This is a genomic window from Pseudomonas sp. BN414, from assembly GCF_029871275.1.
Classification (GTDB): Bacteria; Pseudomonadota; Gammaproteobacteria; order Pseudomonadales; family Pseudomonadaceae; genus Metapseudomonas; species Metapseudomonas resinovorans_C.
In genome coordinates this window covers 1-57,099 of record NZ_SSOL01000049.1, presented here as the reverse complement: position 1 = coordinate 57,099, position 57,099 = coordinate 1, and the positions used below count along the sequence as shown (strand labels likewise).

The window sequence follows — 57,099 nt, the reverse complement described above, 5'->3', positions numbered from 1 at the left end:
CCGAATCCAGTCTGGTGCGCGAGCTGTTCGGCGACGCCGCATTGCAGCCGGCCAACCTCCATGCGCGCAGCAGCACCGCCATCCTCTTCCATGAAGCCAGCGGCTCGAACTGGCTGAGGGTCGGGGACGCCGCCATGGCCGTGGACCCGCTCTCCGGCAACGGCATCTTCCAGTCCCTGTCGTCCGCCCTGCAGGCACCGGCGGTGATCAATACGATGTTGCAATGTCCGGATCGCGCCGAACTTGCCCGACGCTTCCACCAGCGCAGGGTGGAACACCTCTTCCTGCGCTTCGCCCGCACCGGTCGCGATTTCTACGCTCTGGAGCAGCGCTGGCCCGACCAACCCTTCTGGCGCGACCGGCGCAGCTGGCCGGATGCCGAGCCCATGCATGCGGCGGCAGATTTCAGCCAGGTGAGGGTAGAGCGCGCCCCAGTCATCCACGGTGACCTGATCGACGAAGTCGAGGTGGCGGTCACCGCCGACCAGCCACTGGGCATCTGGCACCTGCAAGGTGTCGAACTCGCGCCCGTCATCATCGCTCTCCAGCGCGGAGAACTGAAGCACGCCCTGGCCGCGTTGCCAGAAGCCCAGCGGCGGATGGTGCAGGGCTGGTTGCTGGCGCAGGGCTATCGGCCCTGAAGCCCGGCGGGCTGGGACCCTCGTTCCAGAGGGCCTGAAACAAGCCTGTTCGGCTTGGGGGCTGTCGCATTTGGATCGGTGAGCATCGTCCACGCGCAAGTCGCCTTTCCCAGGTCGCGCGACCATCGCGGGGCACTGACCGTCGCCCGCCACGGCAGGTTTCACCGCTAACAAGAAGAAAGGCATTCAAGCTTGAGGAGGCCCATGCACAAGACACCTGGATCACCCGTCGACAAGGTCGTTTTCTGGGGGGCGGCTGCAATTTCAGCCTCGTTGGTCACCTGGGGGGCTCTCGCGCCCACGGCCATGGCGACGGCGTCACAGGCGCTGCTGAACACCATCATCGACTGGTTCGGCTGGAGCTTCGTGCTCTCCACGGCGTTCTTCCTGGGCTTCGCGCTGTTCCTCGCGTTCAGCCGCTTTGGCCGGATCAGGCTGGGCCAGGATGACGAAGAGCCTGAGTTCAGCACGTCGTCGTGGATTGCGATGATGTTCAGCGTCGGCATGGGAATCGGCCTCATGTTCTGGGGTGTGGCCGAACCGATCACACACTTTTCGACGCTGCCCAACGACCTGGCGCCGCCGCACTCCAGGGAGGCGGCCAAGGTGGCCATGGGTTACGCCTACTTCCATTGGGCGTTCCACCCCTGGGCGATCTACGCCATCGTCGGCCTGGTGATGGCTTACTTCTCGTTCCGCAAAGGGCTGCCGAACCTGATCTCCAGCGCCTTTACGCCACTGATCGGCGAGGCGGGCGTTCGCGGACCATTGGGCAAGTCGATCGACATGCTGGCCGTCCTGGCCACGCTTTTCGGTACCGCCACCTCCCTCGGCCTGGGCGCGCAGCAGATCAACAGCGGCCTGAACTACCTCTGGCACACCGGCGAATCGAACAGCATTGCGTTGGCGATCATCGCGGTGATGACGGTGCTGTTCATCCTTTCCGCGGTGTCCGGCGTGGGCAAGGGCGTGCAGTTCCTGAGCAACGTCAACATGGTGGTCGCGGTGTTGTTGCTGCTGTTCCTGGCGGCGGTAGGCCCCAGCGTATTCATCATGAACACGCTGGTCGCATCGATAGGCGAATACCTCCGCGAGCTGGTGCCGATGTCGTTCCGCACCGCAGCCTTCAGCGATGGCAAGTGGCTCGCTGGCTGGACCATCTTCTACTGGGCCTGGTGGATCTCCTGGGCACCCTTCGTCGGCACCTTCATCGCGCGGATCTCCCGCGGCCGCACCATTCGCGAGTTCGTCATCGGCGTCATCTTCATTCCCAGTGGGGTCACGATGGTGTGGTTCGCGATCATGGGCGGCGCGGCCCTGTACTCGGAGCTGGCAGGCGCTGGCGGCATCGCCGCCGCGGTGAACGACCAGGGACCGGCGGTGGCGCTCTTCACCTTGCTGGGCCAGTACCCCGCCGCGGCACTCACGTCGTTTGCCGCCATCGTGCTGGTCGGCGTGTTCTTCATCTCGGGAGCCGACGCGGGCTCCATCGTCATGGGCATGCTCTGCGCGCGCGGCAGCCTGAAGCCGCCGGGTTGGCTGGTGGTGCTGTGGGGCACGTTGAGCAGTGCGGCGGCTTCGGTGCTGCTGGTGATGGGCGGCCTGGTCGCACTGCAGACCGCAGCCATCATCTTCGCCGCGCCGTTCCTGGCGGTGATGTTGGGGTTGTGCGTGTCGCTGTGGAAGGCACTGCTGAGCGAGCGGCAGGTGAGCGTGGTGCATGAGCCGCTTGCTTTTGAACTTGGTGAACCACGTCCTTAGGGCCCTGTGACGATTCGGCAGGCGGCCGTTTTGTAGGAGCGAGCTTGCTCGCGAAAGACCGTGCTCGGACCCTTCGCGAGCAAGCTCGCTCCTACCAAGGCATCAGCCAGGCAGACGAACGGTGCGAGATCACACGGAGCAGATGCAGCGAATCCCGTTGTCTAAATTGCCTTGATGGCCGCAGGATCGCGTCCGGAGGCAGCATGAAGCGCCTGCTTCAACAACGTCTTCAAACCCAAGTGGATTTGGTGCTGCCTGGGTTCGAGGTCCTTTGCGAGTTCGGTTTGGGCCAAGTCATCGAGATCCGTCTGCGGCGAAGCAGCTCGCAAGAGTCGATACGCATAACGGGCATCAGGATGGCCGAACTCCGAGGGCCGGGAGCACTTGATAGGACGGTCGAGCAGCTCTTGTTCGAGATTCAGGCCGTTGTCGGAGAACTGCCAGCCGAGGACCCGGGGGAGAGGCAGTCCGGCTGACCGGGTTGCAGACCTTCCCGCCGCTTCAGAGGAGACGCAGCATGGACCGATTCACCGGCGGTTGCCTCTGCGGCAATGTCCGAATCGTGGCGTCGGGGCTGCCGTACCGAGTCGGCCTTTGTCACTGCCTCGATTGCCGCAAGCATCATGGAGCCCTGTTCAACGCTTGCGCGGTGTTCCCCCAGGAAGCGGTGACCATCGACGGCGAAACCCGTGATTATGCCGGCCGATTCTTCTGTCCCCGCTGTGGCTCCTCCGTCTTTGCTCGCAGCTCAGACGAAATCGAAGTTCACCTGGGCGCCCTGGATGCCCCCGACCAACTGATGCCGACCTACGAAAGCTGGATCGTCCGGCGCGAATCCTGGTTGCCGGCATTCCCGCTTGCACGACGCTACGAGCGTGATCGTGACCCCTCCGGGCGCTTCGAGGAGTAGGGCGGGGCAGCAACTCGGTCAGCCGATTGCCTTGGCCATTTCACTGGTCGCGGCCCAGCCCAGCTCTTCGTAGACCGGTCTGCCTGCCTCGGTCGCGTGCAGCACGGCGAAGCTCAGTCCGCGCTGTTCGAACTCGGCTTCCGCCAGCCTCATCAACGCGGAAGCCAGGCCCCGCCGTCGATAGGCCGGTTCGACGAACACATTCAGCACATAGCCGCGCTGGTCCCGATCCGGATGGGCCGGATGGGGCGGCCAGTCGATACTCATGAGGCCTATCGCGGCCACGGGCTGTCCCTCGTCCATCAGTGCAAACCCGTAGTAACGGCCATCGGCCAGGCGCTCGTGCAGCCAGGGGCGGAAGTGCTCGGTCATCACCCGCAAACCCGACGGAACGCCCCCCGCCTCGAGGAACATGGCTTCGCGATGCCGACAAATCATCGGCACGTCTTCCGGCTGAAGTCGACGTGCCTCCAGCCCTGAAAAATCGATGTCAGCGGGAATCTTTTTCATTGCACGAACCGGGTACGGAGTTGTCGATCCTAGGGCGGAGCACAGGTCAGTGATAGGTCCAGATCGAAGCTGAAATCTCCATACAGCGACCGGGGCGCGAGTTGCGAGTCGTGGACTGCCAACCGTCTGCATCGAGCGCACCGGCTGGCATATGGTCGGTCCTAACCTACTGTTACTGGACCCTCTCCAGGCTGATCCGCGGCGATCAATTTCGGCCGTGAATGCGGTAATCCCATCTCAGCAGGAACAAAACAATGTCCATGTCTTTGCTTGCCGAGCTTTTCAAGCGGAACGAAGAGCAACTGTTGGAGAAGTGGATGGCGGCCCAGCGGGCAGCCGGGATTCGCCTGGACCTGGTCGACGAGCGGGCGGTAGAGGAAAACTCCCGTGAGCTGCTCAAGGCCTTCACCATGGCCCTGGCACAGGGCGCCGGCAGCTTCGATGCAGCCGCGTGGCAACCGCTGAAACTGCAGCTCGAGCGCCTGTCTGTGGCCCAGGCCCGCCAGGGTTTCAGCCCTTCGGAAACCGCCACATTCGTTTTCTCGCTCAAGGAACCGCTGTTCGAGCTGATGCAAGGGCAGGTTGGCGACTCCGGCGAAACGCTCTGGCAAGTCAGCAGGTTGATCGATCAGCTCGGCATGTTCAGCGTCGAGTACTACATGGCCGGGCGGGAAACGGTGATCCGCGAGCAGCAGGAGAGCATGCTGGAGCTGTCCACCCCGGTGGTCCAGCTGTGGGACGGCGTGCTCGCCATACCCCTGATCGGCGCGCTGGACAGCAACCGCACGCAGATCGTGATGGAGGCCTTGCTGGAGAAGATCGTCGAAACCGAGTCGGACATCGCCATCATCGACATCACCGGCGTGCCCACCGTCGACACGATGGTCGCCCAGCACCTGCTCAAGACCATCACCGCCGCCAAGCTGATGGGTGCCAAGTGCATCATCAGCGGCATCCGCCCGCAGATCGCGGCGACCATCGTTCACCTGGGCGTAGAACTGGGCGATGTCGTGACCAAGGCTTCCCTGGCGGACGCCTTCAAGATGGCCCTGAAGCAGATGGACATGCGCGTGGTCAGCAGCACCGGGTCTCGCTGAGGAAGCCAGCATGGTAGATCGCATCCCGATTCTCAAAATGGGCAAGTACCTGCTGCTCAGCATCCAGGTCGACATGCACGATCAACTGGCCATGGACCTGCAGGAGGACCTGACGGACCAGATCGTGCGGCACCGGGCGAAAGGCGTGCTGATCGACATTTCCTCCCTGGAAATTGTCGACTCCTTCATCGGGCGCATGCTTTCCCACATCGCCAACGTCTCGCGGATTCTCGACGCCAAGGTGATCGTCGTCGGCATGCAGCCGGCGGTGGCGATCACACTGGTGGAACTGGGGCTCTCGCTGGAAGGCATCGCCACGGCACTGAACATCGAGAAAGGCATGCGCTGGCTCGAAACCAGCCTGAGCGAAGACGACGCGCCCTGGGAGCACGAACGTGACGACACAGACGCTCCCCCTGAAGCAGGAAACTGACATCGTTGTCGTCCGCCAGCAGGTTCGCAAAGCCGCCGCGCAGGCCAATCTCGGGCTGGTCTCGCAGACCAAGATCGTTACCGCAGCCAGTGAAATAGGGCGCAATGCACTGCTCTATGGCGGTGGTGGTGAATGCGTTATCGAGATCACCCAGCGTGAGGCACGTGCAGCGCTGCGTCTGGTCATCACCGACCAGGGCCCCGGCATAGCGGATATCGAGCAGGCCCTGCGCGATGGTTACACCTCGGGCAATGGGCTGGGGCTGGGGCTCAGCGGTTCACGACGGCTGGTCGACGAGTTCTCGATTCGCAGCGAGCTCGGCAGTGGTACCACGGTTGAAATGTGGAAGTGGAAATGAACGGCCAGGCCACGCAGGTTCATACCGTTACCCATCTGGCCCATGCGGACGCCGTGCGCCGCTCGATAGTCAGCCATGCGCGTCAGGTATGTACTGACGAATCGGTGCTGGACCGCCTTACCGTGGTGATCCAGGAAATGGCGCGTAATCTGGTGATTCACGCCAAGGGCGGTGAAATCCTCTACGCCCAGGACCCGAATCGCCTCGAACTGCTTGCCGTCGACCGGGGGCCAGGCATGGCCGATGTGGCGCGCTGCCTGGCCGACAGCTACTCCACCAGCGGGACCATGGGCACCGGCCTCGGGGCGATCAGCCGGCTCTCCGACCTGTTCGACATTTACTCCCAGCCGGGTCGGGGCACCACCGTGCTGGCGCAGTTCCAGCTGCAAGCAACGGCGAGCGAGTGGCTGGTGGGCGGCATCTGTACGCCCTATCCGGGTGAAGCGGTCAGCGGCGACGCCTGGGCCGTCAAGGGCAATCGGGTGATGGTGTGCGACGGCCTTGGTCACGGACATGCCGCCCATGAGGCCAGTAACAGGGCGTGCCAACTGTTCCTCAAACATGACCTGAACCTCTCGCTGGAAACCCTGCTCGAATGTTTGCATCGGGCGTTGATGGCCACTCGAGGCGGAGCGGTGGCATTGACCGAAGTCCTGCCCCATCAGGCCCTGGTGCGCTTTTGCGGGATGGGCAACATTGCCGGCGTATTGCATGACGGACGCAGCCGCAACATGGTTTCCGGCAATGGCACCGTGGGCTATCGGATCGGGACAATCCGCAGCTTCAGCTATCCGTGGACGCCCTCTACCGTGGTGCTGCTGGCCTCCGACGGGATCAGCACCCGCCATGACCTGGCCAGCTATCCTGGCCTGGCGATGCGCCATCCTGCGGTAATCGCCGCGGTGATTCACCGCGACTTCAAACGCCATAACGACGACGCCACCGTGGTAGTGACCCGATATGCAGAAGAAGCAACGCATCGCCAGCATCCACATCCGTGAGGAAGTCGATGTCGTTGCCTGCCGCCAGAGTGCCCGGCGCGTTGCCGGCTGGCTCGGCCTGCCGCAGCTCGAACAGATCCGCTTCGCCACGGCCGTTTCGGAGCTGGCACGCAACATCTTCCAGTACGCCGGCGGGGGCGCTTTCCATTTCGATCTTTCCGCGGACACCCGTGGCCAGTTGAGTCACCTGTGTTTCGAAGCCGTTGACCAGGGCCCGGGAATTGACCAGATCGAGCAGATTCTCGACGGCAGCTATGTCTCGCCCACCGGCATGGGGCTCGGCTTGCGGGGCGCACAGCGGCTGATGGACGAATTCGAGATTCGAACCTCGCCCAATGGAACGCACATTCGTGCACGCAAGGTGATTTTCCCTGCGCGCCCCTTTCCTTCCTCGTCGCAGACCAACGAAATTCGTGCCCAGCTGCAGGCCGAAGGTGCGGCTGACCCCTATATCGAGCTTCAGGTGCGCGGTACCGAGTTGCTGCTCACCACATCGGAATTGCAGAACAAGCAGATCGAGCTGGAAGCCATCAACCTGGAGCTGGAAAACACCAACAAGGGGGCGGTCGCCCTGTATTCCGAACTGGAGAAGGCCAACGAGGAGGTGCGCGAGGCCAGTGAGTCGAAGAGTCGCTTCTTCACCAACATGACCCATGAGATCCGCACGCCGATCAATATCGTCGAGAACATCAGCAAGCTGCTGCTCCAGGGTGTCGACGGCCCGCTCAACGAGGAGCAGTACAAGCAGGTGACCTTCATCAGCGAAGCCGCCGCCGAACTCTCGGCAGTGGTGAATGACCTGCTCGATCTGTCGAAGGCCGAGTCGGGACGAATCGAGATTATTCCCGTGCGTTTCACCCTCGATGATTTCGTCCATGAGCTGCGACAGTTCACCAGTGCCATCGCCTTGCGCTTCGCGTTGCTGCAGTGGGAAGTGGACAGCGCGCCTTGCGACGTGGAGCTGGAGACCGACCGGCACAGGTTGTTCCAGATCATGCGCAACCTGATCGACAACGCCTTCAAGTACACCCCCAGTGGCAAGGTCTGCGTGCGCATTTACCGCCCGGACGAGCAGAGCGTGGAGTTCCTGGTGGAAGACACCGGCATCGGCATCGCGCCGGAAAATCACGTCCGGGTGTTCGAGGAGTTCCTGCGGGTGCGTGGCCAGGACCAGGCCAAGGTCCAGGGTACCGGCCTCGGACTGCCGCTGGCTCAGCGCCTGGCGAGACTGCTGCACGGCGACATCAGCCTGGACAGCGAGTTGGGGCGGGGCAGCCGGTTCCTGCTGCGCATCGCTCGCTTTCACGAGCAGGCCGACAGCGAGCCGCAAACCCTCGACCTTTCCGCCGTCAGCATCCTGCTGATCGACGACAGCGAGGCGGATCGCTACTACCTCGCGCGACTGCTACAGCCCTATCACCCCGTGATCTTCGAGGCCGCCAATGCGGCATCGAGCATCGACAAGCTGTTCGCCGTGCGGCCGGACATCATCTTCCTCGACCTGGACCTTCCCGACATCGCTGGGGAGGACCTGCTGGAAAGCATGGATTGGAGCCTGCATGCCAGGGTGCTGATCTGTACCGCCAAGATTCTCGACGAGGCGAGCCTGGAGCGGCTCGGCCGTCAGAGTCGGGCGATCCTGCAAAAGTCCCAGCCGGACTACAGCGAGCAGGTTCTGCACCATGTGCGGCGCCTGACGGAGGAACAAAGCGATGGACACTAAGAGAGTCCTGATCATCGACGACCTCGAAGCCAACCGCTATGTACTGCGCAAGATCGTCACCAACGACCCGGGTTTCGAGATCATCGAGGCGAGAAACGGTGCTGAAGGCCTTGCCCTGATGATGCAAGGCGTCGATCTGGTGATCCTCGACATCAACCTGCCCGACATGACCGGTTTCGAACTGATCCAGGTGGCCGAGAAGCAACTCGGTCCGTCGCGCCTGCCCGCGATCATCAACATCTCCGCCACCTTCGTCAGTAGCAGCGACAAGGCCAAGGGGATCAACACTGGTGCCAGGGCCTACCTGACCCACCCGATCAACCCCGAGGAGGTGATGGCTACTATCGCTAGCCTGATGAAGAGCAACAGCCGCGTCGAAAGGCTCGAGCGGCAGCGCAATCGGGCAAAGGCGCGCAACGAGCAGCTGAGCAGGGAGAAAATCATGCTGCAGCGCTTCATGCGCTCGTTCACCCACGACCTGCGCTCACCCTTGTCCGCTGCGGTGATGGCCACGGGGTTGATGCGCGGCAACCCATCGCGACGCACCGATGACCTCCTGGCCATCCTGGAAAACAACCTGAAGCGCATCGATGAGATGGTGGCCAACCTGCTGGACATTTCCCATGTCAGCGTAGGAGGCGGCATCAAACTGGTGGGGGCGCAGCTCGACCTGCCTTCGCTGTTGCGGGACGCCGTAGCGAATCTGGCGTTGCACTTGACCAATCCCCTGGAACTGGAAACGGACGAGGATTCCGGCGTGGTGGTCTGGGATCGGGCGGCGTTCGTGCGCATCTTCGACAACCTCGTGGGCAACGCCGCCAAGCACGGCAAGGCGGGTGCACCGATCCGCATCACCCAGACCAGCAAGGACGGTTGGGTTCATCTCACGGTATGCAACGAGGGCCTGTTTCCGGATGACGTGCTGAAGAACCTCGCCACTCCCTATTTCATCTCCACCCAGAGCGATGCGAAGGGCTGGGGGCTGGGCCTGCCTATCGTGAAGGCGCTGACCGAAAGTTTTGGAGGCGGGGTGCAATTCAGCAACACCAATGACCTGGCCTGCGTCGAGCTGCGCCTGCCGGCTGCGATCGCCTCGGTCACCCTGTAGGAACGAGCTTGCTCGCGAACAGTCCGTAGGATGGGTCGAGCGGAGCGATACCCATCAACGCCGAAGGGGCCACTGCGTGGCCTTGGCGAATGAATTCGCCCCTACAGGGCTGCGCAGGAGGTGGGCTGGGAGTCACCCCTCTCAACTTCAGGGAGAGGGGCTGGGGGAGAGGGTTGCAGGCGGCCGGCTCGGTGCCGAACCATTTCGCGAATGAATTCGCTCCCACAAGAGCGGGCAGGACTGCGTCCTGCTTAGCGATTGAAATCGCCCCCACAGGGGATATGCGTCCAGGGAGATGCGGAAGTGGGCCGAGCGTCACCCCTCGCCTTCTGGGAGAGGGGCCGGGGGTGAGGGTTGTAGCCGGCTGGCTCGGTGCCTAACCATTTCGCGAATGAATTCGCCCCTACAGGATTGTGCCGAAGGTGAGCCGAGCGTCACCCCTCGCCCTCTGGGAGAGGGGCCGGGGGTGAGGGTTGCCACAGGCTGGCTCGATGCTCAGCTATTTCGCGAATAAATTCGCCCCCACAGGACTCAACGCAAGTTTCTTCAGTTCGTGCTTGAGAACCTTGCCGGTGGCCGCGGCGGGAAGGGCGGTCAGCACGCGGATTTCCATGGGGCGCTTGTAAGGCGAAAGCCGGTCCGCAAGAAACGCCTTCAGCCCGCCCGCATCGAAGCCATCGGGATCGGCGACCTGGAGGAAGGCAACCACCACTTCATTGCCCTCCACCGGACGCCCCACCACCGCTGAGAGCACCACGCCGGGATAGGCATTGAGCACCGCCTCACTTCCGGCGGATAGACGTTGAAGCCCGAGCGAATGATCAGCTCCTTGCTACGGCCGACGATGAACAGCGCGCCGTCGCTAGCCTGGCGGGCCAGGTCTCCGGTATTCAGCCAACCGTCCGCAGTGAGGACCTCGGCCGTCTGCTCCGGAGCACGGTAATAGCCCTTCATCACGTTGGGGCCACGCACCCACAGCTCGCCCACTTCACCGGGCGCAACCTCGTGTTGGCGCTGGTTGTCCAACAGACGGATTTCCAGGCCGGGAATCGGTCGCCCCACGGAGGTGTCGCGGCGCGGTTCGTCGATGCGGGTCTGGCTGACCGTTGGCGAGCTTTCAGTCAGGCCGTAGCCGTTGTGCAGCGGGATACCGAAACGTCTCTCCACCGCGTGCTTGAGGGTTTCGTCCAGCGGCGAGCCCCCGGCATACATGAAGCGCAGATGCGGGGCCTTCAGCTCCAGGCGGCCGGCATCGGCCAGTTCCAGTAGCCGGGCATACATGGCGGGCACGCCCTGCATCAGGGTCACGCCGTCTTCGCGCAAGGCACGGGCCAGTTCTTCAGGGTCGAAGCGCGATTCGAGCTGCAGGGCCGCGCCGGCGAACAGGCTCGCCAGGCACACGGCGGAAAGGCCGTAGACATGGGAAATGGGCAGCACCGCGTAGACCCTGTCGCTGCTGCCAAGCTGGCGCAACAGGCTGGCGGAGTGGGCGATGTAGAGCAGGTTGCGATGGGTCAGCATCACGCCCTTGGGCGCGCCGGTGGTGCCGGTGGTGTAGATCATCGCCGCCACCTGGCGGGTCGGATCTGCCTCCACGGGTTCCGGCTGGCAATCCTCGTTCAGTGGACCGAGGTGGTAACCACCCAGGCATCCGAGTACGCGCACTTCAGCCCCGGCCTGTTCGGCATGGGCAGCCGCATCGCGGGAGACGGAACTGCCATATAGCACCCGGCGGGCGCCGCAGTGCTGGCGGATGTTCTCGATCTCACCAGGCGAGAGACGTGCGTTGACCACCACGGCCCAGGCATCGAGCTGGCTGAGGGCGAGCAGGGCGGCGACCAGCAGGCCGCAGTTTTCCGCCACCAGCATCACCCGGTCGCCACCGCGAATTCCGTCCAGCGCGAGGCGCTCGGCGAGGCTCGCGACGGCGACGCGCAGTTCGCCGTAGCTCAGGGTCTCGCCACGTTCATGCAGTGCCGGGGCGCAATCGTGGATGTCCGGGTGGCGATCGAGAATCTGGTGCAGGCGGGTCGGCAGGCCGGCGAGTACGTCTTCACGGGTCAGCATCTCAGTTCTGCCCCGCGCGACGGATGAGGTTGCGGGCGATCACCAGTTGCTGGATCTGGGTGGTGCCTTCGTAGATGCGGAACAGGCGCACGTCGCGGTAGAAGCGCTCGATGCCGTACTCGCTGACATAGCCGGCGCCGCCGAAGATCTGCACCGCGCGATCGGCCACTCGGCCACACATTTCCGAAGCGAACATCTTGCAGCAGGAGGCTTCCATCGAGACGTCCTGCTTGAGGTCGCGCTTGCGTGCCGCGTCGAGCACCATGCAGCGGGCGGCGTAGATGTCCGCCTGACTGTCGGCGAGCATGGCCTGGATCAGCTGGAACTCCGCCAGGGCCTGGCCGAACTGCTTGCGTTCCAGAGCGTAGGTCAGGGCATCGTTGAGCATGCGTTCGGCGGCACCCACGCACACGGCCGCGATGTGCAGGCGGCCTTTGTCGAGCACGCGCATAGCGGTCTTGAAGCCGACGCCTTCGACCCCGCCGATCAGGTTGGCGGCGGGAATCCGGCAGTCCTGGAAGATCACGTCGCAGGTGTGGGCGCCTTTCTGACCCATCTTCTGGTCGATCTTGCCCAGGCTGACGCCGGGCGTGCCGACCTCGACCACGAACGCGGAAATGCCACCGGCCCCCTTGATCGTCGGATCGGTGCGCGCCATGACCGTGAAGATGCCGGCCTCGGGCGCGTTGGTGATGAAACGCTTGGTGCCGTTGAGCACGTAGCTGTCGCCGTCGCGGACTGCGGTGGTGCGCAGCGAGGCGGCGTCGGAGCCGGAGTCCGGCTCGGTAAGGGCGAAGGAACCGATGAGCTCGCCAGCGGCCATGCGCGGCAGGTAGCGGCGTTTCTGCTCCTCGGTGCCATCAATGATCAGGCCCTGGGAACCGATGCCGTTGTTGGTGCCGATCAACGAGCGGAAAGCCGGTGAAGTCTTGCCAAGCTCGAAGGCGACCAGGACTTCCTCTTCCATGCTCAGGCCAAGCCCGTCGTACTCCTGCGGAATGCACAGGCCGAACAGGCCAAGCGCTTTCATCTCATCGACGATATGCCCGGGAATCCGGTCGGATTCCGCTACCTCGGCCTCGTTGGGCACCAGGCGTTCACGGACGAAGCGCGACAGGTTTTCGAGCAGCAGGTTGAGTGTTTCCTGATCGTTGATCATTGCGGTCCTCTTATTGGAATTGTCGGCCCAGGTTGGCTCCGACGTTGCGTACCAGGTGGGCCAGGCGCGGTCCGACGTCGTCTTCCAGCATGTGCTGGCGCAGCACGAAGGCCGGGCCCCCGCAGCTGAAGGCAACGACGCCGGAACCGTCCGACTGGATGAGGGGAACGCCGACGGCGTTGATGTCTTTCTGCCAATCGCCGCAGGAGAGGCAATAGCCGTGGTCCTGGTAGTGGCGGAAGGCTTTGTCCAGTTGCTCGCGGGTGGTGGCCCAGTCGTCGTCGCGGGCCTTCAACTGATCGAGCAGCAGGTCACGCTCGGCGTCGGGCAGTGCCGCCAGGTAGGCGCGGCCCATGGCGGTGCTGGTCATGGGAATGCGCGAGCCCACGTCGAGGCGCAGGCTCAGCGGACCCGGCCCCTGGCAGTTCTCGATGTAGACCATGCTCAGGCGGTCGCGGGCGCCGAGGGAGACCGAACACTGCGTCTGGTCGGCGAATTCCTGCATGAGGGGACGGGCTTGCTTGCGGATATCCAGGCCGTTGAGGTGGGCATAGCCGAGGGCGAGCACGCCGGTATCCAGGGCGTATTTGCCCAGGCTTTCCACGTACTGCAGGTAGCCCAGGCGGGTCAGGGTGTAGGTCAGCCGCGAGACGGTCGCCTTGGGCAGACCGCTGCGCTTGACCAGTTCCTGGTTACCCAGCAGCCGTTCGCCGGGGCGGAAGCAACGCAGCAGCTCCAGGCCACGGGCCAGGGCCGTGACGAACTGGCGGTCCTGCTCCAGGTCCTGGCTGTCGAGTTCGGTGTCGATACGTCCACGCTTTTCCATCGTCGTTCCTCGTGCGTCGGGGGGGCTCCCCGAAGCGCCGGCCGGATGCTGGCACAGGAAAAAACGGGGAGTCAACAAAATCAAAACTGAGTTTCGCATAGCGGAACATACGGTTCCAGTTGAAAATCACCCGTCATCCGCTCAAGGCCTCATGCTCACTGGTTTGCGCGCAAATTTGTGCTGGGTGATGAATCGTCAGCGATTTACAACGGCAAGCGGAATTGCTTAGGCTGGATTGCAATGCAAAACACGGTTCCGCAGTGCGGAACATATAAGGTGCAAGCCATGAGTGAAATCCTTGTCGAACGGCCGCTGCCCGGTGTGGCAGTCATCCGTCTCAACCGCCCCGATGCCCGCAACGCCTTGAACCAGGCCGTGCGTGAACAACTGGCGGCCCACTTCACCGAACTCTCCAGCGATGGGCACGTGCGCTGCATCGTGCTGACCGGCGGCGACCAGGTCTTCGCCGCCGGTGCCGATATCCGCGACATGGCCGAGCGTGGCGCCATGGAGATGTTTCAGCGCCAGACCCACCGGCTGTGGGCGGCGATTGCCCAATGCCCGAAACCGGTGATCGCGGCGGTGAATGGATTCGCCCTGGGCGGCGGCTGCGAGCTGGCGATGCACGCCGACCTGATCGTGGCAGGCGAGGGCGCCAGCTTCGGCCAGCCGGAAGTCCGCGTCGGCATCATGCCGGGAGCCGGCGGCACCCAGCGCCTGACCCGTGCGGTGGGCAAGTTCCAGGCAATGCGCATGCTCCTCACCGGCCTCCCGGTCAAAGCCCCCGAGGCGTTGCGCATGGGGCTGGCCAGCGAGGTGGTGGCCGACGATCAGGTGCAGTCGCGTGCCCTGGAACTGGCGGAGCTGATCGCCGGCATGCCGCCGCTGGCGGTCATGCAGATCAAGGAGGTGCTCCTGGCGGGCCAGGATGTCTCGCTGGACACGGCGCTGATGCTGGAGCGCAAGGCCTTCCAGTTGCTGTTCGATTCCGCCGACCAGAAAGAGGGCATGCGTGCCTTCCTGGAAAAGCGCAAGCCAGTCTATTCGGGGAGCTGAAGCATGAGCGTTCGTGAAATCCGCGACATGGCGGTGGTGGGAGCCGGCGTGATGGGCGCGGGCATTGCCCAGATCGCGGCCCTGGCTGGCCTCACCGTGTACCTCTTTGATGCCCGCGAGGGCGCCGCTGAAAGCGCACGTCAGGGGCTGGTGGCGACCTTCGACAAGCTGGTGGCCAAGGGCAAATTCGACAGCGCCACGGCGCAGGCCGCCGCCGCCCGCCTGCGGCCGGTAAACAACATCGCGGAACTGGCCGACTGCCAGTTGGTGGTGGAAGCCATCGTCGAGCGGCTCGATGCCAAGCGTGCCCTGTTCGCCGAGCTGGAAAGCGTGGTGGCCGACGATTGCATCCTGGCGACCAATACCTCGTCGCTCTCGGTCACCGCCATCGCCGCTGGCTGCCGGTTGCCGGGGCGGGTAGGGGGCTTCCACTTCTTCAATCCCGTTCCGCTGATGAAGATCGTCGAAGTGATCGACGGCCTTCAGGGCGAAGCCTGGGTCGGCGAAACACTGCTCGCGCTGGGCGAGCGTTTCGGTCACGTCGCGGTTCGCGCCAAGGACACGCCCGGCTTCATCGTCAACCACGGTGGGCGCGGCTATGGCACCGAGGCGATGCGGATTCTCGGCGAGTCGATCACCGACGAAGCCGGCCTGGACCGCATCCTTCGCGAGCAGGCGGGCTTCCGCATGGGACCGTGCGAGCTGTTCGACCTGACCGGGCTGGATGTGTCCCATCCGGTAACCGAATCGATCTACGCGCAGTACTACCAGGAACCACGCTACCGGCCTTCGGTCATCACCCGCCAACGGCTGGAGGCCGGTCTCCTCGGGCGCAAGAGTGGACAGGGCTTCTATTGCTACGTGGATGGCGTCCAGCAGGTCCCTGAAGAGCCGGCGGTTCCAGTCGTGGCAAACCTGCCCCCGGTCTGGGTCAGCCATGTGCGCCCGGCGTACAGGGCGAACGTGGTGGCGCTGCTGGAAAACCTCGGCGCGACTGTGGAACTGGGCCTGCGTCCCAGTGACGAGGCGCTGTGCCTGGTACTGCCATTGGGTGGCGACGCCACCAGCAGTGCCAAGGCGGAAGGACTGGACCCGTTGCGCACGCTGGCCCTGGACATCCTGCTGCCGCTGGATCGGCGCCGTGTGCTGATGACCACGCCGGTGACTGGACCGGGCTGGCGCGACGCCGCACATGCACTGCTCGCCGCCGACGGTGTGCCCGCCAGCCTGATCCATGACAGTGCGGGCTTCGTCTCCCAGCGGGTGTTCGCGCAGATCATTAATATCGCCTGCGACATGGCCCAGCAACGCGTCGCCACGCCGGGCGATATCGATCGTGCCATCCGCCTTGGCCTGGGCTACCCGCAGGGGCCGCTGAGCTGGGGCGACGCCCTGGGTGCCGAAACCATCCTGCAGGTGCTGGACAACCTCCACACCTTCTACCGCGATCCACGCTACCGCCCGAGTCCATGGCTGATCCGCCGGGCCATGCTCGGCCTGTCGCTGCTCACCCCCGACAATTGAATTCCAAGGAAATCCCCATGCTCGATGCCTACATCTACGACGGCCTGCGCACACCTTTCGGCCGTCATGCCGGCGGCTTTGCCGCCATCCGTCCCGACGACCTCGTCGCACAACTGATGCGTGCCCTGGTGGAGCGCTCGCCCTTTGCCGCCGAGCAGATCGAGGATGTGATTCTCGGCTGCACCAACCAGGCGGGTGAGGACAGCCGCAACGTCGCACGCAACGCGCTGCTCGCTGCGGGCTTCCCGGTCACGGTGGCCGGGCAGACGGTCAACCGCCTCTGCGCCAGCGGCCTGGCGGCGGTACTGGATGCTGCCCGTGCGGTGAGTTGCGGTGAGGGTGGCCTGTACCTGGCCGGGGGCGTGGAAAGCATGAGCCGCGCGCCGTTCGTGCTGGCCAAGGCCGAGTCGGCCTATAGCCGCGAAGCGAAGATCTTCGATACCACCTTGGGCGCGCGCTTCCCCAACCCGAAGGTGAATGCCCAGTTCGGCGCCGACAGCATGCCGGAGACCGCCGACAACGTGGCCCGTGACTACGGCATCGATCGCGCCCAGGCGGATGCCTTCGCCCTGGCTTCGCAGCAGCGCTATGCAAGCGCGCTGGAATGCGGCTTCTTCGCCGAGGAGATTCTCCCCGTGGAAGTGCCGGCCGGTCGCAAAGGGACTCTCACCATCAGCGTTGACGAACACCCGCGCCCGGATGCCAGCGCCGAGGGTCTGGCCAAGCTGCGCCCGCTTTTCGAAGGTGGGGTGGTAACCGCTGGCAACGCCTCCGGTATCAACGATGGTGCCGCGGCCCTGCTGATCGGCACGCGCGAAGTCGGGGAACGCGTCGGCGCAATGCCGCGTGCACGCATCCTCGCGGGTGCCGCCGCCGGAGTCGCGCCGAGGGTCATGGGCATCGGTCCGGCCTACGCCATTCCAAAGGCCCTGGAGCGCGCCGGGCTGACCCTGGCGGACATGGACCTGATCGAAATCAACGAAGCCTTCGCCAGCCAGGTCCTGGGTTGCCTGACACTGCTCGGCCTCCCGCATGACGATCCCCGCGTCAATCCCAATGGCGGCGCCATCGCCCTCGGCCATCCCTTGGGTGCATCCGGCGCACGCCTAGTCCTGACTGCGCTGCGTCAACTGGAGCGCAGCGGTGGACGCTACGCCGTGGTCAGCCTGTGCATCGGCGTCGGCCAGGGCCTGGCTGTCGTGATCGAACGTCTTTGAGGAGAAACCCATGGCTACCTATCAGGCTCCACTGCGGGACATGCGCTTCGTGCTGGAGGAAATGCTCGAACTCTCCAGCCATGCCGACCTGCCGGGTTTCGGCGATGCCACGCCCGACGTGGTGGCGGCGATCCTCGAAGAAGGTGCAAAGCTCGCCGGCGAGGTGCTGGCACCGCTGAATGCGGTGGGTGACCATGAGGGCTGCCGGCTGGAGGAGGGCGAGGTCCGCACCGCCCCGGGCTTCCGCGAGGCCTACCGGCTGTATGCCGAAGGCGGCTGGAGCGGGCTGACTGCCTTGCCCGAGTACGGCGGCCAGGGCCTCCCTCATGTGCTGGGGATCGTCATCCGCGAGATCATGACCAGCGCCAACCTGGCCTTTTCCATGTTCGCCGGCCTGACTCATGGCGCGGCGAATGCCATCGCCAACGGCGGCACCGAGCAGCAGAAGGCGCTCTACCTGCCGCCGATGATCGAAGGTCGCTGGACCGGCACCATGAACCTCACCGAGCCGCACTGCGGCACCGACCTCGGCCTGCTGCGCACCCGCGCCGAGCCTCATGCCGACGGCAGCTACCGGGTCAGCGGCACGAAGATCTTCATCTCCGCCGGTGAGCACGACCTGGCGGAAAACATCGTCCACCTGGTGCTCGCCCGCCTGCCCGATGCACCACCCGGCGTGAAGGGCATCAGCCTGTTCATCGTGCCGAAGTTCCTGGTCAACGCCGACGGTTCGCTGGGCGAACGTAACGCCGTACACTGCGGTTCCCTGGAAGAGAAGATGGGTATCCACGGAAACCCCACCTGCGTGATGAACTACGACGGTGCCAGCGGCTACCTGATCGGCCAGCCGCACCAGGGCCTGCGGGTGATGTTCGTGATGATGAATAGCGCGCGACTGGCCGTCGGGGTGCAGGGGCTGAGCCTGGCCAGCGTCGCCTACCAGAACGCCGCCCGCTACACCCGCGAGCGCCAGCAGGGTCGGGCGCCGGGTGGGGCAGTGGCGCCGGAGCTGGCCGCCGATCCGATCGTCGCCCACCCTGACGTGCGCCGGATGCTGCTGAGCCAGCGCGCCTTCGTCGAGGGCGGACGCGCCTTGGCTTACTGGGCCGGCCTGCAGGTAGACCTGGCGCACAAGCACCCCGACGCACAGGTGCGCGAGGAGGCCAACGACCTGCTCGGCCTGCTGACGCCGATGATCAAGGCCTATTGCACGGACAAGGCGGTGGACTGCACCAACCTGGCGATGCAGTGCTTTGGCGGCCACGGCTACATCCGCGAATGGGGCATGGAGCAGTTCGTCCGCGATGCGCGCATCACGCCGCTGTACGAAGGCACCAATGGTGTCCAGGCGATGGACCTGGCCGCGCGCAAACTGCCGCTGGAAGGCGGCCGGGCGGTGCGCCGCTTCATCGGCCTGATCGCGGCATTCTGCAACCGCCACGACGACGAGCTGGACGAATTCGTCGGGCCGTTGCGCGAGGCGCTTGGGCACTTGCAGGCGGCCACCGACAGGTTGCTGCAGGATTCGACGCCCGCGCAGACCGCGGCGGCTGCGGTGGATTACCTGCAGCTCACCGCGCTGGTGGCTTTCGCCCACCAGTGGGCGCGCATGGCGCTGGTTGCCCAACACCGGCTTGCGGAGAGCTTCGACGACGCGGCGTTCTACCGCGCCAAGCAGCACACCGCGCGCTTCTTCTTCCAGCACATGCTGCCGGAGACGGCGATACACTTGCAGCGTATCCAGGCGGGGGCCGACGTGTTGATGGCCTTCGATCCCGAGCAGTTCTAAGGCGTCACGCCAGGGGAGACGGCCATGAAACGAGCGACGTCCAGAGTGGAGGAAAAGTCCTTCCCGCTGGGCGCGCTCATTTCCCTTTCGGCCGTACTGGAGGAGCGGGGTGTCGACCCCTGGCCGTTGCTGGCCGGATTCGGCGTTCATCGCGCTTCCTTCAGCCAACCCCTGACGCCGCTGCCCATCGTCGACCACGGCCGCATCCTGGAGGCGGCCGCGGAACTGTCCGGCTGCGATCATCTCGGCCTGCTGCTCGGCCAGCGCGCCAATCTGGAGAATGCCGGCCCGCTGCGCTTCCTGGTGCTCAACGCACCGACGGTACGTGACGCCACGGAAAGCCTGATCCGCTTTTGTGGCCTCTGGTATCGCGGCTTGCATGTGCGCCTGACAGAAGAGCAGGGCTATGCCGGCATTCGCCTGTCCCTCGATGCCCGGATGCCGGGTTGCGACCAGTTGCTCACCGCCTACCTGACCGCCACCGTCAGCATCCTCGAAATGATCCTCGGCCATGCCTGGCGGCCCGCGCTGGTGCGTATCGCCTACCGCAAACCGAAGTCGTCGGCACTGTACGAACGGCACTTCCGTTGCCCGGTGTGGTTCGGTCAGTCGCAGCACGAGGTGCTGTTCCCCCAGGTGTTGCTGGACAAGCCCAGGTCCGGGCATGACCGCCAACTGGACAGCTTTCTCCGCCAGCATCTCAACGAGCTCCAGGCCCAGGAGCAGATGGAGCTGGCAGCACAGGTGCGCCAGGTTATCGAGGGCCTGTTGCAGCGGGGCGACTGCTCGGCCGAGCGGGTTGCCGAGTTCTTCGCCGTGCACCGCTTCACCCTCTATCGCTATCTGAGCGAAGAGCACACCAGCTTCGAGATCCTCCTGGAGGAAACACGCCGGGAGCTGGCCATCAAGTACCTGGGCGATGCCACGCTGCCGGTGGCCGAAGTCGCCAGCCGCCTGGGCTACGAAACCCAGGGCAACTTCACCCGCGCGTTCAAGCGCTGGTACGGCCAATCCCCCCGCGACTGGCGCAAGACCGAGACGCCGCCAGCGTCCATCGGCGCACGCCTGGCCAGCGGCCGGCGCTGAGCGATCCCCGCAATCGTTGGGCCGCGCTGAGACCCGCTCTTGTAGGTTGGCGTAGAGCGAAGCGAAACCCAACGCTGCGCAATCACCCCTGTAGGAGCGAGCTTGCTCGCGAACAACGGAGCCCGACCCTTCGCGAGCAAGCTCGCTCCTACATGAAAGCCTCCGTGCACTTCCGAAGCCTGGCTCTGCTCCCGTAGGTTGGTGTAGAGCGAAGCGAAACCCAACGTTGCGCAATTGAACCGCTGAGCACAGGCCTGACCTGTAGGAGCGAGCTTGCTCGCGAACCACCGAGCCCGACCTTTCGCGAGCAAGCTCGCTCCTACACCAGAGTCCCAGCCGGCACGCAATCACTTCCTCGCCTGTGACGAAATGATAAAAAACTGCGCCAGGATGATAAAAATCCGGGTCGGCACATCGGTAGTTTCTCCATCAGCTCAGAGGCGCATTGCGCCCACGTTCAATAACGACAAGACGGACGGAGAAACACCATGCATTTCCTCGACGACAGCCTGTTCCCGGAAAACCAGGAAAAACTGGTGATCCAGGTCGCCCCCTACGGCCCGCAGTGGCTGCCGAGCGACTCTGACGATATTCCGGTGAGCATGGATGACCAGATCCAGAAAGCCATCGATTGCTACAACGCCGGCGCCACCGTGCTCCACGTGCATGTTCGCGAAGACGACGGCAAGGGCTCCAAGCGCCTGAGCAAGTTCAACGAAATGCTCGGCCTGCTGCGCCAGGCGGTGCCGGACATGGTGCTGCAGGTTGGCGGCTCCATTTCCTTCGCGCCCGAAAGCGAAGGCCAGGCCGCCCAGTGGCTGGACTACGACACCCGCCACATGCTGGCCGACCTCGATCCCAAGCCGGACCAGGTCACCATCGCGATCAACACCAGCCAGATGAACATCTGCGAAATGCTGACGCCCGATGATGTGGTCGGTACCATCCTGGAGCGCCCCGAGTACTTCAAGGCGTATCAGGAGATGGTTTCCGACTCGCGTCCGTCCTTCTTCATCGAGCACCTCAAGCGTCTGCAGGCTGTCGGCATCCAGCCGCACTTCATGCTGGGTCACGTCCATCAGCTGGAAACCGTCGAGCGCCTGATCCGCAAGGGCCTGTACACCGGTCCGCTGATCCTCAACTACGTCGCCATCGGCGGCGGCGCGGCGGGCCTGGACCCGTCCGACATGATCGAGTTCGTCAAACGCACGCCGCCGGGCTCCGTTCTCACCATGGAAAGCGCCATGCGCGCCGTGCTGCCGATGAATGCCATGGCCATCGCGCTGGGCCTGCATGTTCGCGTCGGCATCGAGGACACCCTCTGGGGCCGCAAGGGCGAGCGCATGACTTCCGTGCAGCAGATCGAGCAGACCGTGCGCGTGGCGCGTGAGCTGGGTCGCGACATCGCCAACGGCCAGGAAGCCCGCCGCATCTACCAGATCGGCGAGACCTACGGCAGCGCCGACGAGACCATCGCCCGCCTGGGCATGGCGCCCAATCGCAAGCCGGGACAGCGCGGCTTCACCGTACCAGGCATGGGCTGAGCGGCCGGGCCGTCCTCATGAAAGGAACCGGTTGCTAAAAGGCGGCCGGCTTTCCCCCGAGCGAATTTGCCGAGAGGTGCATCCATGAGTCTGCAAGGAAAAGTCGTGCTGGTGACCGGCGTCGGTCCCGGCCTGGGCAAGGCCTGCGCCGAAGCCTTCGCCAAAGTTGGTGCGCGGTTGGTGATCTGCGATGTCAGCGAGCAGTCGCTGTCCGAAGCACAGGCTGCCGTGGAAGCCCACGGCGCCGAATGCCTGGCGCTGCGCTGTGACGTGTCGTCCAGCGCCGAGGTGCGTGCCCTGTTCGAGCGCATCGTCGAGCGTTTCGGCACCCTGCATGTGCTGGTCAACAATGCCGCGCTGACGCCCAACCGGGAAATCGACACCCAGCGTCGCAGTGCGCTGTACCGCTACATCTCCACACCCGAGCCCCGTCGCTCGTTGGGTTTCACCCGCGAGATCAGCGACGAGGAATGGCACCGTTACTGGGGCGTGAATGTCCACGGGGTGTTCTATTGCACCCGCGAGGCGCTGAAGCTCATGGAGCCGCAGCGTGACGGCAAGATCGTCAACATTGCGTCCATCGCCGGCCTGTCCACCAAGAGCGCCCACAGCCCGCATTACTGCGCGACCAAGGGCGCGGTGATCGCCTTCACTCGTTCGGTCGCCTATGAAGTGGCGGGCGCGAACATCTTCGTCAATGCCATGGCACCCGGTGGCGTGGCGACGCCGGCGTTCAATGCCTACCTCGACCAGATCGGTGAGGAAGGCCGCAACCGCCTCTGGCAGGGCTGCCCGCTGGGCCGCTTCGGCACGGTCGAGGAATACGCCGGAACCGTGCTCTACCTCGCGGGCGATCATTACCTGGTCGGCCAGGTGATCAGCCCCAATGGCGGCTCGGTGGTCTGAGCCGCCATCCCTGCAGGAAATGACAAGAACATGAACGAAACCCCGAATTACAACGCCCTGCGCGCCGCCGGCCTGTTCGATGCGTCGCTCGATCGCCTGGCGGAGTGGGCGCCGGACTGGACCGAGAATGTCATGGCGCTGGTGCAGGACAGCCAGACCAATGACGTGCTTGATCCCAAGCTGGTTGCGCTGATTCGCCTGAACATCGACGTCACCGCGACCCACCTGTACGCCCCTGGCGTGCGCCGACATGTGCGCGATGCCCTGCGCCTGGGTGCGACCCGGGCGGAAATCCTCGAAGTATTCAAGCTGGCCAGCGTGGTGGGTATCCATGCCTGCGCCCTGGGCGTGCCGATTCTCGCCGAGGAACTGGCCCATGCCGGGCTGCCGGATGAAACGGTGGAACCGGGTGTCACGCCGGTCTGCGACGCGGTGCGCGCCAACGGCATGTTCAACCCGCTCTGGGAAACCATCTACCGCTGGGATGCCCAGTACCTGGAGAAATTCCTCGGCATGGGCTTTGGCCTGTGGAAGGACGGCATCCTGCCGCCGCTGTGGATCGAGTTCCTCTGCATCTCCGGTGATGCGGCGATCACTCACCTGTACGGCCACGGCACCCGTCGCCATATCCAGGCGGCGCTGCAGTTGGGCGCGAGTCGCGAACAGGTGCTGGAGGTGCTGAAGCTCGTCAGCCTGCAAGGCATCGAAGCCTGCGAGCTGGGCGTGCCGATGCTGGACGAAGAAATCCGCGCACTGGCGGAAAAAGGTTGAGGACGGCAGTGGGCACCTGTCGCCCACTGCCTCGCCGAGGCCACCACATGAACAAGAATAAGAAGATCCCACGCAGCCAATCGCTGCAGGAGGTATGGCCATGAGTTCCGTGGCTGAGCAAGGTCGACTGATGACCGCTGCACAGACTGCCCATGAGGTGAAGCTGACCTATCGCAAGGTGATCTGGCGGCTGTTGCCGTTCCTGTTCCTGGCGTACGTGATCAACGCCATCGACCGCATCAACATCTCCTTCGCCAAGCTGCGCATGGCCGAGGACCTGGCCTTGAGCGATGCCGCCTACGGACTGGGTGCAGCGGCATTCTTCGTTGGCTACATCCTCTTCGAGGTGCCGAGCAACCTGTACATGCAGCGTGTCGGTGCGCGCGCCACCATCACCCGGATCATGGTGCTCTGGGGCCTGGTGACCATCAGTACCAGCCTGGTGGAGACCGCCACCGGCCTCTATGTGGTGCGCTTCCTGCTGGGCGTCGCCGAAGCCGGCTTCTTCCCCGGGGTTATCCTGTACCTGACCTACTGGTTCCCGGCTTCGCGTCGGGGCCGCATCACCTCGATCTTCCTCATGGCAGGCATAGTCGCGGGCATCGTCAGTGGCCCGCTGGCCGGCTGGATCATGACCCACTTCCACGGTTGGGCGGGCTTGAAGGACTGGCAGGCACTGTTCGTTCTCGAAGGCATTCCGGCCGTGCTGCTCGGCCTGTTCGCCTGGTTCTGGCTGGACGACAAGCCACAGCAGGTGAAATGGCTCAGCGAGCGCGAAAAGCAGATCGTCCTGGACGCCCTGGCGGCCGAGCACAGGGAGGCCGGGGCAGGGCATGGCTCCTTCCTGCACCTGCTGCGTGATCCGCGCGTATTCATGTGCGGCCTGGTGTTCTTCTGCATCTATTCGGGCACCAACACGGTGGCCTACTGGATGCCCACGCTGATCCAGGGTTTCGGCCTCGCGGACATCCGCCAGATTGGCCTGATCAGCAGCCTGCCCTATGCCGTGGCGCTGGTGGCGATGTACCTGCTGGGCCGCAGTTCAGACCGCCACCTTGAGCGTCGCTGGCACCTGGCCCTGACCATGCTCACCGGTGCCGGCAGCTTCGTCCTGCTCGGGCTGTTCCAGGGCAACCTGATGCTGTCGGTGCTGTTCATGAGCGTGGGCGCCGCCGCCTGCCTGTCTGCCGTGCCGCTGTTCTGGACCATCCCGCCGACCTACCTGTCTGGCGCGAGCGCCGCGGGTGGCATCGCCCTGATCAGCAGCCTGGGCGGTATCGCGGCGATGGTCAGTCCGGTGCTGGTGGGCGGTATCAAGACCCAGACCGGCAGCCTCTACCTGGCCTTCGACGTGATCGCCGGCCTGCTGGTGATCGGCGCCAGCGTCCTGCTGCTGGCAATCCCCGCCCGGGTGCTTCGCGACCACCGAGCCTGACCTTCCCGAACCCTCCGTTCGCCCACCCACATTGGGGCCGTCAAGGCCCCGATGCGGGAGCGATTCACCACTAAAACAACAAAAGGTGATCTGCATGACACACGCTGAACCCCATCTGCGCCCGGCAAGGTATCGCCGGTTCGCGCCCAGCCTTCTGGCTGCCGGTGTTGCCCTGGCGGCCCTGGGCAGCCCCTCGGCCAAGGCCGTGACCTTCGACATCAATGACGACTGGAAGCTGTCGACCAATACGACCCTGACCCTGGGTTCGAGCTGGGCGCTGCGCAACGCCGACCCGGATCTGGTCTATGCGCCGGATGCCCAAAGCATCGGCAAGCCCGGCAGCGGCATTGACACCAACGGCGATGACGGCCGGCTGAACTTCGACAAGCACGATGCGTTCTCCCAGGTGTTCAAGGGACTCACGGAGTTCGACCTGAACGACGGCGGGCAGGGCGCGTTCCTGCGCTTCAAGTACTGGTACGACCACGCCCTGGAAACCGGCAACGGTGATTTCAAGAAGTTCGACGACTCCGGCTGGGACGACCTGTCGAAGTTCAAGGGCTTCGAACTGCTCGATGCCTATGTCTGGAAGGACTTCGAGATCGGCAACGGCATGCCGCTCAACGTCAAGCTCGGCAAGCAGGTGCTGACCTGGGGCGAGGCGCTGTTCTTCCAGAACGGCATCAACGCGATCAACCCCCTCGATGTTTCCGCCTTCAACCGCCCCGGCGTGGAGCTGAAGGAAGGCCAGCTGCCGGTGGAAATGCTCAGCTTCAACTTCGGCCTGAGTGACACCCTCAGCCTGGAAGGCTTCTACCAGTACAACTTCCGGCCTTCAGTGCTCGATGGCTGCGGCACCTTCTTCCAGTCGGCGGACTTCGCCCCTGAAGGCTGCGGCCCGATCGTCGCGGCGGTGACCGGCAATCGCACCACGGCCAATGCCCTGGCCTCCGGCACCTTCGTTCCGCGCAGCCAGACCGAATGGCCGAACGACGACGGTCAATACGGCATCGCCTTGCGCAAGGTGCTGGAAGACCTCAACGACGCCGAGCTGGGCCTCTATTACGCCAACTATCACAGCCGTTTCGCGTCGTTCAACGGCACCGCAGTGCAGGCTGCGGGGCCGGCCAACTTCAAGACCGCCAGCTACAACTCGGTGTACCCGGAAGACATCCGCCTCTATGGCATCAGCCTCAGCGGCGTGGTGGGTGGAACAGCGGTGTTCGGCGAGCTGAGCTACCGACCCAACCAGCCGCTGGGCTTCAACGGTAACGACACCATCCAGTTCCTGCTACGCAGCCCCAATACCCCGTTCACCGATCCGGGAGTGACGCCGGCACTCGGTGCGCCAATCGAAGGCTACGAGCGCAAGCCGGTGTCCCAGTTCAGCCTGGGCGCTACCGACACGATCTCCAACGTGCTGGGCGCCACGCGCTTCGCCTGGGCCGCCGAAGCCGCGGTCAACCATATCGCCGACCTGGGCGACGAACGCTTCGGCCGCAGCGGCGCCTATGGTCGCAGTGAGCTGACCACCACCGCCTACAACCCCGCCGTGACGGCCAGCTACTGCATCACCCCCGGCACCGCGAACCTGAGCCTGCAGCAGGTCCAGGCGCTGAACGCAAAGAACTGCAACGGCAATCGCGGCTTCTTCAACGACTGGTCCTGGGGCTATCGCCTGCGTGGCGCCCTCAGCTACGAGGGCATCCTCCCCGCGACCGTGGTCACCCCGAGCATCAACTTCCGCCATGACGTGGACGGCTATGGCCCGAACTTCCAGGAAGGACAGAAAGCAGTGGGCCTCTCGCTGCTGTTCGAGTACCGCAACGATTACTCGCTGGAGCTTGCCTACAACGATTTCTTCGGCTCGAACAAATTCACCACCCTCGACGATCGCGACTTCGCATCGGTCAACTTAAAGGTGAGCTTCTGATGAACCGTACCCTGAAAAAACTGCCCCTCGCCCTGACCCTGTTTGCCCTGTGCATGCAGACTTCCGCCTTCGCCAAGAGCACCGATGCCAGCGAGTTCGACAGCCAGCTCAACCCCATGGGGGGAACGCTGGCTGCCAACGCCGACGGCAGCATCCCGGCCTGGGATGGTGGCCTCAAGCCCGGCGGCCTGAGCGCCGACACCAACGGCAACTACGCGGACCCGTTCACGGCGGAAAAGCCGCAGTACGTGATCAACGCCGCCAACGCCGCGCAGTACCAGGCGCTGCTGACCCCAGCGCAGCTGGCCATGCTCAAGCGCTTCCCCAGCTATGTGATGAATGTCTACCCGACCCACCGCACCGCGCGCCTGCCGGAGAAGGTGAACGCGGCGACCCGTGCCAATCTCAGCCAGGTCAAGCTGGCGGACAAGGGCTATGGGGTGATCGGCTATAGCCAGGGCGTTCCCTTCCCGGAACCCACCGAAGCGCTGGAAGTCATGTGGAACCACATGGCCCGCTACGTCGGCAGCTCCCTGGATCGGGAGATGGCCTCCGCCACCGTGCAGGAGAACGGTACTTCCACGGTGGTCAACTACCAGCAGGCCGTGCACTGGCGTTCGGCGCTCGGCGACCTCGTACCGGAGGAAAACGTTCTCTACTACAGCATCATCCGCGCCCTCAGCCCGTCCCGTGTCGCGGGTGAAATCACCATGGTCCACGAGCCGCTGAACCAGGTGATGGAGCCGCGCGGTGCCTGGCAGTACATCCCCGGCCAGCGCCGTGTGCGTCGTGCGCCGACCGTGGCCTACGACAGCAGCGCCCGCTACAGCTACGGCCAGCTCACCAGCGATGGCGTGGGCGGTTTCAATGGCGCGCCCGATCGCTACGAGTGGAAGCTGCTAGGCAAGCAGGAGCGGCTGATTCCGTACAACAGCTACAGGCTGGCGAGCAAGTCGCTCAAGTACGCCGACATCCTCAAGCCGAACCACATCGACCCGAACCTGGTGCGCTATGAGAAGCACCGCGTCTGGGTGGTCGAGGCGACCCTGAAGGGTGATGCGCGGCATGTGTACGGCAAGCGCCGCTTCTACATCGACGAAGACATCTGGCAGATCGCCTCGTCCGAGATGTACGACAATCGCGGCGAGCTGTGGCGCATGTACGAGAACTACCCGATGCAGCTGGCGGATATCGAAGTGCCGTTCCCGGCCATGGACGCGACCTACGACCTGATTTCCGGGCGCTACACCACCAACTTCATGACCAACGAGTACCAGAAGAAGATGGTCTTCAACGAGCCTGGCATGAAGGCGGACTACAGCCCCTCGGCCCTGCGCCGCTGGGGCAAGTAGGGCCCGTCGCTCCTTTGGATTTTCATCGACGCCCGTTCCCTCGACGGCTTGATCCCCACCGCTGCCTCGGCAGCGGTTTTTTTGTCCTGGAGCAGCAGGACTGCGTCCTGCCCAGCGATTGAAATCGCCCCCACAGGGGACTGAGCTGAAGTTATGCCGAGCGTCACCCCTCGCCCTCCGGGAGAGGGGCCGGGGGTGAGGGTGTTGCCTGCTAGCTCGGTGCCTGGCCATTTCGCGAATGAATTCGCTCCCACAGGACTGCGCTGAAGGTGAGTTCGTAGGATGGGTGGAGCGGAGCGATACCCATCAACCCCGAAGGGGCCACTGCGTGGCCTTGGCGAATGAATTCGCCCCCACAGGACTGCGCCGAAGCTAATCGCCGCGTCACCCCTCGCCCTTCAGGGAGAGGGGCCGGGGGAGAGGGTGGTGCAGGCTAGCTCGATGTCAGGCCATTTCACCCTACAGAAAGTCCAGGAAACGCCTGAGACCACGAGTCGGCTGCTTGTCCTGGTGGATGGCGCGATAGAACACGCGTTTTAGCGGGCCGCTGGGGGAGGGCAGGGTGCACAGCTGTCCCAAGGCGAGCTCGCCACGCACCATGAGTCGGGAAACGCAGGCGATGCCTGCACCGGCAATCACACAACGCTTGATCGCCTCGCCGTCGGAAACCTCCAGCAGCTGGCGCGGGCTGCCCAGCCAGGGGCCGATCAGGTGTTCCAGCATGCTCCGGGTGCCCGAACCCGGCTCGCGCATGATCCAGCGTGTGCTCGCCAGCTCCTCGGCCGTTGGCGCCTTCAACCTGGACAACGGATGGCTCGGCGCCGCGATCAGCACCAGTTCGTCGTCCAGCCAGGGTCGTACGTCGATGTCCGGGTGCTGCACCGGTCCTTCCACGAATGCCACGTCCACCGTGAAGTTGCACAGGGACTCCACGATGCGTTCGGTGTTCTCCACCTTCAGTTCGAGGCGGCTGTCCGGCTCGGCCTCGAGAACGGCCGCCAGTTTCTCCGGCAGCAGGTAGCCGCCGATGGTGGTGCTGGCGCCAATGCGCAGATGGCAGGCGAGTTGCTGCTGGAAGAGCGATTCCACCTCCTGGGCGCCTTCGAGGGTCGCTTGCGCACGGGGGTACAGGCGACGCCCGTGCTCATTCAGCACCAGGCGCTTGCCGTGGCGATCGAACAGTCGCGTGCCCAGCTGATGCTCCAGGTCCTGCAAGGACATGCTGGCCGCCGATTGGGTGAGACTGAGTTCCTTGCTGGCGCGCGTGACGCTGCCGAGATCGGCGATGGCGATGAACGTGGCGAGTTGGCGGAGGGTGATGCGGCATTGCATATCAGCATTCCTGATATGACCAATAAGAATAGGTCGCTTCGTTTAGGTTATATGCCGCGGCAAGCTTGCGCTACCACAAGCGAGGTATCGCCATGCTAGTCCTGAGTCGCACTGAACGTTCGCCTTTCGTCCTCCTCGCCGGGGTCGGCGTCAGCTTCCTGCTGGCCGGCCTGGCGCTCTGGCTTTCCACGACTTCGGCCCTGCAGGGAATGGGCCTTGGCGCGCTGACCCTGGCCATGCTGCTGGGACTGCTGGCCGGCAACCTGTCTTCCGGACGCATCCACGACGCACTCGGCGCCGGCCTGCAATTCTGCAAGCAACCGGTCCTGCGTTTCGGCGTCGCGCTCTACGGCTTGCGCCTGACGGTCCAGCAGGTCCAGGCGTTGGGCGTACAGGCCTTCGTCATCGATGCCGTACTGATCCTCTCCACCATCACCCTGGCGATCTGGTTGGGCACACGGGTACTGCGCCTGGAGCGCGAGACCGCGATCCTGATCGGTGCCGGCCATGCCATCTGCGGGGCCGCCGCTGTGCTTGCCAGTGCCGGGATGGTGAAGGGGCGCAATGACCAGGTGGCCATAGCCATCGCCTGCGTGGTGCTCTTCGGCACCGTGGGCATGCTGCTCTACCCCTGGGTGTTCACCCTCGCGCCGACGCTGTTGGGAGACAGCCATGGCTTCGGCGTATTCACCGGGGCGACCCTGCATGAAGTGGCCCAGGTGGTCGCCGCCGGCCAGGCCATGGACCCGCAGGCAGCCGAAGCAGCCATCGTCGCCAAACTGATTCGCGTACTGCTGCTGGCGCCTTTCCTGTTGGGCCTGGGGGTCTGGCTGTCCCGCCGCAGCGCGCCGGGCCACGCGGTGGCTCCGGTCAAGGTGCCGCTGTTCGTCATCGGTTTCGTGGTCTGCATGCTGCTCAACTCCTGGCTGCCCTTGCCGCAGGACCTGCACCAAATGGCGGTCGGCGCGGATGACCTGCTGCTCGCCGCGGCCATGGGCGCGCTCGGTTTCAGTACCCGCCTCAGCGACCTGCGCAAGGCCGGACTCAAGCCGCTGTTGCTGGCCTTCGCCCTGACCGCGCAACTGATGATCGTCGGCGGTGTGCTGAGCCTGATCTGACCACGCGGCACCGAGCCCGGGGAATCCATGCGAAGGACGCGCGCACTTGAAGTAATGAGGTAGAAATCGTGACACGTCGTCTTTCCGTTCTGGCCGGTCGCATGCGCAAGCTGGATGGCGGCAGCATGTTCGGCAGCCTGCCGCGCCAGCATTGGGCGGAGTGGGCCGAGCCCGACCAGGACAACCAGATCGCCCTTGCCGCGCGTGTCCTGCTGGTGCAAGAGCCCGGGCGGAATGTGCTGATCATGGCTGGTAGCGAACCCTTGCTCGCGCCGGTTCCCAGGACCTGCCGCTGCCAGCCGCAGCCGCTGGGCCTGCTCGACAGCCTGGCGCAGCGGGGGCTGGACGAGGACGACATCGATACGGTGATCCTGTGCCATGTACAGGCGTTGCTGCCGCCTGATGTTCGTAGCGCCTTCCAGGCCGGGGACCCACCGCGGTTGCTGTTCCCCAGGGCGGCTTACGTTACCGGCGCGCGCCAATGGTCCCGTGCGCTGCGCCCGCATCCCCGCGACCGCATCTGGTTCGTGCCGCAAATCCTCGATCAGCTCGAATCGAGCGGTCGTCTGGAACTGGTCGAGGACTACGCCTGCGACGTGATGGGGGAGGGGTGGAAGTTCCATGTCAGCGACGGCTACACGCCGGGACAGCTCCTCCCGGAACTGGAGATGCCCGCCGGGCCGGTGGTGTTCGCGGGCGACCTCATTCCCGGTTTGCATTGGCTGGATCTGGACATGGCCAGCGCCTTCGACCGCAATCCCGAATGCCTGGTCGAAGAGAAGGAAAGTCTGCTGGACCACGTGGTGGCTGCGGGCGGCCGTCTGATGTTGGCGCGCGACCCGTCTGTCGCCCTGGCAAAAGTCGCCCGAGACCGCCAGTCACGTTACTGCACGTTCGATCACCATCGTTGCCTGGACCGGTGCGAGACCTGAGCGTCGGCCGCTTCCACGGGAACTGGCCCGATCAGCCCCGCAGCTCCTGCGTCTGCTCCAGCAACCAGTCGCGGAGTATCTGCATTTCCATCGACCCAGCCAGGTCGCGGCGGCAGACGAAGTAGTGCCGGCGGTCGTTGGCAAGCAAGGTCTCGCGGGTCGGTCGTACCAGCTTGCCGGCGTCGAGTTGTGGCTGGACGAGATGGCGCCAGGCGAGGCCGACACCCACTTCCTCCTGCACGGCGTCCAGCAGCATCGAGAAGTGGCTGAAGTCCATTGTCTCCTTGCTCATCGACGCGTCGACGCCGAACTGCTTGAACCAGAATGCCCAATCCACCGGTGCCCAGAGCCTGGCTTTCCAGTGGCTGGCGCTGAGGTTCAGCAGCGTGACGCTCATCAGCCCCTCCAGGGTGGTGATCTGCGGGTTCTGTGCGAGGAATCCCGGCGTGCAGACCGGGAATATCTCTTCGGAGAAGAGGTACTCGGCCACGTACTGCGGATGCTCTTCGAGACCCAGCGTCACTGCGGCGCCGAAGCGCTCCTGATAGTCCGGGTTGGCGTCGGAGCTGATCAGATGCAACTGAAGCTCAGGATGCTCGGCGCGCAGTTGCTTCAGCCGTGGCATCAGCCATAGCTGGGCGAAGGCGGTGGTGGTGATCAGCGCCAGGTAATCCAGGCTGTTGCGCCGCAGCAGTTCGCGAGACGTGGTCGCGATGTGCTGCAAGGCGGAAGAGGCCGCCAGGAACAGCGAGTGCCCTTCGCTGGTGAGTTCGACCTTGCGGTTGCCACGCAAGAACAGCTTCAAGCCGTAGAAGTCTTCCAGCGTCTGTATCTGGCGGCTGACCGCCGCCTGCGTCACGCAGAGCTCCTCCGCCGCCATCTTGAAACTGCCATGTCGGGCGGCCGCTTCGAAGGTTCGCAACGCGTTCAGCGGCGGAAGGAGCTGTCTTAGGTTTTTCATGGGCGCAGATGCCGGGCTGGATGCTTGAGGCAGTTAACCAAAGCGCAATCGAGAATGACAGATGCCCGCCAACTAACTCGCGGATTCCTCGGCAGTGATTCTCGTGATCGCTTAACAAAAAGCTAAGCGAAACCCGCGCAAAACTCGTTTGTCAGCGGTTTGCCGTCTATCGATGATCGACCCCGGATCAACCAGTAGATGGGAGCAAGCCATGCGGTTCGAAAACAAAGTTGTCGTGATAACCGGGGGTGCCGGCGGCGTCGGTCAGGCACTGGTGAAACTGTTCGCTGCAGAAGGCGCACGCGTGATGATCTCAGACCTGAATGCCGAAGGTTGCCAGGCGATGGTCGAGCAGGCTCGCCAGCTCGGTGCCGAGGCCGACTGCCTGGCAGGCAATCTCCGGGAGAAGGAGTACTGCGAAGCGGTCATCGCGCGGACGGTGGAGCGTTTCGGAGGCGTCGACATCCTGCTCAACAACGCCGGCATCATTCCTCGCGGCACGATCGAAGAGACCACCGACGACATGTGGTTCACCGCGATGGACGTCAACCTCAATGCGGTGTTCTTCCTCTGTCGCGCCGCGATCCCCCATATGAAACAGCGCGGAGGCGGCGCCATCGTCAACACCTCCTCGGTCTGGGGCACCTATCCGGGGCCTGGCCACGTCGCCTATTGCACCAGCAAGGGCGCGGTGGCGGCACTGTCGAAAAACCTGGGCCGCGACTGCGCGCCCCTGGGCATCCGCGTCAATGCCGTGTGCCCGCATGAAATCAACACGCCGATGATCCGCAGCGGCTTCGAGCGCCGTGGCCTGGACCCGGACAAGGCCATCGAGGAACTGAACAAGACCGTGCCGCTGGGGCGCATCGCCGAGCCGGAGGACATCGCCGATGTGATTGCCTTCCTGGCATCCGACCAGGCGCGCTACATCGCCGGCGAGACGGTGGAAGTCACCGGCGCCAAACCGGTTTCAGGCTGAGGAATTTCCATGATGTTGAACAACAAGGTGGCCGTCGTGACTGGCGGCGGACGTGGGATCGGTCGCGGGATTACCGAAAAACTGCTGCAAGCCGGTGCCCGGGTGCTGGTCGCGCAGCGCCAACCGCTGGAGGACAGCCTGGCTGCCAACCCGCAAGTGGCCTGGGTTGAGGTCGACCTGGCCGAGCGCACCGCGCCCTCGATCATTGCGCGGGCCGTCGAGGATCGATTCGGTGGCGCCGATATCCTGGTCAACAACGCCGGATTCATGTTCGAGCGCTCGCTCGACGAGATGGACGAAGACGACTGGGACCGGATGATGGCCGTCAACCTGCGCGCACCGGTCTTCCTGGCCAAGGCACTGTTGCCACAGTTGCGTGTGCGGGGCGGCAGCATCGTCAACATCGGCTCCATCGAGGGCATAGGCGCCAATCCCTGGCACACGGCCTACTGCGGTTCCAAGGCCGGCGTCCATGGCTTCACCCGCGCCATGGCCGTCGACCTGGGACGTGACGGCATTCGCTGTAATGCCATCGCCCCCGGGTGGATCAACTCGGACCTCAGCCACTCCTACATCGACGCCCAGCCCGACCCTGGGCAAGCTCGCGCCGGCCTGCTCAAGCTGCACCCGGTCGGGCGTACCGGGGAGCCCCAGGATGTGGGCAATGTCGTCGTCTTCCTGGCCAGCGAGGCGGCGGCTTTCATCACCGGCCAGGTGATCGTCGTCGACGGGGGACGAACCGCGAAGTTGCCGTTGCCGTTCTGAGTGGCTCTGAGCGGCGCGTTGTAAGGTCGGCGCCCTCCGAATTGCCTATGCGGCAGAGGGGGGCGCTTCAATGAATGGCGCGGTTTAGCGGGATTGCCGACTTCCGTGTCTCCATGAAGTCGTCAACCTGCCTTACCTTCATTCAACAAAGCTAACTTGTGCCTTTCCCTGGTACTACCCAAGCTGCTGATGCGGCCAACCCGCTCCAGCGTTCCAAGGGAAAAACCAAGTGAATCCTCGCGTGATCTGCCCATCCATGTCGTCACTTCTTGCCTTCGAAGCTTCTGCCCGGCATGGGAGTTTCACGCGTTCGGCCAGGGAGCTCTGTCTGACCCAGAGTGCTGTAAGCCGGCAGGTGCAGGTGCTGGAGGAATCCCTTGGGGTGGAGCTGTTCGAGCGGACGGGGCGGCAGATAGCCCTGACGCAGGCTGGCCAAAACTACGCGGCGGAGATAGCCACTGCTCTGTCCGGCATACGAAGGGCAACGGAGCGTGTGATGCAACAGGGCGGGGAGGCTCTGGTGCTGAATCTCGCCGTCCTTCCTGCATTCGGCTCCAAGTGGCTGTTGCCAAGGCTTCCACGCTTCTACGCGGTCAATCCATCCATCCAGATCCATATCCATTCCCGGGTGGGACCAGTGGATTTCGGGAGTGGTCTGGACGCCGCGATCGTGGTCGGAGATGGTTGCTGGCCAAGCGTCGCGGCCTACCAATTGTTCGAAGAAGAACTGGTGCCCGTTGTCAGTGGACGATTGGCATCCACGGCAGTATGGCGACGGCCTGCAGACTTGGCGTCACTCAAGCTCCTGCAGGTGGCGGCAAGGCCGGATCTATGGCGATCCTGGTTCCAGGCACAGGGACTTGGCACGGAGTCCCTGGCGCTGGGCCCGAAGTTCGAGCTGACTGCCCATCTGCTTCAGGCGGTTTGTGCCGGTTTGGGCGCAGGGCTGGTACCGCGCTTTCTGGTCGAGGACGAGTTGGCCAGCGGGGTGCTGACTGTCCCGGTCGACGGGGTGTCGCTGCGTGGTACCAGTTACTACCTGGTCGCCCCCTGTCCGAAGGTCATGAACGAAGCTTTCATCGCATTCCGGCAATGGCTGCTCGACGAACTGTAGGCGCTCGACCTGACTAGAGGCGGGCACGAGGGTCGCGTTTCGCAAGTCGGGCCAACAGGAATTCGACTTCAAATACCGCCTGTTCCGACAAGGGTGCGAAGGGTCGCCGCTGGCGATCGCTTTGCAGCAGTCCACGGCGCATCAGCACGTACTTGCGCACTGCAAGTCCAACTCCAGGCTGTTGTTCGTAACGCAACAACGGAAGGTGGGCATCGAACAAGTCGAGGGCCTGCTCGACTCGGCCTGCGCGAACTTCCGTGACCATTTCGCAAAGCATGTCCGGGAAGCAATAGCCGGTATTTGCCCCATCCGCACCGCGCTGAAGTTCCTGATCCAGGAAGAGGCCGTTGTTGCCGCAGAGAATGGATATGCGGCGCATGCTGCCCTCGTTTTCGAAGCGCCGCAGCGCGCTGATCTTCTCCAGCCCTGGCCAGTCCTCATGCTTGAGCATTACGCAGGACTCGAGCTCGTTGACGATGCGGCGGATCACGGTGGGCGACATCTGTACCGAGAAGGTCAGTGGATAGTCCTGCAGGACAAAGGGCACGTCACTGCCGATGGCCTCAACGGCCTGGCTGTAGTACGAGAAAATCTGTTCGTCGGTTCTCAGCGTGTTGGGTGGGGCGATCATGACGCCGGCGGCGCCACGATCCATGACTTCACTCGTGAGTGCGCGCATCGCCGCGAATCCCGGCGCCGTCACCCCTACCACGACCGGCAGGTTGCCTGCCCCGCGAATCATCCTGGTGGCGACTTCCAGTGACTCGGCATATTCGAGTTTCGAAGCCTCACCTAGCTGACCCAGCACGGTAAGGCCGCTGGCGCCGGATGCCAGGTAGAAGTCCAGTAGTCGGTCGATGGAGTTTCCATCGATGGCGCCATTCTCCAGAAATGGAGTCGGCGCTATGGGGAAAACACCGTTGGTGTGGCAAGTCAGGCGCATTTGAATTTCCTCAGGAGCGGTTGCCAGGTGATGCCAGGGTAGGCGTCGTATGGCTACCGCCAAAGCGGAGAAAACTCATGCATGACATTCCATTCTCGAAGGCATCCGGTAGCGACTCCCGCAACTCGCCGCAGGACGTTCAGAACGCGCAGGAGCCCTTGTGCGCTGGGCTTTAAGACCTGTTCATGGCGTTTACAGATGGCCAAAAAAAGTGACTTGTTGGTGCCGTGTCCGAGGGGCATTGTGATTTCACGGCAAGCGCTTCTGTTATCCGGATTTACCGAATGACGAGAGCGTTGCCGGGGAGAAGACCAGGAAGGAACCTGGCGAGCACCCCAAGTGCCCGCGACCAATCAATGCTGCCCAATCCATCAACAACAATTCCATTGAGGGCGTTTGAGAATGAAGAAACGAAATTCTGTCCGGATGATCGCTTGTGTCATGGCATCGCTGGGTGTTGTCTCTGCATCGGTTCAGGCCGCTGTTCCCGAAGTGGCCGAGCCCGTGAAAATCTCATTCATCAATTCCTCGGATTCGGACTTCATTGCTGCTGTGTATGGCCAGGCGCTCAAGCAGGCTGGCTACGAGGTCAAGTACGTCACCGTGGATTCCGCAGCCCAGTACACCGCGGTCCAGACCGGCGATATCGACGCAACGCTGGGCGCGTGGCAGACAACGGGTGTCGAGATGACCAAGGCCGCACTGGCCTCCGGCAAAGTCACCAATTACGGTCCGACCGGAGTGAAAGTCACCGAGGGCTGGTGGTTCCCCGAGTACCTGACGCAGTCCTGCCCAGGCTTGCCTTCGTGGGAAGCGCTGAAACAGCCCAAGTGTGTAGAGGCGCTCGCAACGGCGGGCACGGCACCCAAGGGGCGATTCGTCGATGCGCCGGCCGATTGGGGTTCCCGCTCGGATGAGCGGATCGGTCAGTTCGGCTTGCCGTTGACCCTGGTGAACTCCGGCTCCCCGGCTGCCCTTCTTGCGACCTTCCAGGGTGCCATCGACCGCAAGCAACCGATTCTCGGGTGGATGTACACACCTAACTGGTTCACCGAGAAGCACCCGGGTTCGTTCGTGCAGTTTCCGGACTCCCGTCTGGAGGTCGATGTGCTGAAGCTGGGCAACAAGGGCGCCTTCGCGCGCATTCCAGTCGCAGAAAAGATCCTGCGCAATCTTTCGCTGGACAAGGAAGCCGTCGCCAGCGCGATGGACCAGATCGACAACGAAGGAAGTTCCCCCGAGGAGGAGGCCGACACCTGGATCTCTGCTCATCAAGACCAGGTGCAAGGCTGGGCGAAATAGCGATTTGCCGTTCTACGGCTCTGCCAGAGGCGGACGCCGAACCGGTGAGTATCGAATTTCGTGGGAGTAATGATTGTGTCGACCTCTGTACTGAACAACGAGTCACTTGCACTGAAGGCCGTCGATGTCTGGAAGGTTTTCGGCAGCGACTGCGAGACGTACCTGAAGAACGAAAACCAGCCGCGTGATGCGGAAACCCTCGACAAGCTGGGTTTCATTACCGGCGTGCGCGAGGCCAGTTTCGACGTCCGGGAGGGTGAGATTTTCATCCTGATGGGGCTGTCGGGATCGGGCAAATCCACGCTGCTTCGCTGCCTCACCGGGTTGTATCCGCTCAGTTGTGGCGAGGTGATGATTGCCGACCAGTCGCTGGCTTCCGCGACCAGCCAGCAATTGCGTGATATCCGCCGGCGCAAGATCAGCATGGTCTTCCAGAACTTCGGCCTGCTGCCGCACCTGAGCGTCCTGGAGAACATCGCATTTCCGCTGCGAATGAACGGAACGCCCCGCGAGCAACGGCTGCAGGAGGCCCGGCGAGTCCTTGAACTGGTCGGTCTGGGTGGCCGCGAGTCTTTCTATCCGCACGAACTGTCGGGCGGACAGCAGCAGCGCGTCGGCATCGCCAGGAGTCTGGTGACCGACCCTGCCATCTGGTTCCTCGATGAACCCTTCTCCGCCCTGGACCCATTGATTCGCAAGGAGATGCAGAACGAGTTCATTCGCCTGCAATCGACCCTGCGCAAGACGATCGTCTTCGTCACCCACGACTTTGACGAGGCTGTCCGTCTGGGTGATCGGATCGCGATCATGCAGCACGGGGAGATCCTGCAGATCGGCACTGCCGAAGACCTGGTGTTGAGGCCAGCCAATGACTATGTAAGGGCGTTCGTACAGGACATCCCGCGGGAGAAAGTCGTTTCCCTGCGGGCCCTGCTGGAGCCGGTTTCCGGTGATATGGACAACGAGTCGCCACTCAGCCTGGACCTCAAGATCGGCCAGGCCGCCCAACGCCTGATCGAGTCTGACCGTCCCATCGCCGTGGTGGACGCCAGCGGCCAGGTTATCGGCCAGGTATCCCGAGCTTCCTACTCGAAGTGGTTGAAGAAATGACGAGTCGTGCCATGACCAATCAGCTCGCGGAGCAGGCTTCCCCGCAAAACAGTGTATCGGCGAGCCAGGGACGCCATGTCAGACGACTGCGCACCCTGGTGATCGTCGGCATGTCGGCGATAGTCCTCAGCTTGCTGATGATGCTCAATCAGCTCGAATGGGCGCGGGTTTTTCCTGAAGGCTGGACCGTGGATGCCGGCGGCTATGTCACGCGCTTTCTCGGCGTGGTAACCGGTCTCAGCATCGGTCCCTGGTCCATCGTCGAAATTTCCCGGGCCATCGCATCCGTGCTGTCGTTTCCGGAGCAGATTCTCTCGGGCCTGTTGGCGGAAGGCTTCAGGTTCAGCGCGTTTGGTAGCGATCCTGTCCGTATCCCCGCTATTCCGTGGTTCTCCGTAACGCTGGTGTTCCTGATTGCCAGCCTGCGCTTCGGCGGCCCGCGCCTGGCGCTGCTGGTAGGCGTCTGCCTGGTGTACTTCCTGTTCACCGGTCTTTGGGAATCGGCGTTACGTACCCTGGTGACAGTCATGGTGGCGATCCCCATCGGCTGCGGAGTCGGTCTGTTGCTCGGGATCCTGGCCTACCGGCACCCAACGGCGGAAGCGATCCTGGAACCCATCTACGACACCATGCAGACACTGCCGATCTTCTCCTACCTGGTGCTGATCGTGGTGTTCTTCGGCTTCGGCCCAGTGGCGGGTCTCGTCGCCCTGGTGGTGTATGCGATGCCGCCCATGGCCCGGGTCACGACCTTTGCGCTGCGTCGCACCCCGCGCTCGATCATCGAACTGGCGGAAATCACGGGTTGCACGCCGCGCCAGCGCTGCTGGAACGTGCAGGTGCCTGCAGCCAGGGCGACGCTGCTGACCGGCCTGAACCAGGTCATCATGCTGACGTTCTCCACCGTGATTATCTGCGCGATCATCGGCGGCGAGGGCCTGGGTGCCGAGGTGCTCAAGGGGCTGAAATCCATGCGCCTGGGAGGCGCCCTGGTAGCGGGAGTGGCGATCACCTTGATGGCCATCGCCATCGATCGTGCCTGCCGTGTCTGGGTCATGCGCCGCCCGGAACAGATACACGGGCGGGGAGGCATGCCGACGCTTGCGCTGTGCCTGGGCATTCTGCTGCTGGGCGTCGCCGTTGCATGGCTCTTTCCTCAGGCTGCCCAGTTCCCCAGCGCGTTGGAGTTCCAGCCCGGCAAATTCCTCAACCAGCAGCTACGCATTTTCAACCTGGCTTACCAGTCGGAGTTGTCGACGTTCCGCGACGGGATGATCTCGTGGCTCCTGCGTCCCGCTCGTGAGCTCTTCGCCTCGTTCGGTTGGCTCGCCAGCATCCTTGGAATGGCTGGAATAGCGCTGGCGGTCGGCGGCCGCAAGCTGGCCGTGATGGTTGTGATCCTGCTCGGTGTGGTTGCTCTGTTCGGTCTCTGGCCCAAGGCGATGCTGTCGCTTTACCTGGTGATGGTTTCGACGCTGACCGCCATCGTCCTGGGTATCCCGCTCGGCATAGTTGCCGGACGCAATCGCAAGGCGCATGCGGTCCTGGAAGTCTTCGCGGACACGCTGCAGACGCTCCCCGCCTTCGTTTATCTGATCCCGGTCGTCGTGCTCTTCGAGGTGGGTGATTTCGCCGCGTTCGTCGCCATCGTCCTGTTCGGCCTGGCACCGGTCAGTCGTTACATCGCCGCGAGCCTCCAGCAGGTGGGGGGAGAGTACAAGGAAGTCGCCCGCATGAACGGTTGCACGCCATTGCAGGAGTTCTTCCATGTGCAACTTCCGCTGGCTTTCCCGCAGATGCTGCTCGGAATCAACCAGACCATCATGCTGTCGTTCGGGATGCTGATCGTGGTAGCCCTGGTAGGTGCCCAGGGGCTCGAGGCGGAAACACTTTCGGCCATTGGCCGCGTACAACCGGGGCAGGGCCTGATCGCCGGCCTGGGGATCGCAGCACTGGCCATCTCGGTGGATCGCACCGTGCGTGCCGCCGTCAACAAGCTAACACCCGGCGAGAAACGGGTTTCGGGGAAGAAAGCATGAGTCGCTCCAATCAATACGACTACATCATCATCGGTGCAGGTTCGGCAGGCTGTGCCCTGGCGGGCCGTCTCTCGGAAGACCCAGCGGTCTCGGTGCTGCTGCTCGAAGCAGGTCCGAAGGATTGGGACCCGCGATTCTCCTTTCCCCTCGGCGAGGCCGTGACCGTTGGTAGCCGCTACGACTGGGCCTTCAAGTCGGAGCCGGAGCCTGAACTCAAGGGGCAACGTTTCGACCTGCCCCGCGGCCGGGTGCTGGGAGGCAGCTCTTCGATCAACGGCAAGCTCTACGTCCGAGGCAACGCCCAGGACTACGACGAGTGGGAGGCGTTGGGAAATCCGGGCTGGGGATTCGACTCCGTGCTGCCATGCTTCATGCGTTCCGAGCGCTGGGAGTCGGGGCCGAGTCCACTTCGCGGCACCCAGGGGTCGCTGGAGACTTCATTCGGCCACTACCAGCACAGCGTCTACCAGGCGTTCATCGATGCTGGTACCAGCATGGGGTTTGTCTTCAATCCGGATTACAACGGGCCCAGCCAGGAGGGTTTCGCCTGGTCGCAGTTCACCCACACACACGAGTCGGTAGCTCGTTGCTCATCCGCGCGCGCCTATCTGCGTCCAGCCCGTGAGCGCCCCAACCTGACTGTCATGACGGGCGCGCTTGTGCGCCAGTTGCTGCTTGCCGGTGGCCGTTGCGAGGGTGCCCTGGTCCGTCACAAAGGCAGGGATGTGGCCTTCCATGCGCGACTGGACACGGTGCTTTGCGCCGGTGCCTACCAGTCTCCGCAATTGCTCATGCTCTCCGGGATCGGCGATCCGGCGATGCTTGCCGAGCACGGCATCACTACCCGGCATGCACTGCCTGGAGTCGGGCGCAATCTCCAGGATCATTTCGGCTCCACCATCCAGTTCGAAAGCAGGACGGACGATACCTACTACCGCCTGATGAATCCGGTCAATGCCGTTTCGGCTCTGCTGCAGTATGTCGTCCGCCGCGAGGGGCCCTTCTCTGTTTTCCCGATGAACGCGCTCGCCTTCGTCAAGACGTTGCCGGAGCTTTCCCGCCCGGACGTGCAGTTCCTGATGTTCCCCAGTGCGGTCAATCCCAACAGTGCGAACGATCCATGGCCGCGCCGCCATGCGCTGGCGATCCAATGGGCGGTCTGCCGTCCTGCGAGCCGTGGGGAGGTCACACTCAATTCCGCCAATCCGATGGACCCGCCGAGGATCATCCATCGCTTCCTCTCCGACGAGCGCGACAAGGCCGTGAATCGTCGCGCGTTCCGGCTGGCCCGCGCGCTCTTCAACCAGGGGCCGCTCAAGGCCCTGGTGGGCGAGGAGCTCGAGGAAAGCCGCAATTGCACCACCGACACCCAGATCGATGAGTACATGAGCTACCTCTCCGGCAGCCATTACCACCCGGTCGGTACCTGCAAGATGGGCAGTGACGATATGGCGGTGGTTGACGCCAGGTTGCGGGTCCATGGGGTGTCGGGGCTGCGAGTCGTCGACGCGTCAATCATGCCGACCATCGTCGGCGGCAACACCAATGCGCCCTCGATCATGATCGGCGAGCGCGCTGCGGAGCTCATTGTCGAAGAGCGCAAAAAAGGCCTGAAGATTCCGGCCTGAGGCTCTACGACAGCTACCCACCAGCTGACTTGAGAAAGCAACAATGCAGAACCTCAATTTCATTAACGGGCTCTGGTGCCAGAGCCTGTCCGGCGAGACTTTGCCGGTAATCGACCCAGCTACTGGCGAGATCTTCGACGAAATCCCGCGTAGCGGTGCAGAAGAAGTCGACGCCGCCGTAGAAGCCGCCCATGCGGCCCTGCGGGCCGGATGGCTCCGCACCAGCGGTGCGTATCGGGCTGGCCTGCTGCGTGCCATTGCCAGCGGTATCCAGTCGCAGGCCGACGCATTGGCGGAGCTGGAAGTGCGCGATTGTGGAAAGACCATTACCGAGGCGCGCTACGACATGGGCGATGCCGTGGCCTGCTTCGAGTATTACGCGACACTTGCCGAGGGTCTCGATGGTCAACAGGGCACGCCGGTCCAGGTGTCCGATCCGCGCTTCGACGTGAAGCTGCGCCATGAACCGGCAGGCGTCGTGGGGCTCATCGTTCCTTGGAACTTCCCTCTGGTCAACGCGGCCTGGAAAGTGGCACCGGCCCTGGCGGCTGGCTGCGCAGTGGTGCTGAAACCTTCCGAATTGGCGTCCCTGACCACCCTGCGCCTGGCGCGCATCGCCGAGGGGGCGGGGCTGCCGGCTGGCGTTCTTAACGTAGTCTGCGGGCTTGGCAGCGAATGCGGAGCCGCCGTGGCGGCTCACCCCGGGATCGCCAAGGTGTCCTTCACTGGTGGCACGGAGTCAGGTCGCAAGGTCATGCAGGCGCGTGCCAATCTTGTCGGTGACCTGGCACTGGAGCTGGGTGGCAAGTCGGCCATGATCGTCTTCGACGATATCGACCTCGACCACGCCATCGAATGGATCCTCATGGGCTCCATGTACAACCAGGGACAGGTCTGCGCTGCCACCAGCCGCGTGCTTGTGCAGGACACGATCTTCGACGCGCTGGTGGAGAAGCTGCAGCGCGCCGCGAGTGGCCTGCGCGTTGGCCCCGGTTTGGAGGCGTCGACCCAGGTGGGGCCGCTGATCAGCGTCGCACAGCGCGACCGTGTTGCTCGCCTGGTCCGACAGGGTGTGGCTCAGGGGGCGCGACTGCTTTGCGGTGGTGATGTTCCTGCGAACCTGGAAACGGGCTACTTCTACTCACCGACGGTTGTGCTCGATGTTGCCCGCGACAATGTGTTGTGGCGGGAGGAAGTCTTCGGCCCGGTGCTCTGCGTGTCCAGGTTCAGCAATGAGGATCAGGCAATCGAGCTTGCCAACGACAGCCAGTACGGACTGGCGGCGGCGGTGCTGTCCAATGATGCTGAACGCCGGGAAAGGGTCGCACGGCAATTGGTGGCAGGTATCGTCTGGGCCAACTGCTCGGGCCCAGCGTTCATCCAGGCGCCTTGGGGTGGTGTGAAGCAGAGTGGTTTCCGGCGGGGGTTGGGGCAGTGGGGCATGCATGAGTTCCTCGAGCTCAAGCAGATCACCACCTACAACAGTCCGGATGCCTGGGGGCACTTCAACGCCTCCTGATCCACCAAGCCCGATTCGATTTCCACGTTTCTGCCGCCGCGCCTTACCCAGGTGCGGTGGCAGTTTTTTTATGCGCACACGGCTGTCTCCAGGCCGCACCGTTACTGGCCTCGCTGTGCTGTAAACCCAGCTTACAGGTACGCAAATTTAATCAATTGAGCCGCAGCCTCGGAGACCTTTAACTGACTCCAATGGTCGGCAGCGGGCATTAACCAACGCCCTCGCCATACCGATCAACACGCGACTCGATGCGTTTCTCCGCAAGGACGAGCAATCGACAGCCACTGACCTGGAGATAAGGTTTCATGAGCAATATCGACAACACCCTGCTTCTCGATCTATCCCGCCGACTGATTCAGCTGGTCACGTTCGATCCGCCGGGTAACGAGTTGCCGGCGGCCCAGCTGGTTGCCTCTGTGCTGTCCGATTTCGGCATCGAGAGCGAGTTGCAGTCCATCGGCGAGAACCGCGCGAATGTCGTGGCCCGCATCAAGGGGAATGGCAATCGTCCGGCGCTGATCTTCTCTGCGCATCTGGACACCATCAGCGTCATCGAATCCGAATGGAGCGTGCCGCCCTTCGGCGCCGTCGTGAAGGATGGCCGTCTCTATGGTCGCGGTTCCACTGACATGAAAGCCGCGCTGGCCGCAATGGTGGTCGCGGGCATCGCCATGCAGCAGCGCAAGGACGAGCTCCAGGGTGACCTGATCCTGGCCTTCAGTGCGGCGGAGAACTCCAGTTGCCTGGGTGCCAAGCACCTGGTGGAGAGCGGAGCGCTCACGGGAGCGGGTGCGCTGCTGGTGAGCGAGCCGACTTCCCTTGATGTTTTCACGGCCGAGAAAGGCGCGCTCTGGATCAAGGCCACGGCGAAGGGCGAGTACGGGCACAACGCGTTTTCTGCGGATCGGACGGGTGATCGCGGCAGCGCAATCCTGCGGATGGCGGAGTTTCTCTGCCGCGTTCGCGACCTGGAGATCCAGTCCGCGGTGCATCCGATGCTGGGGTCGCCGACGGTGAACGTCGGTTTGATCGAGGGCGGCATTTCCTGGCCGCTGATTGCGCCCGAGTGCACCGCATCCATCGATATCCGCACCATTCCCGGCCTCACCGCCGAGGATGTCCTCGGGCAGTTCCAGGCGATCGCCGGACCGCATGTGACCCTGGAAGTGGTCGACGAGAAGCCGCCGATCGATACGCCGCTGGATCACCCCTTCGTCTCGTTGTGCGTCTCGTCGGTCACCGGTGAGCGTGGCGTCGAGCCCGTGGTTACCGGTGTTTCCTATTATTCCGATGCTGCGGTGATAGCGCCGGCCCTCGATGTGCCCATGGTGATCATTGGTCCAGGAGAAGTGGGCAAAAGCGGGTCGGTGGACGAGTACGTCGAAATCACCAAGCTCGAAGCGTCCGCGCACATCTTCGCGGATATCGCGTTGCGTTACCTGGCATGACGGACCGAATCATGACTGAGACCAGACCCAAGCTTCCGGCCGCATTCGAGCGGGCCATGGATGCGCTGGATTCGCAAACGGTGGACGGCACCTGCAAGGGGCTCCCACCCACCCTGGCACCGATTCAGTTTCGCGAGATCGGTCGCCAGGGCTGGAACTTGCTGCGCCAGGACCTGGCGTTTCCCGTTGCGGTACTGAAGGCGTCTGCGCTGGAAAACAACCGCACCTGGATGAAGGCATTCCTCGACCTGACCGGCGCGAGGCTCGCTCCGCACGTGAAGACCACCATGTCCCCCCAGCTCTTTCGGACGCAACTGGAGGACGGCGCCTGGGCGTTGACCGCTGCCACCGCGAACCAGGTGGCAGTCCTTCGGAAGTTCGGGGTAACCCGCATCCTGATTGCCAATCAGGTCGTCGGCCGGCAGAACGTGGCCTTGCTGTTCGATGAACTGGAACGTGTCGACGGCGCCGAGTTGCTGGTGATCGTCGACTCGGATTCTTCCCTTGATGCGTTGTTGGAAGGCGCGCAGGGCAGGGTCTTGCAGCGTCGTCTCGGCGTGCTGCTGGAGGTCGGGGCGCCGGGCGGACGCACGGGCCTGCGGGATGCCGCGCAAGCGCGGCAGCTCGCACAACGCATCTTCGCCAGCGAGGTTCTCGAACTCCGGGGGCTTGAATCATACGAAAGTGTCTTTCCCGGCGTGCCGGAGGAGGAGAAGCTTCCGCGCATCGAGGGAATGCTTGAAGTCATGCTGGGGCTCGCCAGCGATTGCCTCGCCGCTGGCTGGTTCGCGCCGGGCGAGGTCGTGCTCTCCAGTGGTGGCTCCGAGTACTTCGACATCGTCGTGAAGCGGCTCAGGGAGTGGCGGGCACCACAAGGGCAGGTGGTGGTGATCCGCAGCGGTTGCTACCTGGCCCATGACCACCTGGCCTACGCCCGAGCCTTCGAACGTCTCATCGCACGTGATCCCGCCCTGGGGGGTATCGCCCCGCACCTGGCGGGCGCCTTGGAGGTCTGGGGCATCGTGCAGTCTCGCCCGGAGCCCAATACCTTCATCGTCACCGTGGGCAAGCGGGATATCAGTTTCGACTTCGAACTGCCGGTGGCACGCCTGCATTACCGGCAGGGGCAGGGCAACTTGCCTCAGCCCCTGGGTGAGGACTATCGGGTGACGCGGCTCAATGACCAGCATGCGTTCGTGCAGTGCGATTCACAGTCCGATGTGAGGGTCGGCGACCTGATCGGTTTTGGCATCTCCCACCCCTGTACCACCTTCGACAAATGGCAACTGATTCCCGTAGTGGATGACGACTACAGCGTCCGCTCGGCCATACGTACCTACTTCTGAAGACGGACCACCATGACAGCCCTAATCAACAAGATCGAAATTCCGGCGCCTGATGGTCCGGCCTATGGCGAACGACTCCGGGTCGGCCTGATCGCCCTTTCAGCTGATGTGGCCATCGAGCGTGATTTTCATCGGATGGCCTCCACTGACGATGTGGCGGTGTTTACCACGCGGATACGCCTGCGTGAGCCGAACTCGGAGGAAACCTTCCGTGAGCTGGAGCGCGATCTGCCCAATATCGCCCGCCTCATCCTGCCTCGTTCCCGGCTAGATGTGGCGGTATTCGGTTGCACAGCGGCATCGATGCTGATCGGTACGCGAGAAGTGGAAGCTGCTGTACAGCTCGGTCGGGAAGGCATCCCGGTGACGAACCCGGCGATTGCAGTGGTCGAGGCCCTGCGCGCCATAGGTGCGAAACGCATTGCCATGCTGACTCCCTACACGGTGTCGGTAACCGAGTCGGCCGTGGAGTTCATCGAATCCAATGGCTTCGAGGTGCACAGTGCCGCCTGCCTCGGTGTCGACGTGGACGACACCCACGCCCGGATCAGCGAGGAGGTGTTGTTGCAGCAGGCTCTGGCGCTCGACTGGCAGGACGTGGATGCGATTTTCCTGTCCTGCACGGCAATCCGCTCGCTGAATGTCATCGACAGGCTCGAGCAGGAAACGGGCAAGTTCGTGATTTCAAGTAACCAGGCAGCCTTCTGGCATGCGCTGCGCCTTGGCAAGGTCGCAGCGTCGATAAAGGGGTTTGGCCGGTTGTTCGACTTCTAAGGGAAAGGCTCCCTCCTTGCGAGGGAGCCGTGATGCTCAGCTGCGAGCCGGCTTGCTTCCGCCGCGCTTCACTTCCTTGAGCAGCCAGTCGCGGAACGTCAGGACGGTGTTGCTGGGTACCTTGCGGTGCAGCAGCAGGTAGTTGCCGTCGCATTTGACCCCGATGTCGGACAGCACCACCAGGTTGTTCTGGGCGATGTCTTCACGTACCAGCTCCACCGGACACAGGGCCACGCCGTGGCCCGCGATGGCAGCAGTACTCATGAGATTGAAATCTTCATAGATGATGCCTGCCAGCGGTGCAGTGAGTTTCACTCCGGCCGACTCGAACCAGGAGGCCCAGACGGCGCGATCGTTGTCATGCAGCAGAGGCACCTGGGCCAGTTTCTCCGGCGTCGAGAGGTCGCCATAACGGGCGAGGAAGGACGGACTGCAGAGTGGGCGGGATTCGCCCGAGAAGAGTTCGACACCAACTTCGTTCGCAGCGGCTGGATGTTCCTGATAACGAATGACGACATCGCAATCACTACGCATTTCGAATATTTCATGGGGTGCATAAATAACCCTGATATCGATATCCGGATGCGCTGCCATGAACTTCGGAAGTCTGGGTATCAGCCAGCGTGAAGCGAAAGATGCCACCGAGGCTACGGCGAGAGACTTTCCTTTCTTGGAGCGGATGACTTCGTCGCAGAAGTTCTCAATCTGCTGGAAGGAATCTGTCAATAGATTTGAGAGCTGCTCGCCGATCGGCGTGGGAATGATCCCGCGTCCGACGCGTTGCACCATCTGCACACCAAAATGATCTTCCAGCTGCTTGATCTGATGGCTGATCGCGGGGTGCGTGACATTCAGCTCTGCTGCGGCCTTGGTGACGCTGCGCAAGCGGGCCGCAGCTTCGAAGGCACGAAGGCTGGCAAGCGGAGGAATGCTGGGCATTGGGGGGCTCCCTGATCACGTCGCTGAAGCGTTAGTTTGATTTACAGGTTATCCAAAAAGAGTGACTTGTATCAAGTCGTAAGTTGCCTGAATCTTGAGTTGAAAGTTGATTATTTCTAGTTGCTGTTTTTGGCTTTATTAATTGTTTTCGTAATTTAAGAGATTTAATCATGAGCGATGCAAGCTGCATCTATGAGCGTATTGCTGCTGCTGGAATAAAGTTGAATCCGCCGGGGAAGCCTGTTGCCGCTTATGTTCCCTTTGTCGAGTCGGGGAAGTTGCTGTTCCTGTCCGGTCATATTGCCAAACAGGCAGGGCAACCCTGGGTAGGGCAGCTCGGCAGGGACATGGATACGGCGACTGGCGTTGGTGCCGCTCGCGCCATTGCCGTCGATGTGCTTGGCACGCTGCAGGCGGCGACAGGCGATCTGAATCGCATCGCCCGCATCCTCAAGGTGCTCTGCCTGGTCAACAGCAGCGCGGAGTACCGCGAGCACCACATTGTCGCCAACGGTTTCTCGGAAACGCTGGAGGAGATCTTCGGTGATGCCGGCAAGCACGCTCGAAGCGCCTTTGGTGTTGCGCAGATTCCCAGCGGCGCCTGTGTCGAGGTGGAGTTGATTGCGGAACTGCGCTGAGCCAGTGCAGCGCTTCGGTTATCCCTTAGAGCCGTATTCGAGGAATCCATGGTTACTTTGGCAGATACATCCATTGCTCTCGCCCGGGGCGAGGTCACCTCTGTGGAACTGGTGCGGGTCGCGCTGGAGCGGGCAAAGTCGAGCACGCACGTTTTTACCGAACTCTTCGTCGATGAGGCGCTTGAGCAGGCCGTGGCATCCGATGCGCGTCGCGCATGCGGGCAACAACTCAGCCCACTGGACGGGATTCCTCTCGCCATCAAGGACCTCTTCGATATCTGCGGAAGCAAAACCCTGGCTGGGTCGCTGACACGTCTGGATGTTGCACCCGCGAATTCCGATGCTGCCGTGGTCGCTGCGCTGAGGGCGAAGGGCATGATCGCCCTGGGCAAGACCAACCTGAGCGAGTTGGCGTTCTCAGGGCTGGGACTCAACCCTCACTTCGGAACGCCTACGCCGGATTTCCCTGGCCTGGGGCGAAGGGCTCCGGGAGGATCCTCAGCCGGATCGGCTGTCGCGGTACAGCGCGGAATAGTTACGGCGGCCCTGGGAAGCGATACCGGCGGTTCAATAAGGGTGCCGGCCGCCTTCAACGGTCTGGTGGGGTTCAAGAGTTCCCCTGAACGATACGCGATGGCCGGTGTCCATCCGCTCGCGCACAGCCTGGACAGCCTCGGCCCGATTGCCCAAAGCGTCCGTGATTGTGTGTTGATCGATGCGGCGATGCGGGGCCTCCCCGAGCCGACCCTGAAAGCCTCGACACTGACTCAAGTCCGGTTTGTCGTCGATACGGGAATTCTGGCTGACAGGGGATTGCAGCCATCCGTGCGTGACAACCTGCTCCGGGTCATGGCATGCCTGGAAAGGCGAGGGGCCGTCGTCGAACAGCGGCACCTCAATACGCTCGAGGAAGTGCGCCAGTTGATTCCCAGAGATGGCTGGTTGGGCGCAATCGAGGGGTGGGCCTTGCTCAAGGATGTGGTTCAGGGAGAACGAGGCGCATCCATTGACCGCCGCGTGAGCAGCCGTCTGCGGAGTGCCGGAGATATTCCGGAAGCACGGGTGGCGAGCATCCGTGCAGCCCGGCAGCGATTGATTCACGCCATTTCCGAAGAGCTTGGCGATGCGATTCTGGTAATGCCGACCGTCAGGCATGTCGCACCTCCCCTGGCCCCCCTGGAAGAGGACGACAGCCTGTTTGCAGCCACGAACATGGCAACGCTTTCCCTGACCATGATCGGAAGCTTCCTGAACATGCCGGGGCTGGCGGTACCCTCCGGCCGCGATCCCCAGGGATTACCGACATCCGTGCTGTTTTCCGCGCTTCACGGAGATGACGACAAGGTGCTCTGCGCTGGCCTTGCCGTGGAGGAGGCCCTGGCAGCGCGTCCCGATTAACTCTGATTGTTGAACAAGCCGGGGAGCAAGGCTTTCCGGCCACGGGTTCGGCTGCCTGAAGTTCGGGTAGCCGCTATGCACCGATACCTAGGGCTCTCCTTTGGAGCCCGGTCTGAAAAGAGGACAAAGCATGGATCTTCAATTGAAAGGCAGGACCGCGCTGGTGCTGGGTGGTGGTGGGGGACTGGGTGGCGCCATTGCCCGCACGCTGGCTGCGGAAGGGGCGAATCTGGTCGTGGCCGACATCGATCTGCAGGCCGCCCAATCGACCCTGGATGGGGTCATTTCCGCGGGTGGCCAGGGTATGGCACTGGCCTGGGATCTGGGGGACATCGCTCAGTTGGAGGCCAATGTCGGGGCGATCGAAGCCCGCTTCGGGGGCGTCGATATCCTGGTGAACAATACCGGTGGCCCGCCGCCGACGCCGGTGTCCGGTCAGGATCCGGCGCTCTGGCAGAAGCAGTTCCAGTCCATGGTGCTTTCGGTGATCGCCATCACCGATCGGCTGTTGCCGGGCATGCGCGACCGGAAGTGGGGGCGAATCATCACCAGCACTTCATCCGGTGTCGTATCGCCGATTCCCAACCTGGGCATTTCCAATACCTTGCGCCTGTCGCTGGTGGGCTGGTCGAAGACCCTCGCCCGCGAGGTTGCCCGCGATGGCATCACCAGCAACATCATCCTTCCCGGGCGAATCGCCACTGACCGAATCCGCTTCCTCGACCAGAAGAAGGCGGAGCGGGAAGGGCGCAGCGTTGAGGAGGTCTCCAGGGAAAGTACCGATTCGATTCCCGTGGGCCGTTATGGCGAACCCCAGGAGTACGCAGACACCGTGGCATTCCTGGCTAGCGGTTGCGCCTCTTACATCACCGGTTCCGTCATCCGCGTGGATGGCGGGTTGATCTCCAGCATCTGAGGACATGGCGATGACTCTCGATCCATCCATTCGCGAAATCCTGAGTGGCATCTCTACTGCAACGCTGACCACTGTCCTGCTGAAGAAAGGACTGCGAAATGTCTGGCTGCGTGGCACGCGACCTATCCGTACTGGCCAGCCGCGCTTGGTCGGGCGCGCCTTCACCCTGCGCTTCGTGCCGGCTCGGGAGGATCTTGCGACGCCTGAGTCCTGGTCTTCGCCTATCTCCACCCGCGCGGCGATCGAGTCCATGCCTGAGGGCTGCATCGCGGTGGTCGATGCCATGGGTATCACCGATGCCGGGATTTTCGGCGATATCCTCTGTGCTCGCATGCACAAACGCGGCGTGGCGGCGCTGATCACCGATGGCGTTGTGCGTGATATCGCCGGGGTGCTGGGTACCGGCCTGCCCGTGTGGTGCCAGGGTGTAGCGGCGCCGCCATCGGTCGCCGGCCTGACTTTCGTGAACTGGCAGGAGGCAATTGCCTGTGGCGGTGTCGCTGTCTTCCCGGATGACGTGATCGTCGTCGACGACGACGGCGCCGTACTGATTCCCAAGGGACTGCTGGATGAAGTGGTAGCGATTGCCGCCGAACAGGAGCGCCTGGAGGGGTGGATCATGGGGCAGGTGGAGGCGGGGGCTTCGTTGCCGGGCCTTTATCCGCCCAATGCGGAGAACCGCGCACGCTACGAGGCCGAGAAGTAGACCGCTGCACGCGCTGAATCGCTCGGCGCGATTTTCCCGGGAGGCTCACAAGGCTATCCGGTGTCTTTTCATCCAATTTGAATGCCATTCGCCGCCCGGCTATCCGCTGGGATGGTGCCTGGCATGCCGGGGAGGTTAGATTCCTTCCCGGCGCATACCCTTTTCTTTGGCGTGATGCGGCTGCATCACGATCTCTTCGGCAGGTTGTTCAGAACAATGACAAGAAACAACTCGAGGATTCCTCGCAGAATCCAACTCGCCCGTATTGCCACGATCCTCGCCTTCATGATGATCGGGGGCATGATGTACATCTGGTCCACGGGCGTCAGTGCCTTCCGACATCAGCTGGGCCTTTCCGGCAGTGGGGGCGACCTCGATTTTGGAATGATTGCCTTTGGCATCGGCGCGGGTGCTGCAGCAGGTGCGCTGTTCACCGGCCGCTTGCTGGACCAGTACGGCGCACGCAGCATCGTGCGCATCGCGGTAATTCTCTATCCGCTTTCGATCATTCCCCTGGGCTTTGCCAGCGATTTCTGGTTCGCGCTGTTCGTCGGCATGTTGCTCGGGGCATTCCGCGGGGCGACCGAGACGGCGTTGAACGCACACGGCGTGCAGGTCGAGCGTTTCTACGGGCGTCCCATCATGTCCAGTTTCCACGCGTGCTTCTCCCTTGGCGGATTCCTGTTCGGCATGCTCGGGAGTTACTTCGCAGGCGTGTATCCGCAGAGTGCGATGGTTGCCTTCGCTACTACCGGGGCGTTGCTCTTGCTGCTCAGCCTGGGATTCAGCAACTTCATGCTGGAGAAAGACGATGTCCTTGCAGACCCCGACGGAACCTCCAGCGAGGATTTCGGTCACGAAGGGCAGCCGGGACGCGGCCTGTTCCTGCTGATGTTCGGCTTTGGCCTGCTGCTGTTGGCGGTAATGGTGGGCGAAGGGGCAGTGGGGGACTGGGGGCAGGAGTTCATTCACCGCGAACTGGGTGCAACCACGGCGTTTGCCGGGTTGGCTATCAGTTGCTTCACGGGCGCTGAGTTCATCGGGCGGCTGATGGGCGACCGCGTCACCCAGCGACTCGGTGCGGCCCGCGTGGTCCTGGCCAGCGCGTTGGTTTCGCTTGTTGGTCTGCTGCTCGCACAACTCGGCGATGCTCGTTTTGCGTTGGCCGGATTCGCGCTATTTGGGCTCGGCATGTCCTGCCTGGCACCTTTGCTTCTGTCCAGCGCTGGTAGGAAGGATCCAAGGAACGCAGGCAGGAACATCGGAATCGTCAACTGTGTTGGATTCTCTGGAATGCTTGTAGGCCCGGCCGCCATCTCTCTGCTGGTCGACAGCTTCGGTCTGGGGATTCTGCTGCTCGTCCCTATTGTGCTGATGGTTCTGACTGCCGCTATCGGCCCATACCTCGTCAGTGGCGGAAGCAGTCGTACCTCGGCGTTACTTCCGACCGGACGATAGCCAGGGCTTGTCGGGCTCGCTGCTCGCCGGCCCCATGGCGGGGGGAGCGCTTCGGTTGCGTACCGCGTCATCCCTGGACTCATTCCCCCGGTTTGCAGCTCGCCATGCACACCCATTCATTCCGCGATTGCCGCAGGTAGTTCAGGCCGCGCATCAAGTCATCCGCGCTCAATAGCGACATGGCATCGCGCAGCTGCTGCAGGCCGGGTACCTGGCCACCTTTGCAGGCTTGCCATTGCTGTTCGGCGGCCTGGCGGGGGTCGTCGAATTGGGTACTGAGGTGGGCGATGCCGTGTCGGAGCGTCAGCGGTTTCAGTGTTGCCAGCGGCTCTGAAAATGCGGCGAGGAAGTGCTCGATCAGGTGAAGCAATTCCTCCGGTGGGATGGAGGGCGACTGGAGCCCGAAGAGGATGCCGGGCCGTCCACGTATTCGCCGATAGCCTGACAGGACGCCGTAGCCCAATTGCAGCTCGGTGCGCATGCGCTGGAAAAAGGCCGGCTCGATGAGTTGCGCGAGCGCGCGCCAGGTCGCCTCGGTCAGCGTGTCCTGGCCGGGTTGGGCGCAGAACAGCAGGAGGGCGTGTTGCGGGTCGGCGGTTTCGAAGGGTGTCCAGCACGATCCGGCAGGATTGGGTCCCATCGAGGGAAGCGGACCGATGGATCGGCCGGGCAGCGCACGGGCCTGAGCGATTACCTGGGCCTGCGTGCGGGCATCCAGTCCAAACGCGAGCCCATCCCAGGCAGCCGACTGCCAGAAGTCATGCCATGCACATTCCAGTTCCTCGGCGGTGAAAGTGGAATCCGCTTCTGTGCCCTGATCCAGGCGGTGGAACATTTGCTGGATGAGGATGCCCCTGGGTTTCCCCGGCCCAGGTAATACGGACGGTAGCGTCGGCATGACCTGGAGCGGTTCGAGTACGGCTTGCAGTGCCGATGGAATCACGCGAGCGATTCCACTGAAGGCAATCTCCCAATCCGTTTGCTGCTGGAGCAGGCGGATTTCCAGTTCGGCTTGCCGCGCTTCAGCAATGACTGGGGCGAGCCTCGTGCGCAGCATCGCCAGCAATCGGGGTTGCGCAGGGATGGCCGAGGCGGCGCGCCACCGCAGGAAGAGGGCGCCCTGACCGCCGGGGCCGGGTGGATCAGGTGCAATCCGCAGGCTGGCTGGTGCGTGCTCGGTCAGGTCGGCGGGTGCAATGCGGGGCCATTCCTCCTCGCGCAGGAAACGGTTGGCAGGGGGGACCTGCCATTCGGTTGAGGACGCGCTGGGGGAGCGTGCAAGACCGCCGCGCAGATGCACCAGCTGCGCCGGCTTCAATTGCGCCAGCACGGCGGGGAGGGCGGTCAGTATCTTTCGGCCGGAACCAGGCAACTGCCGGTCACTGCGCAGCCAGTGCCGCGCCACTGCCAATGGTCCCATGGATTCCAACTGACGCAGTTGCACACGAACGTACTCGCCCAACAAGGCGTCCTTGTCCGGCAGGCCGGCAAAGAATTCCAGCCAGCTGAACAGCAGGGCCACGGCATCCGGCTGGTCGGCGGATGGCGGTCGGGCCAGTTGCAGATTGAGTTGCAGGATGGCCTGGCGGTCTCCGACCTTGGACGGCTTGAGGTCCAGCCGCTCTGCAATCCCGGCCTCGCGAAGATGGCCGAACCAACTGCCAGGTCCCTCATGAGCCAGCCAGAAGGCGATGAAGTCTAGGGCCATTTCGGCATCTCGCGGCAGGCTGTCGAGGACAAAGGCCAGGCTCAGGTCGGAGTCGGAAGGCGCGGGCGCAAGGCCTTGCCGCAGGGGAAAGAGGGCGGGTGTCGCTGGACGTGTCAGCAGCGGGGCGCTGCCAAGCTGGGACGCGTGGCGCTGCGCAAGCCAATGCAGTTCATGGAGCGGTTGCGGTCCCGCCAGCACCAGGGTCTTCTGGCCGGCTCGGTAGAAATGGCGATGGTGTTCGTGCAGGGCCGCCTGGAAGGCCGGCTGGCGGATCGGCAGGCTGTAGCGATTGCCGGCATGGAAGCGCGCAGAAGGATGGGTCCGAGGCAGGCTGGCCGCCAGTGGCAGGGCGCTGCGCCCGTCGGCGCGTGACCAGGCGAGGAATTCGGCATGCAGCACCTCGCGCTCCCGCTCTTGGCTGGGCAGGGTCAGCGCGGGCGCGGCGATCATGTCGCAGAGCCGCGCCAGCCCGCCATCGAAGGCGCTGCGCGGCAGCTCGAAGAAGAAGTCGGTATGGCGCTCACGGGTGGTCGCATTGACCTCGCCGCCCTGGGCCAGGACGAAGGGAATCAGGCCCTGCCCCGAGGGGAAGTGGGCGCTGCCGAGAAAAACCAGGTGTTCGAGGAAGTGCGCCATGCCGGGATAGGCCTGCGGGGCATCATGGCTTCCGGCATGTATCCGCAGGGCGGCAGCGGCCCGGCCAAGGCCGGGCTGGTGGAGCAGAACCAGCTCCAGGCCGTTATCCAGGCGGGTACGCAAAGGGCTGGGTGCGGGGACGTGTCGGCTGTTCATGGTTTCAGCGGCTCGTGGCGATGAGCCGGCCATTCTTCTCGTTGCGATAGGTCAGCTGTTCCAGCGGCTTGGCAGCATGCTCCGCCTCTTCACGGGCCGCCAGTATCTGGCCGTGGTGGCGCGATTTGGAACAGACCGGGTCGGCATTGCTGGCGTCGCCGGTAAGCAGGAAGGCCTGGCAGCGGCAGCCGCCGAAGTCCTTTTCTTTCTCGTCGCAGGAGCGACACGGCTCGGGCATCCAGTCATAGCCGCGAAAGCGGTTGAAGCCGAAGGACTCGTACCAGATGTGCCGCAGCGAGTGCTCCTTCACATTGGGGAACTGCACCGGCAACTGGCGCGCGCTGTGGCACGGCAGCGCGGTGCCGTCCGGGGTGATATCGAGGAACAGGCTGCCCCAGCCGTTCATGCAGGCCTTGGGGCGTTCCTCGTAGTAGTCCGGGGTGACGAAGATCAGCTTGCAGGGGTGCTTTTCCGCCGCCAGCCTGGCCCGATACTCATTGGTGATGCGCTCGGCGCGCTGCAATTGTTCGCGCGTCGGCAGCAGCCCGGCGCGGTTTAGTTCGGCCCAGCCATAGAACTGGCAGATGGCGAGTTCGACGAAGTCCGCCTGCAGTTCCAGGCACAGCTCGATGATCCGCTCGATCTGGTCGATGTTGTGCCGGTGGATGACGAAGTTCAGCACCATCGGGTAGCCCTGCGCCTTCACCGCGCGGGCCATCGCCAGCTTCTGCGCGAAGGCCTTGCGCGAGCCGGCCAGCAGGTTGTTCACCGCCTCGTCGGCGGCCTGGAAGCTGATCTGGATATGGTCCAGCCCGGCGTCCTTGAAGGCTTCGATGCGCGCCTCGGTGAGGCCGATGCCGGAGGTGATCAGGTTGGTGTAGTAACCCAGCTCGCGGGCGGCACGGATCAATTCCTCAAGATCCTGGCGCACCAGCGGCTCGCCGCCGGAAAAGCCCAGCTGCGCGGCGCCCAGTTCGCGGCCCTGGCGGAACACCTCGATCCACTGCGCCGTCGTGAGCTCCTCGCC

Annotated in this window: 50 protein-coding genes (1 of these 50 only partly in view); 39 read left to right on the top strand and 11 right to left on the bottom strand. The window is 63.5% G+C overall.

Features of this window, described 5'->3' with window-relative positions; translation table 11 throughout:
- The 4 genes from E8E95_RS09650 to E8E95_RS09635 all read left to right on the top strand — a co-directional run.
- Positions 1–641, top strand: partial view of an FAD-dependent monooxygenase gene (locus E8E95_RS09650; protein WP_280349626.1) — the 3' portion only. It extends 649 nt beyond the left edge of the window; the window shows 641 of its 1,290 coding nt (coding positions 650–1,290); its start codon lies beyond the left edge, outside the window; the stop codon is at positions 639–641.
- Positions 642–845: 204 nt separating this feature from the next.
- Positions 846–2,402 carry a BCCT family transporter gene (locus E8E95_RS09645; RefSeq protein WP_280349625.1) on the top strand — a complete coding sequence of 519 codons (1,557 nt, stop codon included), beginning with the start codon at positions 846–848 and terminating at the stop codon, positions 2,400–2,402.
- A 203-nt stretch (positions 2,403–2,605) separates the two neighbouring features.
- Entirely contained in the window at positions 2,606–2,878 is a 273-nt protein-coding gene (locus E8E95_RS09640) for a hypothetical protein (protein WP_280349624.1), read from the top strand.
- Between the two features lie 41 nt (positions 2,879–2,919).
- Positions 2,920–3,312, top strand: coding sequence for a GFA family protein (locus tag E8E95_RS09635; RefSeq protein WP_280349623.1), 393 nt, complete (start codon positions 2,920–2,922; stop codon positions 3,310–3,312).
- A gap of 18 nt (positions 3,313–3,330) precedes the next feature.
- On the opposite strand, the gene E8E95_RS09630 is transcribed toward E8E95_RS09635, so the two are convergent.
- Positions 3,331–3,822, bottom strand: coding sequence for a GNAT family N-acetyltransferase (locus E8E95_RS09630; protein ID WP_280349622.1), 492 nt, complete (start codon positions 3,820–3,822; stop codon positions 3,331–3,333).
- 254 nt (positions 3,823–4,076) lie between these two features.
- On the opposite strand from E8E95_RS09630, the gene E8E95_RS09625 reads away from it, so the two are divergent.
- The 6 genes from E8E95_RS09625 to E8E95_RS09600 are packed head-to-tail and all read left to right on the top strand — an operon-like array spanning position 4,077 to position 9,542.
- Positions 4,077–4,919, top strand: a complete 843-nt coding sequence (locus E8E95_RS09625) for an STAS domain-containing protein (protein WP_280349621.1) — start codon at positions 4,077–4,079, stop codon at positions 4,917–4,919.
- Positions 4,920–4,929: 10 nt separating this feature from the next.
- Complete coding sequence (locus E8E95_RS09620) at positions 4,930–5,352, top strand: STAS domain-containing protein (RefSeq protein WP_280349620.1); 423 nt, start codon at positions 4,930–4,932, stop codon at positions 5,350–5,352.
- Entirely contained in the window at positions 5,315–5,710 is a 396-nt protein-coding gene (locus tag E8E95_RS09615) for an anti-sigma regulatory factor (RefSeq protein WP_280349619.1), read from the top strand. The genes E8E95_RS09620 and E8E95_RS09615 overlap by 38 nt, the downstream gene beginning before the upstream one ends.
- Entirely contained in the window at positions 5,707–6,711 is a 1,005-nt protein-coding gene (locus tag E8E95_RS09610) for an ATP-binding protein (RefSeq protein WP_280349618.1), read from the top strand. Before E8E95_RS09615 ends, E8E95_RS09610 begins: the two co-directional genes overlap by 4 nt.
- On the top strand, positions 6,671–8,434 hold the full coding sequence (locus E8E95_RS09605) for an ATP-binding protein (protein ID WP_280349617.1): 1,764 nt from the start codon (positions 6,671–6,673) through the stop codon (positions 8,432–8,434). The genes E8E95_RS09610 and E8E95_RS09605 overlap by 41 nt, the downstream gene beginning before the upstream one ends.
- Positions 8,424–9,542, top strand: a complete 1,119-nt coding sequence (locus E8E95_RS09600) for a hybrid sensor histidine kinase/response regulator (protein WP_280349616.1) — start codon at positions 8,424–8,426, stop codon at positions 9,540–9,542. Before E8E95_RS09605 ends, E8E95_RS09600 begins: the two co-directional genes overlap by 11 nt.
- Positions 9,543–10,041: 499 nt before the next feature.
- Here the strand turns inward: E8E95_RS09600 and E8E95_RS09595 are convergent, their stop codons facing one another.
- Genes E8E95_RS09595 through E8E95_RS09580 form a run of 4 tightly spaced genes read right to left on the bottom strand, consistent with a single transcriptional unit; the run spans position 10,042 to position 13,594 of the window.
- The gene (locus E8E95_RS09595; RefSeq protein WP_280349615.1) at positions 10,042–10,269 is read right to left on the bottom strand and encodes a hypothetical protein; all 228 of its coding nucleotides are present in this window, start codon (positions 10,267–10,269) and stop codon (positions 10,042–10,044) included.
- Positions 10,197–11,609, bottom strand: a complete 1,413-nt coding sequence (locus E8E95_RS09590) for an AMP-binding protein (protein WP_280349614.1) — start codon at positions 11,607–11,609, stop codon at positions 10,197–10,199. The genes E8E95_RS09595 and E8E95_RS09590 overlap by 73 nt, the downstream gene beginning before the upstream one ends.
- Position 11,610: 1 nt before the next feature.
- Positions 11,611–12,768 carry an acyl-CoA dehydrogenase family protein gene (locus E8E95_RS09585; RefSeq protein ID WP_280349613.1) on the bottom strand — a complete coding sequence of 386 codons (1,158 nt, stop codon included), beginning with the start codon at positions 12,766–12,768 and terminating at the stop codon, positions 11,611–11,613.
- 10 nt (positions 12,769–12,778) lie between these two features.
- Positions 12,779–13,594 carry an IclR family transcriptional regulator gene (locus tag E8E95_RS09580; protein ID WP_280349612.1) on the bottom strand — a complete coding sequence of 272 codons (816 nt, stop codon included), beginning with the start codon at positions 13,592–13,594 and terminating at the stop codon, positions 12,779–12,781.
- 285 nt (positions 13,595–13,879) lie between these two features.
- Between E8E95_RS09580 and E8E95_RS09575 the strand changes: the two genes are divergently transcribed.
- The 11 genes from E8E95_RS09575 to E8E95_RS09525 all read left to right on the top strand — a co-directional run bounded on the left by E8E95_RS09575 (position 13,880) and on the right by E8E95_RS09525 (position 28,207).
- Positions 13,880–14,650 carry an enoyl-CoA hydratase gene (locus tag E8E95_RS09575; protein ID WP_280349611.1) on the top strand — a complete coding sequence of 257 codons (771 nt, stop codon included), beginning with the start codon at positions 13,880–13,882 and terminating at the stop codon, positions 14,648–14,650.
- 3 nt (positions 14,651–14,653) lie between these two features.
- On the top strand, positions 14,654–16,174 hold the full coding sequence (locus E8E95_RS09570; RefSeq protein WP_280349610.1) for a 3-hydroxyacyl-CoA dehydrogenase: 1,521 nt from the start codon (positions 14,654–14,656) through the stop codon (positions 16,172–16,174).
- 17 nt (positions 16,175–16,191) lie between these two features.
- Positions 16,192–17,391 (top strand): 3-oxoadipyl-CoA thiolase, encoded by a 1,200-nt coding sequence (locus tag E8E95_RS09565; protein ID WP_280349609.1) that lies wholly within the window; start codon positions 16,192–16,194, stop codon positions 17,389–17,391.
- A gap of 10 nt (positions 17,392–17,401) precedes the next feature.
- Positions 17,402–19,180: an acyl-CoA dehydrogenase C-terminal domain-containing protein gene (locus E8E95_RS09560; RefSeq protein ID WP_280349608.1), complete on the top strand. Its 1,779-nt coding sequence runs from the start codon at positions 17,402–17,404 to the stop codon at positions 19,178–19,180.
- Between the two features lie 24 nt (positions 19,181–19,204).
- Positions 19,205–20,266: an AraC family transcriptional regulator gene (locus E8E95_RS09555; RefSeq protein ID WP_280349607.1), complete on the top strand. Its 1,062-nt coding sequence runs from the start codon at positions 19,205–19,207 to the stop codon at positions 20,264–20,266.
- Between the two features lie 488 nt (positions 20,267–20,754).
- Positions 20,755–21,810, top strand: a complete 1,056-nt coding sequence (locus tag E8E95_RS09550; protein WP_280349606.1) for a 3-keto-5-aminohexanoate cleavage protein — start codon at positions 20,755–20,757, stop codon at positions 21,808–21,810.
- A gap of 84 nt (positions 21,811–21,894) precedes the next feature.
- Positions 21,895–22,716 carry an SDR family NAD(P)-dependent oxidoreductase gene (locus E8E95_RS09545; protein WP_348532576.1) on the top strand — a complete coding sequence of 274 codons (822 nt, stop codon included), beginning with the start codon at positions 21,895–21,897 and terminating at the stop codon, positions 22,714–22,716.
- A 30-nt stretch (positions 22,717–22,746) separates the two neighbouring features.
- Complete coding sequence (locus E8E95_RS09540; protein WP_280349604.1) at positions 22,747–23,487, top strand: carboxymuconolactone decarboxylase family protein; 741 nt, start codon at positions 22,747–22,749, stop codon at positions 23,485–23,487.
- A 100-nt stretch (positions 23,488–23,587) separates the two neighbouring features.
- Positions 23,588–24,922, top strand: a complete 1,335-nt coding sequence (locus E8E95_RS09535) for an MFS transporter (RefSeq protein ID WP_280349603.1) — start codon at positions 23,588–23,590, stop codon at positions 24,920–24,922.
- 94 nt (positions 24,923–25,016) lie between these two features.
- Positions 25,017–26,855: a DUF1302 domain-containing protein gene (locus tag E8E95_RS09530; protein WP_280349602.1), complete on the top strand. Its 1,839-nt coding sequence runs from the start codon at positions 25,017–25,019 to the stop codon at positions 26,853–26,855.
- The gene (locus E8E95_RS09525) at positions 26,855–28,207 is read left to right on the top strand and encodes a DUF1329 domain-containing protein (protein ID WP_280349601.1); all 1,353 of its coding nucleotides are present in this window, start codon (positions 26,855–26,857) and stop codon (positions 28,205–28,207) included. Before E8E95_RS09530 ends, E8E95_RS09525 begins: the two co-directional genes overlap by 1 nt.
- A gap of 459 nt (positions 28,208–28,666) precedes the next feature.
- Here the strand turns inward: E8E95_RS09525 and E8E95_RS09520 are convergent, their stop codons facing one another.
- Positions 28,667–29,539, bottom strand: coding sequence for a LysR family transcriptional regulator (locus tag E8E95_RS09520; protein WP_280349600.1), 873 nt, complete (start codon positions 29,537–29,539; stop codon positions 28,667–28,669).
- A 92-nt stretch (positions 29,540–29,631) separates the two neighbouring features.
- Here E8E95_RS09520 and E8E95_RS09515 point away from each other — a divergent pair, with 92 nt between their 5' ends.
- On the top strand, positions 29,632–30,657 hold the full coding sequence (locus E8E95_RS09515; RefSeq protein ID WP_256873389.1) for a putative sulfate exporter family transporter: 1,026 nt from the start codon (positions 29,632–29,634) through the stop codon (positions 30,655–30,657).
- Between the two features lie 68 nt (positions 30,658–30,725).
- Positions 30,726–31,589: an MBL fold metallo-hydrolase gene (locus E8E95_RS09510; RefSeq protein ID WP_280349599.1), complete on the top strand. Its 864-nt coding sequence runs from the start codon at positions 30,726–30,728 to the stop codon at positions 31,587–31,589.
- Between the two features lie 31 nt (positions 31,590–31,620).
- On the opposite strand, the gene E8E95_RS09505 is transcribed toward E8E95_RS09510, so the two are convergent.
- Positions 31,621–32,550, bottom strand: coding sequence for a LysR substrate-binding domain-containing protein (locus E8E95_RS09505; protein ID WP_280349598.1), 930 nt, complete (start codon positions 32,548–32,550; stop codon positions 31,621–31,623).
- Between the two features lie 211 nt (positions 32,551–32,761).
- Between E8E95_RS09505 and E8E95_RS09500 the strand changes: the two genes are divergently transcribed.
- The 3 genes from E8E95_RS09500 to E8E95_RS09490 all read left to right on the top strand — a co-directional run bounded on the left by E8E95_RS09500 (position 32,762) and on the right by E8E95_RS09490 (position 35,408).
- On the top strand, positions 32,762–33,529 hold the full coding sequence (locus E8E95_RS09500; RefSeq protein ID WP_179059768.1) for an SDR family NAD(P)-dependent oxidoreductase: 768 nt from the start codon (positions 32,762–32,764) through the stop codon (positions 33,527–33,529).
- Between the two features lie 9 nt (positions 33,530–33,538).
- Complete coding sequence (locus tag E8E95_RS09495; RefSeq protein ID WP_280349597.1) at positions 33,539–34,294, top strand: SDR family oxidoreductase; 756 nt, start codon at positions 33,539–33,541, stop codon at positions 34,292–34,294.
- A gap of 229 nt (positions 34,295–34,523) precedes the next feature.
- Positions 34,524–35,408, top strand: a complete 885-nt coding sequence (locus tag E8E95_RS09490) for a LysR substrate-binding domain-containing protein (RefSeq protein ID WP_280349596.1) — start codon at positions 34,524–34,526, stop codon at positions 35,406–35,408.
- A gap of 13 nt (positions 35,409–35,421) precedes the next feature.
- Here the strand turns inward: E8E95_RS09490 and E8E95_RS09485 are convergent, their stop codons facing one another.
- Positions 35,422–36,351 (bottom strand): dihydrodipicolinate synthase family protein, encoded by a 930-nt coding sequence (locus E8E95_RS09485; RefSeq protein ID WP_280349595.1) that lies wholly within the window; start codon positions 36,349–36,351, stop codon positions 35,422–35,424.
- Between the two features lie 402 nt (positions 36,352–36,753).
- Between E8E95_RS09485 and E8E95_RS09480 the strand changes: the two genes are divergently transcribed.
- The 8 genes from E8E95_RS09480 to E8E95_RS09445 all read left to right on the top strand — a co-directional run bounded on the left by E8E95_RS09480 (position 36,754) and on the right by E8E95_RS09445 (position 47,517).
- On the top strand, positions 36,754–37,653 hold the full coding sequence (locus E8E95_RS09480) for a glycine betaine ABC transporter substrate-binding protein (protein WP_280349594.1): 900 nt from the start codon (positions 36,754–36,756) through the stop codon (positions 37,651–37,653).
- Between the two features lie 75 nt (positions 37,654–37,728).
- The gene (locus E8E95_RS09475; RefSeq protein WP_280349593.1) at positions 37,729–38,763 is read left to right on the top strand and encodes an ATP-binding cassette domain-containing protein; all 1,035 of its coding nucleotides are present in this window, start codon (positions 37,729–37,731) and stop codon (positions 38,761–38,763) included.
- An 11-nt stretch (positions 38,764–38,774) separates the two neighbouring features.
- The gene (locus E8E95_RS09470) at positions 38,775–40,802 is read left to right on the top strand and encodes an ABC transporter permease subunit (protein WP_280349592.1); all 2,028 of its coding nucleotides are present in this window, start codon (positions 38,775–38,777) and stop codon (positions 40,800–40,802) included.
- The gene (locus E8E95_RS09465; RefSeq protein WP_280349591.1) at positions 40,799–42,430 is read left to right on the top strand and encodes a GMC family oxidoreductase N-terminal domain-containing protein; all 1,632 of its coding nucleotides are present in this window, start codon (positions 40,799–40,801) and stop codon (positions 42,428–42,430) included. The genes E8E95_RS09470 and E8E95_RS09465 overlap by 4 nt, the downstream gene beginning before the upstream one ends.
- A gap of 43 nt (positions 42,431–42,473) precedes the next feature.
- Complete coding sequence (locus E8E95_RS09460; protein WP_280349590.1) at positions 42,474–43,949, top strand: aldehyde dehydrogenase family protein; 1,476 nt, start codon at positions 42,474–42,476, stop codon at positions 43,947–43,949.
- Positions 43,950–44,254: 305 nt separating this feature from the next.
- A complete protein-coding gene (locus E8E95_RS09455) occupies positions 44,255–45,397 on the top strand; it encodes a M20 family metallopeptidase (protein WP_280349589.1) in 1,143 nt (380 codons plus the stop codon).
- 11 nt (positions 45,398–45,408) lie between these two features.
- The gene (locus E8E95_RS09450; RefSeq protein WP_280349588.1) at positions 45,409–46,743 is read left to right on the top strand and encodes an amino acid deaminase; all 1,335 of its coding nucleotides are present in this window, start codon (positions 45,409–45,411) and stop codon (positions 46,741–46,743) included.
- 12 nt (positions 46,744–46,755) lie between these two features.
- Entirely contained in the window at positions 46,756–47,517 is a 762-nt protein-coding gene (locus tag E8E95_RS09445) for an aspartate/glutamate racemase family protein (protein ID WP_280349587.1), read from the top strand.
- A 36-nt stretch (positions 47,518–47,553) separates the two neighbouring features.
- Here E8E95_RS09445 and E8E95_RS09440 read toward each other — a convergent pair whose 3' ends face one another.
- Positions 47,554–48,456, bottom strand: a complete 903-nt coding sequence (locus tag E8E95_RS09440) for a LysR substrate-binding domain-containing protein (protein ID WP_280349586.1) — start codon at positions 48,454–48,456, stop codon at positions 47,554–47,556.
- A gap of 170 nt (positions 48,457–48,626) precedes the next feature.
- Here E8E95_RS09440 and E8E95_RS09435 point away from each other — a divergent pair, with 170 nt between their 5' ends.
- From E8E95_RS09435 to E8E95_RS09415, 5 genes are all read left to right on the top strand, one after another.
- On the top strand, positions 48,627–49,094 hold the full coding sequence (locus E8E95_RS09435) for a RidA family protein (RefSeq protein ID WP_280349585.1): 468 nt from the start codon (positions 48,627–48,629) through the stop codon (positions 49,092–49,094).
- Between the two features lie 48 nt (positions 49,095–49,142).
- Positions 49,143–50,492 (top strand): amidase family protein, encoded by a 1,350-nt coding sequence (locus tag E8E95_RS09430; protein ID WP_280349584.1) that lies wholly within the window; start codon positions 49,143–49,145, stop codon positions 50,490–50,492.
- Between the two features lie 130 nt (positions 50,493–50,622).
- On the top strand, positions 50,623–51,408 hold the full coding sequence (locus E8E95_RS09425) for an SDR family oxidoreductase (protein ID WP_280349583.1): 786 nt from the start codon (positions 50,623–50,625) through the stop codon (positions 51,406–51,408).
- A gap of 10 nt (positions 51,409–51,418) precedes the next feature.
- The gene (locus tag E8E95_RS09420) at positions 51,419–52,114 is read left to right on the top strand and encodes a ribonuclease activity regulator RraA (RefSeq protein ID WP_280349582.1); all 696 of its coding nucleotides are present in this window, start codon (positions 51,419–51,421) and stop codon (positions 52,112–52,114) included.
- 123 nt (positions 52,115–52,237) lie between these two features.
- Positions 52,238–53,572, top strand: coding sequence for an MFS transporter (locus E8E95_RS09415; RefSeq protein WP_280349581.1), 1,335 nt, complete (start codon positions 52,238–52,240; stop codon positions 53,570–53,572).
- Between the two features lie 79 nt (positions 53,573–53,651).
- Here E8E95_RS09415 and pqqF read toward each other — a convergent pair whose 3' ends face one another.
- Complete coding sequence (gene pqqF / locus E8E95_RS09410) at positions 53,652–56,072, bottom strand: pyrroloquinoline quinone biosynthesis protein PqqF (protein WP_280349580.1); 2,421 nt, start codon at positions 56,070–56,072, stop codon at positions 53,652–53,654.
- Positions 56,073–56,076: 4 nt separating this feature from the next.
- The coding region (gene pqqE / locus E8E95_RS09405; protein ID WP_280349579.1) for a pyrroloquinoline quinone biosynthesis protein PqqE at positions 56,077–57,099 on the bottom strand (1,023 nt) is incomplete at its 5' end.

What these genes read in the sequence shown, in the direction of transcription:
- E8E95_RS09575 (WP_280349611.1), top strand. Translation starts at nt 13,880, where the DNA reads ATGAGTGAAATCCTTGTCGAACGGCCGCTGCCCGGTGTGGCAGTCATC.
- E8E95_RS09440 (WP_280349586.1), bottom strand. Translation starts at nt 48,456, where the DNA reads ATGCCCAGCATTCCTCCGCTTGCCAGCCTTCGTGCCTTCGAAGCTGCG.
- E8E95_RS09460 (WP_280349590.1), top strand. Translation starts at nt 42,474, where the DNA reads ATGCAGAACCTCAATTTCATTAACGGGCTCTGGTGCCAGAGCCTGTCC.
- E8E95_RS09545 (WP_348532576.1), top strand. Translation starts at nt 21,895, where the DNA reads ATGAGTCTGCAAGGAAAAGTCGTGCTGGTGACCGGCGTCGGTCCCGGC.
- E8E95_RS09640 (WP_280349624.1), top strand. Translation starts at nt 2,606, where the DNA reads ATGAAGCGCCTGCTTCAACAACGTCTTCAAACCCAAGTGGATTTGGTG.
- E8E95_RS09435 (WP_280349585.1), top strand. Translation starts at nt 48,627, where the DNA reads ATGAGCGATGCAAGCTGCATCTATGAGCGTATTGCTGCTGCTGGAATA.
- E8E95_RS09430 (WP_280349584.1), top strand. Translation starts at nt 49,143, where the DNA reads ATGGTTACTTTGGCAGATACATCCATTGCTCTCGCCCGGGGCGAGGTC.
- E8E95_RS09495 (WP_280349597.1), top strand. Translation starts at nt 33,539, where the DNA reads ATGATGTTGAACAACAAGGTGGCCGTCGTGACTGGCGGCGGACGTGGG.
- E8E95_RS09630 (WP_280349622.1), bottom strand. Translation starts at nt 3,822, where the DNA reads ATGAAAAAGATTCCCGCTGACATCGATTTTTCAGGGCTGGAGGCACGT.
- E8E95_RS09605 (WP_280349617.1), top strand. Translation starts at nt 6,671, where the DNA reads ATGCAGAAGAAGCAACGCATCGCCAGCATCCACATCCGTGAGGAAGTC.
- E8E95_RS09480 (WP_280349594.1), top strand. Translation starts at nt 36,754, where the DNA reads ATGAAGAAACGAAATTCTGTCCGGATGATCGCTTGTGTCATGGCATCG.
- pqqF (WP_280349580.1), bottom strand. Translation starts at nt 56,072, where the DNA reads ATGAACAGCCGACACGTCCCCGCACCCAGCCCTTTGCGTACCCGCCTG.
- E8E95_RS09540 (WP_280349604.1), top strand. Translation starts at nt 22,747, where the DNA reads ATGAACGAAACCCCGAATTACAACGCCCTGCGCGCCGCCGGCCTGTTC.
- E8E95_RS09470 (WP_280349592.1), top strand. Translation starts at nt 38,775, where the DNA reads ATGACCAATCAGCTCGCGGAGCAGGCTTCCCCGCAAAACAGTGTATCG.
- E8E95_RS09620 (WP_280349620.1), top strand. Translation starts at nt 4,930, where the DNA reads ATGGTAGATCGCATCCCGATTCTCAAAATGGGCAAGTACCTGCTGCTC.
- E8E95_RS09530 (WP_280349602.1), top strand. Translation starts at nt 25,017, where the DNA reads ATGACACACGCTGAACCCCATCTGCGCCCGGCAAGGTATCGCCGGTTC.
- E8E95_RS09635 (WP_280349623.1), top strand. Translation starts at nt 2,920, where the DNA reads ATGGACCGATTCACCGGCGGTTGCCTCTGCGGCAATGTCCGAATCGTG.
- E8E95_RS09485 (WP_280349595.1), bottom strand. Translation starts at nt 36,351, where the DNA reads ATGCGCCTGACTTGCCACACCAACGGTGTTTTCCCCATAGCGCCGACT.
- E8E95_RS09420 (WP_280349582.1), top strand. Translation starts at nt 51,419, where the DNA reads ATGACTCTCGATCCATCCATTCGCGAAATCCTGAGTGGCATCTCTACT.
- E8E95_RS09535 (WP_280349603.1), top strand. Translation starts at nt 23,588, where the DNA reads ATGAGTTCCGTGGCTGAGCAAGGTCGACTGATGACCGCTGCACAGACT.
- E8E95_RS09570 (WP_280349610.1), top strand. Translation starts at nt 14,654, where the DNA reads ATGAGCGTTCGTGAAATCCGCGACATGGCGGTGGTGGGAGCCGGCGTG.
- E8E95_RS09515 (WP_256873389.1), top strand. Translation starts at nt 29,632, where the DNA reads ATGCTAGTCCTGAGTCGCACTGAACGTTCGCCTTTCGTCCTCCTCGCC.
- E8E95_RS09520 (WP_280349600.1), bottom strand. Translation starts at nt 29,539, where the DNA reads ATGCAATGCCGCATCACCCTCCGCCAACTCGCCACGTTCATCGCCATC.
- E8E95_RS09415 (WP_280349581.1), top strand. Translation starts at nt 52,238, where the DNA reads ATGCCGGGGAGGTTAGATTCCTTCCCGGCGCATACCCTTTTCTTTGGC.
- E8E95_RS09465 (WP_280349591.1), top strand. Translation starts at nt 40,799, where the DNA reads ATGAGTCGCTCCAATCAATACGACTACATCATCATCGGTGCAGGTTCG.
- E8E95_RS09445 (WP_280349587.1), top strand. Translation starts at nt 46,756, where the DNA reads ATGACAGCCCTAATCAACAAGATCGAAATTCCGGCGCCTGATGGTCCG.
- E8E95_RS09610 (WP_280349618.1), top strand. Translation starts at nt 5,707, where the DNA reads ATGAACGGCCAGGCCACGCAGGTTCATACCGTTACCCATCTGGCCCAT.
- E8E95_RS09550 (WP_280349606.1), top strand. Translation starts at nt 20,755, where the DNA reads ATGCATTTCCTCGACGACAGCCTGTTCCCGGAAAACCAGGAAAAACTG.
- E8E95_RS09525 (WP_280349601.1), top strand. Translation starts at nt 26,855, where the DNA reads ATGAACCGTACCCTGAAAAAACTGCCCCTCGCCCTGACCCTGTTTGCC.
- E8E95_RS09565 (WP_280349609.1), top strand. Translation starts at nt 16,192, where the DNA reads ATGCTCGATGCCTACATCTACGACGGCCTGCGCACACCTTTCGGCCGT.
- E8E95_RS09455 (WP_280349589.1), top strand. Translation starts at nt 44,255, where the DNA reads ATGAGCAATATCGACAACACCCTGCTTCTCGATCTATCCCGCCGACTG.
- E8E95_RS09425 (WP_280349583.1), top strand. Translation starts at nt 50,623, where the DNA reads ATGGATCTTCAATTGAAAGGCAGGACCGCGCTGGTGCTGGGTGGTGGT.
- E8E95_RS09645 (WP_280349625.1), top strand. Translation starts at nt 846, where the DNA reads ATGCACAAGACACCTGGATCACCCGTCGACAAGGTCGTTTTCTGGGGG.
- E8E95_RS09555 (WP_280349607.1), top strand. Translation starts at nt 19,205, where the DNA reads ATGAAACGAGCGACGTCCAGAGTGGAGGAAAAGTCCTTCCCGCTGGGC.
- E8E95_RS09500 (WP_179059768.1), top strand. Translation starts at nt 32,762, where the DNA reads ATGCGGTTCGAAAACAAAGTTGTCGTGATAACCGGGGGTGCCGGCGGC.
- E8E95_RS09505 (WP_280349598.1), bottom strand. Translation starts at nt 32,550, where the DNA reads ATGAAAAACCTAAGACAGCTCCTTCCGCCGCTGAACGCGTTGCGAACC.
- E8E95_RS09590 (WP_280349614.1), bottom strand. Translation starts at nt 11,609, where the DNA reads ATGCTGACCCGTGAAGACGTACTCGCCGGCCTGCCGACCCGCCTGCAC.
- E8E95_RS09580 (WP_280349612.1), bottom strand. Translation starts at nt 13,594, where the DNA reads ATGGAAAAGCGTGGACGTATCGACACCGAACTCGACAGCCAGGACCTG.
- E8E95_RS09625 (WP_280349621.1), top strand. Translation starts at nt 4,077, where the DNA reads ATGTCCATGTCTTTGCTTGCCGAGCTTTTCAAGCGGAACGAAGAGCAA.
- E8E95_RS09600 (WP_280349616.1), top strand. Translation starts at nt 8,424, where the DNA reads ATGGACACTAAGAGAGTCCTGATCATCGACGACCTCGAAGCCAACCGC.
- E8E95_RS09585 (WP_280349613.1), bottom strand. Translation starts at nt 12,768, where the DNA reads ATGATCAACGATCAGGAAACACTCAACCTGCTGCTCGAAAACCTGTCG.
- E8E95_RS09450 (WP_280349588.1), top strand. Translation starts at nt 45,409, where the DNA reads ATGACTGAGACCAGACCCAAGCTTCCGGCCGCATTCGAGCGGGCCATG.
- E8E95_RS09560 (WP_280349608.1), top strand. Translation starts at nt 17,402, where the DNA reads ATGGCTACCTATCAGGCTCCACTGCGGGACATGCGCTTCGTGCTGGAG.